General features: G+C 74.6%; 53 protein-coding genes (1 of these 53 cut by a window edge). 27 read left to right on the forward strand and 26 right to left on the reverse strand.

Annotation, left to right across the window (positions count from 1 at the left end; genetic code table 11):
• Positions 1-41: 41 nt before the first annotated feature.
• The 4 genes from ACZ6ZR_RS01540 to ACZ6ZR_RS01555 form a co-directional block, all read right to left on the reverse strand.
• Positions 42-473, reverse strand: a complete 432-nt coding sequence (locus ACZ6ZR_RS01540; RefSeq protein ID WP_465638204.1) for a hypothetical protein — start codon at positions 471-473, stop codon at positions 42-44.
• 245 nt (positions 474-718) lie between these two features.
• Positions 719-1,054, reverse strand: a complete 336-nt coding sequence (locus ACZ6ZR_RS01545; RefSeq protein WP_465638206.1) for a DUF6204 family protein — start codon at positions 1,052-1,054, stop codon at positions 719-721.
• Positions 1,051-1,749: a TetR/AcrR family transcriptional regulator gene (locus ACZ6ZR_RS01550; RefSeq protein WP_465638208.1), complete on the reverse strand. Its 699-nt coding sequence runs from the start codon at positions 1,747-1,749 to the stop codon at positions 1,051-1,053. The genes ACZ6ZR_RS01545 and ACZ6ZR_RS01550 overlap by 4 nt, the downstream gene beginning before the upstream one ends.
• Before the next feature lie 69 nt (positions 1,750-1,818).
• Entirely contained in the window at positions 1,819-3,036 is a 1,218-nt protein-coding gene (locus ACZ6ZR_RS01555) for a serine hydrolase domain-containing protein (RefSeq protein ID WP_465638210.1), read from the reverse strand.
• Between the two features lie 163 nt (positions 3,037-3,199).
• Between ACZ6ZR_RS01555 and ACZ6ZR_RS01560 the strand changes: the two genes are divergently transcribed.
• The 4 genes from ACZ6ZR_RS01560 (at position 3,200) to fxsA (ending at position 7,674) form a co-directional block, all read left to right on the forward strand.
• The gene (locus tag ACZ6ZR_RS01560; RefSeq protein WP_345280974.1) at positions 3,200-3,640 is read left to right on the forward strand and encodes an Lrp/AsnC family transcriptional regulator; all 441 of its coding nucleotides are present in this window, start codon (positions 3,200-3,202) and stop codon (positions 3,638-3,640) included.
• A 30-nt stretch (positions 3,641-3,670) separates the two neighbouring features.
• Positions 3,671-5,278, forward strand: coding sequence for an amidohydrolase (locus tag ACZ6ZR_RS01565; protein WP_465638212.1), 1,608 nt, complete (start codon positions 3,671-3,673; stop codon positions 5,276-5,278).
• Positions 5,279-5,392: 114 nt separating this feature from the next.
• Positions 5,393-7,024 carry an apolipoprotein N-acyltransferase gene (lnt, locus tag ACZ6ZR_RS01570; RefSeq protein WP_465638214.1) on the forward strand — a complete coding sequence of 544 codons (1,632 nt, stop codon included), beginning with the start codon at positions 5,393-5,395 and terminating at the stop codon, positions 7,022-7,024.
• An 86-nt stretch (positions 7,025-7,110) separates the two neighbouring features.
• Positions 7,111-7,674, forward strand: a complete 564-nt coding sequence (gene fxsA, locus ACZ6ZR_RS01575) for an FxsA family membrane protein (protein ID WP_465638216.1) — start codon at positions 7,111-7,113, stop codon at positions 7,672-7,674.
• Positions 7,675-7,756: 82 nt separating this feature from the next.
• On the opposite strand, the gene ACZ6ZR_RS01580 is transcribed toward fxsA, so the two are convergent.
• The 3 genes from ACZ6ZR_RS01580 to ACZ6ZR_RS01590 form a co-directional block, all read right to left on the reverse strand.
• Positions 7,757-8,131 (reverse strand): RNA polymerase-binding protein RbpA, encoded by a 375-nt coding sequence (locus ACZ6ZR_RS01580; protein WP_345286024.1) that lies wholly within the window; start codon positions 8,129-8,131, stop codon positions 7,757-7,759.
• A gap of 241 nt (positions 8,132-8,372) precedes the next feature.
• Complete coding sequence (locus tag ACZ6ZR_RS01585; protein ID WP_465638218.1) at positions 8,373-9,971, reverse strand: hypothetical protein; 1,599 nt, start codon at positions 9,969-9,971, stop codon at positions 8,373-8,375.
• Positions 9,972-10,069: 98 nt separating this feature from the next.
• Complete coding sequence (locus tag ACZ6ZR_RS01590; protein WP_345286020.1) at positions 10,070-10,264, reverse strand: hypothetical protein; 195 nt, start codon at positions 10,262-10,264, stop codon at positions 10,070-10,072.
• A 247-nt stretch (positions 10,265-10,511) separates the two neighbouring features.
• Between ACZ6ZR_RS01590 and ACZ6ZR_RS01595 the strand changes: the two genes are divergently transcribed.
• Positions 10,512-10,922 carry an ankyrin repeat domain-containing protein gene (locus tag ACZ6ZR_RS01595; protein WP_465638221.1) on the forward strand — a complete coding sequence of 137 codons (411 nt, stop codon included), beginning with the start codon at positions 10,512-10,514 and terminating at the stop codon, positions 10,920-10,922.
• 36 nt (positions 10,923-10,958) lie between these two features.
• Entirely contained in the window at positions 10,959-11,444 is a 486-nt protein-coding gene (locus tag ACZ6ZR_RS01600) for a GNAT family N-acetyltransferase (protein WP_465638223.1), read from the forward strand.
• Positions 11,445-11,481: 37 nt separating this feature from the next.
• Here the strand turns inward: ACZ6ZR_RS01600 and ACZ6ZR_RS01605 are convergent, their stop codons facing one another.
• The 3 genes from ACZ6ZR_RS01605 to ACZ6ZR_RS01615 form a co-directional block, all read right to left on the reverse strand.
• Entirely contained in the window at positions 11,482-13,086 is a 1,605-nt protein-coding gene (locus ACZ6ZR_RS01605; RefSeq protein WP_465638225.1) for a serine/threonine-protein kinase, read from the reverse strand.
• Complete coding sequence (locus ACZ6ZR_RS01610; protein WP_465638227.1) at positions 13,083-13,571, reverse strand: hypothetical protein; 489 nt, start codon at positions 13,569-13,571, stop codon at positions 13,083-13,085. The genes ACZ6ZR_RS01605 and ACZ6ZR_RS01610 overlap by 4 nt, the downstream gene beginning before the upstream one ends.
• Positions 13,572-13,650: 79 nt before the next feature.
• A complete protein-coding gene (locus tag ACZ6ZR_RS01615; protein ID WP_465638229.1) occupies positions 13,651-15,753 on the reverse strand; it encodes an N-6 DNA methylase in 2,103 nt (700 codons plus the stop codon).
• Positions 15,754-15,903: 150 nt separating this feature from the next.
• Between ACZ6ZR_RS01615 and ACZ6ZR_RS01620 the strand changes: the two genes are divergently transcribed.
• Complete coding sequence (locus ACZ6ZR_RS01620; protein WP_465638231.1) at positions 15,904-16,644, forward strand: hypothetical protein; 741 nt, start codon at positions 15,904-15,906, stop codon at positions 16,642-16,644.
• A gap of 98 nt (positions 16,645-16,742) precedes the next feature.
• On the opposite strand, the gene ACZ6ZR_RS01625 is transcribed toward ACZ6ZR_RS01620, so the two are convergent.
• Together ACZ6ZR_RS01625 and ACZ6ZR_RS01630 are read right to left on the reverse strand one after the other, a co-directional pair.
• Positions 16,743-18,122, reverse strand: a complete 1,380-nt coding sequence (locus ACZ6ZR_RS01625) for a S41 family peptidase (protein WP_465638232.1) — start codon at positions 18,120-18,122, stop codon at positions 16,743-16,745.
• 124 nt (positions 18,123-18,246) lie between these two features.
• Positions 18,247-18,894, reverse strand: a complete 648-nt coding sequence (locus ACZ6ZR_RS01630) for a hypothetical protein (RefSeq protein ID WP_465638234.1) — start codon at positions 18,892-18,894, stop codon at positions 18,247-18,249.
• Positions 18,895-18,966: 72 nt separating this feature from the next.
• On the opposite strand from ACZ6ZR_RS01630, the gene ACZ6ZR_RS01635 reads away from it, so the two are divergent.
• The gene (locus ACZ6ZR_RS01635; RefSeq protein ID WP_465638236.1) at positions 18,967-19,965 is read left to right on the forward strand and encodes a Gfo/Idh/MocA family protein; all 999 of its coding nucleotides are present in this window, start codon (positions 18,967-18,969) and stop codon (positions 19,963-19,965) included.
• Positions 19,966-20,004: 39 nt separating this feature from the next.
• Here the strand turns inward: ACZ6ZR_RS01635 and ACZ6ZR_RS01640 are convergent, their stop codons facing one another.
• From ACZ6ZR_RS01640 to ACZ6ZR_RS01650, 3 genes are all read right to left on the reverse strand, one after another.
• Positions 20,005-20,577: a vitamin K epoxide reductase family protein gene (locus ACZ6ZR_RS01640; protein WP_465638238.1), complete on the reverse strand. Its 573-nt coding sequence runs from the start codon at positions 20,575-20,577 to the stop codon at positions 20,005-20,007.
• Complete coding sequence (locus ACZ6ZR_RS01645) at positions 20,574-21,404, reverse strand: DsbA family protein (protein ID WP_465638240.1); 831 nt, start codon at positions 21,402-21,404, stop codon at positions 20,574-20,576. The genes ACZ6ZR_RS01640 and ACZ6ZR_RS01645 overlap by 4 nt, the downstream gene beginning before the upstream one ends.
• Positions 21,405-21,525: 121 nt before the next feature.
• Positions 21,526-22,170: a hypothetical protein gene (locus tag ACZ6ZR_RS01650; RefSeq protein ID WP_465638242.1), complete on the reverse strand. Its 645-nt coding sequence runs from the start codon at positions 22,168-22,170 to the stop codon at positions 21,526-21,528.
• Between the two features lie 276 nt (positions 22,171-22,446).
• Here ACZ6ZR_RS01650 and ACZ6ZR_RS01655 point away from each other — a divergent pair, with 276 nt between their 5' ends.
• Complete coding sequence (locus tag ACZ6ZR_RS01655; RefSeq protein ID WP_465638244.1) at positions 22,447-23,223, forward strand: CHAD domain-containing protein; 777 nt, start codon at positions 22,447-22,449, stop codon at positions 23,221-23,223.
• Between the two features lie 37 nt (positions 23,224-23,260).
• On the opposite strand, the gene ACZ6ZR_RS01660 is transcribed toward ACZ6ZR_RS01655, so the two are convergent.
• Complete coding sequence (locus ACZ6ZR_RS01660; protein WP_465638246.1) at positions 23,261-23,740, reverse strand: hypothetical protein; 480 nt, start codon at positions 23,738-23,740, stop codon at positions 23,261-23,263.
• Between the two features lie 79 nt (positions 23,741-23,819).
• On the opposite strand from ACZ6ZR_RS01660, the gene ACZ6ZR_RS01665 reads away from it, so the two are divergent.
• From ACZ6ZR_RS01665 to ACZ6ZR_RS01685, 5 genes are all read left to right on the forward strand, one after another.
• The gene (locus tag ACZ6ZR_RS01665) at positions 23,820-24,566 is read left to right on the forward strand and encodes a uracil-DNA glycosylase (protein ID WP_465638248.1); all 747 of its coding nucleotides are present in this window, start codon (positions 23,820-23,822) and stop codon (positions 24,564-24,566) included.
• Between the two features lie 142 nt (positions 24,567-24,708).
• The gene (locus ACZ6ZR_RS01670) at positions 24,709-25,128 is read left to right on the forward strand and encodes a YciI family protein (RefSeq protein WP_465638250.1); all 420 of its coding nucleotides are present in this window, start codon (positions 24,709-24,711) and stop codon (positions 25,126-25,128) included.
• The gene (locus ACZ6ZR_RS01675; RefSeq protein ID WP_465638252.1) at positions 25,101-26,432 is read left to right on the forward strand and encodes an RNA polymerase sigma factor; all 1,332 of its coding nucleotides are present in this window, start codon (positions 25,101-25,103) and stop codon (positions 26,430-26,432) included. The genes ACZ6ZR_RS01670 and ACZ6ZR_RS01675 overlap by 28 nt, the downstream gene beginning before the upstream one ends.
• 69 nt (positions 26,433-26,501) lie before the next feature.
• Positions 26,502-27,359 (forward strand): slipin family protein, encoded by an 858-nt coding sequence (locus ACZ6ZR_RS01680; RefSeq protein ID WP_465638254.1) that lies wholly within the window; start codon positions 26,502-26,504, stop codon positions 27,357-27,359.
• Entirely contained in the window at positions 27,356-27,784 is a 429-nt protein-coding gene (locus ACZ6ZR_RS01685; RefSeq protein ID WP_465638256.1) for a CBS domain-containing protein, read from the forward strand. Before ACZ6ZR_RS01680 ends, ACZ6ZR_RS01685 begins: the two co-directional genes overlap by 4 nt.
• Before the next feature lie 72 nt (positions 27,785-27,856).
• Here ACZ6ZR_RS01685 and ACZ6ZR_RS01690 read toward each other — a convergent pair whose 3' ends face one another.
• The 4 genes from ACZ6ZR_RS01690 to ACZ6ZR_RS01705 form a co-directional block, all read right to left on the reverse strand.
• Positions 27,857-28,270: a PaaI family thioesterase gene (locus tag ACZ6ZR_RS01690; RefSeq protein ID WP_465638258.1), complete on the reverse strand. Its 414-nt coding sequence runs from the start codon at positions 28,268-28,270 to the stop codon at positions 27,857-27,859.
• Positions 28,271-28,343: 73 nt separating this feature from the next.
• Positions 28,344-29,615 (reverse strand): hypothetical protein, encoded by a 1,272-nt coding sequence (locus ACZ6ZR_RS01695; protein WP_465638260.1) that lies wholly within the window; start codon positions 29,613-29,615, stop codon positions 28,344-28,346.
• Between the two features lie 28 nt (positions 29,616-29,643).
• Positions 29,644-31,170 (reverse strand): S8 family peptidase, encoded by a 1,527-nt coding sequence (locus ACZ6ZR_RS01700; protein WP_465638262.1) that lies wholly within the window; start codon positions 31,168-31,170, stop codon positions 29,644-29,646.
• Positions 31,171-31,211: 41 nt separating this feature from the next.
• Complete coding sequence (locus ACZ6ZR_RS01705; protein ID WP_465638264.1) at positions 31,212-34,067, reverse strand: FAD-binding and (Fe-S)-binding domain-containing protein; 2,856 nt, start codon at positions 34,065-34,067, stop codon at positions 31,212-31,214.
• Positions 34,068-34,140: 73 nt separating this feature from the next.
• Between ACZ6ZR_RS01705 and ACZ6ZR_RS01710 the strand changes: the two genes are divergently transcribed.
• Positions 34,141-34,740 carry a hypothetical protein gene (locus tag ACZ6ZR_RS01710; protein ID WP_465638266.1) on the forward strand — a complete coding sequence of 200 codons (600 nt, stop codon included), beginning with the start codon at positions 34,141-34,143 and terminating at the stop codon, positions 34,738-34,740.
• A 55-nt stretch (positions 34,741-34,795) separates the two neighbouring features.
• Here the strand turns inward: ACZ6ZR_RS01710 and ACZ6ZR_RS01715 are convergent, their stop codons facing one another.
• The 3 genes from ACZ6ZR_RS01715 to ACZ6ZR_RS01725 form a co-directional block, all read right to left on the reverse strand.
• Entirely contained in the window at positions 34,796-35,809 is a 1,014-nt protein-coding gene (locus ACZ6ZR_RS01715) for a glycosyltransferase family 2 protein (RefSeq protein WP_465638268.1), read from the reverse strand.
• 175 nt (positions 35,810-35,984) lie between these two features.
• Positions 35,985-36,803, reverse strand: coding sequence for an aggregation-promoting factor C-terminal-like domain-containing protein (locus ACZ6ZR_RS01720; protein WP_465638270.1), 819 nt, complete (start codon positions 36,801-36,803; stop codon positions 35,985-35,987).
• 516 nt (positions 36,804-37,319) lie between these two features.
• Positions 37,320-37,838 carry a helix-turn-helix transcriptional regulator gene (locus ACZ6ZR_RS01725; RefSeq protein ID WP_465638272.1) on the reverse strand — a complete coding sequence of 173 codons (519 nt, stop codon included), beginning with the start codon at positions 37,836-37,838 and terminating at the stop codon, positions 37,320-37,322.
• Between ACZ6ZR_RS01725 and ACZ6ZR_RS01730 the strand changes: the two genes are divergently transcribed.
• The 12 genes from ACZ6ZR_RS01730 (at position 37,792) to ACZ6ZR_RS01785 (ending at position 51,081) form a co-directional block, all read left to right on the forward strand.
• Complete coding sequence (locus ACZ6ZR_RS01730) at positions 37,792-37,959, forward strand: DUF6223 family protein (protein WP_465638273.1); 168 nt, start codon at positions 37,792-37,794, stop codon at positions 37,957-37,959. The genes ACZ6ZR_RS01725 and ACZ6ZR_RS01730 overlap by 47 nt on opposite strands.
• 110 nt (positions 37,960-38,069) lie before the next feature.
• Positions 38,070-39,311 carry a metallophosphoesterase gene (locus ACZ6ZR_RS01735; RefSeq protein ID WP_465638275.1) on the forward strand — a complete coding sequence of 414 codons (1,242 nt, stop codon included), beginning with the start codon at positions 38,070-38,072 and terminating at the stop codon, positions 39,309-39,311.
• Between the two features lie 161 nt (positions 39,312-39,472).
• Positions 39,473-39,898 carry a YegP family protein gene (locus ACZ6ZR_RS01740; protein ID WP_465638277.1) on the forward strand — a complete coding sequence of 142 codons (426 nt, stop codon included), beginning with the start codon at positions 39,473-39,475 and terminating at the stop codon, positions 39,896-39,898.
• Complete coding sequence (locus ACZ6ZR_RS01745) at positions 39,888-40,265, forward strand: hypothetical protein (RefSeq protein WP_465638279.1); 378 nt, start codon at positions 39,888-39,890, stop codon at positions 40,263-40,265. Before ACZ6ZR_RS01740 ends, ACZ6ZR_RS01745 begins: the two co-directional genes overlap by 11 nt.
• 312 nt (positions 40,266-40,577) lie before the next feature.
• Positions 40,578-41,606 (forward strand): PstS family phosphate ABC transporter substrate-binding protein, encoded by a 1,029-nt coding sequence (locus ACZ6ZR_RS01750; RefSeq protein WP_465638281.1) that lies wholly within the window; start codon positions 40,578-40,580, stop codon positions 41,604-41,606.
• Positions 41,607-41,761: 155 nt separating this feature from the next.
• Entirely contained in the window at positions 41,762-42,352 is a 591-nt protein-coding gene (locus ACZ6ZR_RS01755; protein ID WP_465638282.1) for a hypothetical protein, read from the forward strand.
• A 234-nt stretch (positions 42,353-42,586) separates the two neighbouring features.
• Entirely contained in the window at positions 42,587-45,139 is a 2,553-nt protein-coding gene (locus tag ACZ6ZR_RS01760; RefSeq protein ID WP_465638284.1) for a hypothetical protein, read from the forward strand.
• A gap of 78 nt (positions 45,140-45,217) precedes the next feature.
• Positions 45,218-46,210 (forward strand): phosphate ABC transporter permease subunit PstC, encoded by a 993-nt coding sequence (gene pstC, locus ACZ6ZR_RS01765; RefSeq protein WP_465638286.1) that lies wholly within the window; start codon positions 45,218-45,220, stop codon positions 46,208-46,210.
• Positions 46,211-46,224: 14 nt separating this feature from the next.
• On the forward strand, positions 46,225-47,430 hold the full coding sequence (gene pstA / locus ACZ6ZR_RS01770) for a phosphate ABC transporter permease PstA (protein ID WP_465638288.1): 1,206 nt from the start codon (positions 46,225-46,227) through the stop codon (positions 47,428-47,430).
• Positions 47,431-47,459: 29 nt separating this feature from the next.
• Positions 47,460-49,286, forward strand: coding sequence for a substrate-binding domain-containing protein (locus ACZ6ZR_RS01775; protein WP_465638289.1), 1,827 nt, complete (start codon positions 47,460-47,462; stop codon positions 49,284-49,286).
• The gene (locus tag ACZ6ZR_RS01780; RefSeq protein WP_465638291.1) at positions 49,283-50,248 is read left to right on the forward strand and encodes a sortase domain-containing protein; all 966 of its coding nucleotides are present in this window, start codon (positions 49,283-49,285) and stop codon (positions 50,246-50,248) included. The genes ACZ6ZR_RS01775 and ACZ6ZR_RS01780 overlap by 4 nt, the downstream gene beginning before the upstream one ends.
• Positions 50,249-50,259: 11 nt before the next feature.
• On the forward strand, positions 50,260-51,081 hold the full coding sequence (locus ACZ6ZR_RS01785; RefSeq protein ID WP_465638293.1) for a phosphate ABC transporter ATP-binding protein: 822 nt from the start codon (positions 50,260-50,262) through the stop codon (positions 51,079-51,081).
• Positions 51,082-51,177: 96 nt separating this feature from the next.
• Here the strand turns inward: ACZ6ZR_RS01785 and ACZ6ZR_RS01790 are convergent, their stop codons facing one another.
• The 3 genes from ACZ6ZR_RS01790 to ACZ6ZR_RS01800 form a co-directional block, all read right to left on the reverse strand.
• Complete coding sequence (locus ACZ6ZR_RS01790) at positions 51,178-51,984, reverse strand: lysophospholipid acyltransferase family protein (protein ID WP_465638295.1); 807 nt, start codon at positions 51,982-51,984, stop codon at positions 51,178-51,180.
• Between the two features lie 70 nt (positions 51,985-52,054).
• Positions 52,055-52,903 (reverse strand): GNAT family N-acetyltransferase, encoded by an 849-nt coding sequence (locus tag ACZ6ZR_RS01795; protein WP_465638297.1) that lies wholly within the window; start codon positions 52,901-52,903, stop codon positions 52,055-52,057.
• Between the two features lie 149 nt (positions 52,904-53,052).
• Positions 53,053-55,617, reverse strand: partial view of a hypothetical protein gene (locus ACZ6ZR_RS01800; RefSeq protein WP_465638299.1) — the 3' portion only. Its footprint extends 1,662 nt past the window's final position; the window shows 2,565 of its 4,227 coding nt (coding positions 1,663-4,227); its start codon lies off the right edge, out of view; it ends in the stop codon at positions 53,053-53,055.

A 55,617-nucleotide genomic window follows, 5' to 3' on the forward strand; every position in this document is an offset into this window, starting at 1 on the left:
CGGGGGCCGGCGCCCGACGGCGTGTCAGGGGTGGCCGGTCGTCAGTGCCGGACCAGGCCGCGCGAGCGCTGCTGGGGCACCCGGCCACGCCGCTCCAGCGGGCCCGAGCCCGGGACGCCGGCGTGCGAGAACGGGTGGGTGCGCCAGTCGAAGTCGGCCGGCAGGCTGATCAGCTCCAGGCTGTTCGGCTCGGCGTGCTCGGCCGAGTCGCACTCCGGCAGCTCGGCGGTGGGAGCGCCGGTGCCGGGGCAGAGCTGGGCCGAGAAGGGGTGCCAGGCGGTGGGCAGGACGGCGTGCTGCGGCAGCCGGTCCTCGTCACCGAGCAGGGCGATCGGGCGGTCGCACTCGGGGCAGTGCACCCGGAAGATGTCCCAGGTCTCCATCTCGCCCGGGTCGACACCCGGGAAGTCCTCGAAGTCGAGGCGTTCGTGATCCTCCGCAGCGGTGCGGGAAGACTGTTCGACAACAGGCATGTGATCCCCCTCGGATCTGGCCCGGCCTTCGTCGGCCCCGGCCAAAGGCAGCACTTCCCGCTGACGGGGCCTCATAACCCTGCGGGTGCCCGCAGTGTGATGCACACCGTGTGCTCTCGGCCACATTCACGCGGCATGTGCCACCTGCGCGCCCCCGCCGCCTCCGCGTGAGCCCGGCAACTGCCCGGCAACCGCCCGGCAGCCACCGGGCGAACGCCCGTCAACCGCTCGTCAACCGCCCGGAGTCACCCCCGGCGGGGCCTGCGGATCTTCATGTCGTCCATGCTGGTGACCTGGCTGCGCAGCCCGCCGTGGCCGACCCCGCGGGCCGCCAGCGCCGCCGCGGCCCGCTCCTCGGCGGCCGGGCCCGCCGCCTCGTCCGCCAGGTCGCCCGGCTGGCGGACCACGCAGCGGAAGCTGAAGGCGCGCAGCTCCTCGTCGTAGACCAGGGTCCCCTCGTCGGTGAAGGCGGCGAACAGGTGGCTGTGCTCGGCGGCCCGGGCCAGCAGGGTGGTGCGGCGCTCCTCGTCGAGGCCGGCGAAGACGCCGCGGACGATCACGCGGTAGGTGCGCTCGGTCATGGGGTGGTGGTCCCTTCCGGGGTGGTGGATCCCTGCTCCAGCAGGGCGGCGAGTCCGTCGAGGAGGCGTTCGAGGCCGAACGCGAAGCGCTCGTCCATGGCCGGGCCGGTGAGGGCGCCGGCCAGCGCGGTCAGATGCGGGAAGGCCTCCGGCGGCAGCGCGGCCAGCTGCGCCCCGGCCGCGTCGGCGGCCTCCCGGCGGCTGGCGCCCATCGCCTCCGAGGCGGAGAGCGGCCCCTGCTCCTGAAGCACGAAGCCCTGCACGTAGGCGCCCAGCAGGTAGTTGACCATCGCCGCGTCCTGGTCGCGGAAGCCCGCCGCGCGCAGCCGCCCGAGCTGATCGTCCATCAGCCGCAGCAGCGCAGGCCCCGGCGCGAGCCGGCCCGCGACCACCTTGGCGGCGTCCCGGCGGTCGAGCAGGTGACGGCGGTACCCCAGGCAGTACTCCCGCAGCTGCTCGCGCCAACTCCCTTGCGGCAGCGGCGCTTCGGCGTCGGCCATCAGCGCGTCGGAGAGCAGGTCGAGCAGCTCCTCCTTGTTCCGCACGTGCCAGTAGAGCGACGGGGCCCGCACTCCGAGCTCGGCCGCCACCTTGCGCATCGACAGCCCGTTCACGCCCTCGCGCTCCAGCACCAGCAGGGCGGCCGCGGCGATCGCCGGGCGGCTGAGCGGTGGCGGGGCTTCGGGGGTGGTCATGGCGGGCCTCTCTAACGGTGTTAGGGAGAGCGTATCCCCGACGCCGTCGGAGAGGCCACCGGGTTTCCGTCAGCCCCGGCCGAAGTCCGGGATCGGGTGGCCGGGGGCGAGGGCGGCGGCGATGCGCTGGGTGATGGTCTGGGCGGTGTGGCCGTCCGGGGTGTGCGGGCCCTTGGTGGTGGTGACGGCGATGGAGAGCCGCTCGCAGGGGAGGTAGGCCTGGGAGGCGGTGAAGCCGTAGAACAGCGGGTGCTGGGAGATCCACTCACCGAGGACGACCACGCCCATGCCGTAGTGGGTGGCCTCGGTCTGCGGGAGGCAGATGTTCTCCGGGCAGCGCTTGGTGGCGTGGCCGAGGCCGACCGTGCCGGGGTTCAGCAGCTCGCGGCGGGAGGCCTCGGAGAGCAGCTCGCCGCCGCCGACGCCGCCGGCCGAGCGCTCCAGGTCGCAGATGTCGGTGGTCTGCACCGCACCGGGGGCGGTGGTCCAGGACGGGTTCCAGAAGGTGGACTCCTCGTAGGTGCCGCGCTCGGCCGTGAAGGCGTGCAGCACCGGGGCGGGGATGTCCGGGGTCGAGCTGTTCCTGGTCTCGGCCAGGCCCAGCCGGTCCAGCACCCGCTCCTGGAGCAGCTGCTCCAGCGGCAGGTGCGTGATCCGCTCCAGGGCCGCCCCGAGCAGCACGAAGTTGGCGTGCGAGTAGCTCCAGTTGGTGCCCGGGTGGTACCAGGGCGTCTGCTTCAGCGAGACGGCCACCAGCTCGTCCGCCGTCCACTGGCGGAACGGGTCCGCGTACAGGCCCTCGCCGAAGCCGGGGGAGGTCACGTAGTCGACCAGGCCGGAGGTGGAGGAGCCGAGCATCCGCAGGGTGATCCGTTCGCCGCCGGGCAGGTCCGGCAGCCAGGTGGAGACCGGGTCGTCCAGGCCCACCACGCCCTCGTCCACCAGCTGGAGCAGCGCGGTCCCCAGGTAGCTGATCGCGATGTTGCCGTTGCGGAAGTGCATGGCCGGCTCGGCCGGCACCCCGGTCATGGACTCGCCCAGGGCGGTGGTGATGATCTCCCGGCCGTCCCAACCGACCTTCAGGATGACCGAGTTGAGCCCCATCTCGGCCTTGGCCTGCTCGGCGATCCGCAGCACCTCCCGGGCCGGGCCGTCCTCGGGCACCTGCGAGCTGACGCAGGGTCGCCGGTGGACCTCGCCGGCCATCGCCGGGCTCGGGACGGCCAGGGCGAGCAGCGCGGAGACGGCCGCGAGACGCAGCAGGGTGGCGGGGCGGGAGGCTCTCATCCGGTCAGTCTTCGGTCCGGGTACCCCCGATCCGGGCGTGGCGCGGGAGACCCGCCGGAGGTGTCACCCGTCGGGCCCCGCTGACCCTTCGTCAGCCCGCCGTGGCGGCAACCCGGCGCCCGGTGTCGGCGGAACGTCACCGGGGGCGCTAGGTTTGCGCCTTGTGGAGGATCTCGACCAACGCATCGTCCGGCTGCTGCTCGAAGACGGCCGGATGAGCTACACGGACCTGGGCAAGGCCACCGGCCTGTCCACCTCGGCGGTGCACCAGCGGGTGCGGCGCCTGGAGCAGCGCGGCGTCATCCGCGGCTACACCGCCATCATCGACCCGGACGCGGTCGACCTGGCGCTGACCGCGTTCATCTCGGTCAAGCCCTTCGACCCGAGCAGCCCCGACGACACCCCCGAGCGCCTCGCCGGGCTGCCGGAGATCGAGGCCTGCCACAGCGTCGCGGGCGACGAGAACTACATCCTCAAGGTCCGGGTCTCCGCGCCCGGCGACCTGGAGGACCTGCTCGCCCGCATCCGCAGCGCGGCCGGGGTCTCCACCCGCACCACCGTGGTGCTCTCCACCCCCTACGAGGCCCGACCCCCGAAGCTCTGACGGGAACCGTCCGGGTGCAGACTGGTGCCCATGAGCGCACCCACCACCCACCGCACCGTGCTGCTGCGCGGCGGTTCCGTCTACAGCCCCGCCGACCCGTTCGCCACCGCGATGCTGGTCGAGGGGGAACACATCGCCTGGGTCGGCAGTGACGGCGCCGCCGAGGCGTACGCGGCGACCGCCGACGAGGTGGTGGAGCTCGACGGCGCGCTGGTCACCCCCGCGTTCGTGGACGCCCACGTGCACGCCACCTCGGCCGGCCTGGCGCTGACCGGTCTCGACCTGACCGGCTGCCCCTCGCTGGCCGAGGCGCTGGAGCGGATCGCCGCCTTCGCCGCCGCCCACCAGGGCGTGCTGATCGGCCACGGCTGGGACGAGACCAAGTGGCCCGAGGGCCGCGCCCCGAGCCTGGCCGAACTGGACGCGGCCGCCGGCGGAACCGCCCTCTACCTCTCCCGCACCGACGTGCACTCCGCCCTGGCCTCCACCGCCCTGCGGGAGCTGACGGAGGGTCTGACGGGCCTGCCCGGGTACCACCCCGAGGGCCCGGTCGGCCGTGACGCCCACCACGCCGTCCGGCGGACCGCGCTCGCCGCGCTGACGGAGGCTCAGCGGCGCGCAGCCCAGCTCGCCACCCTGCGCCGCGCCGCCGAGCTCGGCATCGGCGCGCTGCACGAGTGCGCCGGGCCGGAGATCTCCTCCGAGCGGGACCTCACCGCGCTGCTCGCCCTCGCCGCCGAGGGCCACGGCCCCGAGGTCTTCGGCTACTGGGGCGAGCTCGCCCCGGCCGGGGTCGAGACCGCGGTGCGGGTCGGCGCGCTCGGGGCCGGCGGTGACCTCTTCGCGGACGGCGCGATCGGCTCGCGCACCGCCTGCCTGCACGCGCCGTACGAGGACGCCGAGCACACCGGCACCGCCTACCTGACGGCCGCTCAGATCGCCGGCCACGTCGCGGCCTGCACCGAGGCGGGCCTCCAGGCCGGGTTCCACGCCATCGGGGACGCCGCGATCGCCGCCGTGCTGGAGGGGGTCAGGACCGCGGCCGCACGGGTCGGCCTGGAGGCCGTCCGGGCCCGGCGGCACCGGGTCGAGCACGCGGAGGCCCTGGACGAGAAGTCCGTCGCGGCCTTCGCCGAGCTGGGCCTGACCGCCTCGGTGCAGCCCGCCTTCGACGCCTTCTGGGGCGGGGAGGACGGCATGTACGTCCAGCGCCTCGGGGCGGAGCGGGCCGCCGCCCTCAACCCCTTCGCGGCGCTGCTGCGGGCCGGAGTGCCGCTGGCCTTCTCCTCCGACGCCCCCGTCACCCCGCTCGACCCCTGGGGCACCGTCCGGGCCGCCGCGTTCCACCGGACGCCGGAGCACCGGATCTCCGTCCGCGCCGCCTTCACCGCCCACACCCGGGGCGGCTGGCGCGCCATCGGCCGCGACCAGGACGGCGTCCTCGTCCCCGGCGCCGTCGCCAGCTACGCGATCTGGGCCGCCGGCGACCTGGTCGTCCAGGCCCCGGACTCCCGCGTCGCCGGCTGGTCCACCGACCCTCGCTCCGGCACCCCGGGCCTCCCCGACCTCACCCCGGGCACCCCGCTCCCGACCTGCCTGCGCACGGTCGTCCGGGGCCGCACGGTCCATACGGCCTGAGGCTTGGGGCCCTGCGGGGCGGCGGTGGTCGAAGGGGCCACTCGGTTTCGGCGGGGTGGTGGTGGCCCTGGCTCCCGGGACGGTCGGTCTCCGGGGTACCGTCATCCGACCGGAATGGAAGCGCGTGCACAGCAGAGAGGTGGTGCGCAGGTGGCACTGCCCGTCGAACAGGAACGCCCCGTGGCGGAACCCCAGCCCGAGCCCCCCGTGCAGCGGCGGCTGATCAGGCTGCCGGACCTGCGCAGGACCGGCCTGGCCGTGGTCGCCGGGCTGCTGCTCGCGCTGGCCTTCCCGCCGTACGGCTGGTGGCCGCTGTCGCTGGTCGGGGTGGCCGCGCTCTCGCTGCTCACCCGCGGGCGGACGGCACGTCAGGGAGCGTGGACGGGCTTCGCGTTCGGCCTGCCGTTCTTCCTGCTGCTGCTCGGCTGGCTGCGGGTGATCGGCTGGGACGCCACCGTCGGACTCTCCGTCACCGAGGCGCTCTTCGTGGCCGCCCTCGGCTCCGGCCTGGCCGCCACCTCCCGCCTGCGCGGCTGGCCGCTCTGGGCGGCCTGCCTCTGGGTGGCGCAGGAGTGGGCCCGGGACCGGATTCCGCTGGGCGGCTTCCCCTGGGGCCGACTGGCCTTCGCCAACACCGCCACGCCGTTCACGCCGCTCGCGGCGCTCGGCGGGGCCCCGCTGGTGACCTTCGCCGTCGCGCTCAGCGGAGCCCTGCTGGCCTGGGCCGCGCTGCGGCTGCGCCGCCGGGCCCGCGTGGCGGCCGCCACCGGCGTCGCCGGTGCCGTGGCCGCGCTGCTCGCCGGGTACCTGGTGCCCGTCCCGACCGGTGCCGCCGACACGCTCAAGGTCGCGGTGATCCAGGGCGACGTGCCGAGCCCCGGCATGCACTTCCTGGGCCGCCCGATGACGGTGCTGAACAACCACGCCCGGGCCACCGAGAAGCTCGCCGCCGAGATCGCCGCCGGCCGGGCGGAGAAGCCCGACGTGGTGATCTGGCCGGAGAACTCCTCCGACCTCGACCCGTTCTCCGAGCCCCTCGCCTACGCCCGGATCGACGCCGCCGTGAAGGCGATCGGCGTGCCGGTGCTGGTCGGCACCCTGGTGGACGGCCCGGACGCCCAGCACGTGCAGAACCAGGGCATCGTCTGGGACCCGAAGACCGGCCCCGGCGCCTCGTACACCAAGCAGCACCCGGTGCCGTTCGGTGAGTACGTGCCGTTCCGGGCCCAGCTGTCCAAGGTGATCACCCGGCTGCAGATGGTCGCCCGCGACTTCTACCCGGGGACGAAGAACGGCGTGATGGACCTCGGCCCGGCCCGGATCGGCGACGTGATCTGCTTCGAGGTCGCCTACGACGGCATCGTCCGCGACACCGTCAACGAGGGCGGGCGGGTGCTGGTCGTGCAGACCAACAACGCCACCTACTCGGAGACCGGCCAGCCCCAGCAGCAGCTGGCGATGTCCCGCCTGCGGGCCGTCGAGCACGGCCGCGCGGTGCTGATCGCCGCCACCAACGGGATCAGCGCGGTCATCGCCCCCGACGGCAAGGTGGTCCGGGAGAGCAAGCTGATGACCGCCGCCGAGCTGAGCGCCGTGGTGCCGCTGCGCGACGGGAAGACGGTGGCGGACCGGGTCGGCGCGGTGCCCGAGTGGGTGCTGGCGCTGACCGGCCTCGGCGCCTGCGCCGTGGTCGCGCTGGGGGCGCTGCGCCGTCGCAGGGGTTCCGGAACACCGGCCGGTTCCTGACCGTTGTCCCAGGTGGTGCCCGGGGTGCGGGCCGGAGAAGCCGGCCCGGTCCTGAGCCGGGCACCACGACGGAGTGGATCGAACCCGTGAGCCAGCACGTACCCCCGGCCCCCTCGGCCCCGCCGCGCAGCCGCCTGCGCCGGGTGCTTCCGCTGCTGATCGCCGCCTGGCTGGTGCTGGAGATCTGGCTGCTGACCGTGGTCGCCTCGGCGACCAGCTGGTTCGCCGTGATCCTGCTGCTGGCCGGCGGTGCCTTCCTCGGCGGCTGGCTGATCAAGCGGGCCGGGACGAAGGCGATCTCGGCCGCGATCGAGCAGAGCAAGTCCCCGCAGTCCGCCCAGCCGCAGACCGGCACCACCATGACCGTGCTGGCCGGCACCCTGCTGATCCTGCCGGGTTTCCTCTCCGACGTGCTCGGTCTCTCGCTGCTCTTCCCGCCCACCAGGGCCCTGTGGCGGGCCCTGGGCCGCCGACTGGCCGGCAAGGCACTCCGCTCCACCTCCCCGCTCGGCGCGGACCGCCTGGCGGACGCCGTGCGCCTCCAGGAGCAGCTGCGCATCCACCGCCCCGACGGCAAGGTGATCCAGGGCGAGGTGGTCGACCCGCCGACCGGCCCGGACACCGACTACCGCCCCCCGATCGCGGGCTGAGGAACGACCCCGAGAACCACCGAGGGGCCCGGGCTTCCGGATCGGAAGCTCGGGCCCCTTCGGTGGTGCGGGGTACTACTGGTCAGGCGCTCTTGCGGGTGTCCCGCGGGTGGACCGCGAGGTTCATCCCTCCGGAGCGAAGGACGGCCAGGCGCTCTGCCAGGACCTCCTCCAACTCCTCGCGCGTCCGACGCTCCATCAGCATGTCCCAATGGGTACGCGTCGGCTTGGTCTTCTTCTCCTCCGGCTCATCACCGTCCAGCAGCATGGCCTCCTGGCCACAGAACCGGCATTCCCAAGCCGAGGGGATCTCCGCCTCGACGGAGAAGGGAACCTCGAATCGGTGTCCGTTCTGACATGCGTACTCGACGGTCTGGCGGGGAGCCAGGTCGATTCCACGGTCGGTCTCGTAGCTGGTCGCCCCGAGTCGCGTGCCGCGGAGAGCTCGCTCGCTCATGAAATCGTGCCTCCCGGGCCTCTGGCCCACAGGACTAGTGGTCTGTCATCGTCGTTCGGTCAACGCTCGGCCACCGACGAAGATTCCCGTTCCGGGGCGTGCGTCGCCTGTCGTGCCGCCCCTGTTTGTACCCATCGTCGCCCGATTTGTCACATCTGAACGTATTTATCACCCAGTGTGCCGTCATCGTCGCGCAGAGTTGTCCAGATGGTCGCGGCCCGACAGCTTACCGGTTACGGGTTCACCACACGGGACGGGGGCGGACGGTCGGCGGTTCCTTCGGCATGTCGGGCACCTGAGCGGCCGGCTCGGGGGCGGCCGGGGCCTTGCGCAGCGGGTCGGCGGCGGCCTCGGTGCGGGTGTCGCGGTGGGGGAGCAGGGCGATCACCGCCTCGCGCTGCGCGGCGGGGGCCTCCTCGTCCAGCGGGTCCACCGTGACCGGCACCTGGAGCCGGACGGGGGTGGCGGTGCCGAGGCGGGCGTAGCCGCGGCCGGGGTCGGTGCGGCCGGCCGCCGGGGTGATGTCCAGGGCGGCTGCGAGGGCGGCGGAGGCGGTGTCGGCGGTGGTCTGGCCGAGCACCACCCGGGCCCGGGTGGTGGCCCGGGCGGTCGGGGAGATCCGCTCGTACGCCGTCAGGTCCTCGGCGATCACGACGGTGACCCGGGCCGCCCGGCCGTGGCGCAGCGGCAGCTCCAGCAGCTCCTGCGGGTCGGGGCGGCCCTCGGCGTGGGCCAGCTCGGTGAGCTCGGTGGGGTGGTCGAGCAGTAGCCAGAGCGGGCGGGTGACGTCCTCGGGGACGGTCACGCCGTGGTGGCGGGCGGCGTTCAGGGCGGTGAGGCGGCGCTCGGTCTCGTTGGCGGCCCACTCCAGGGCGGCCAGGGTGCCGCGCAGGCTGGTCTCCACGGTGTGCACGCCGGGGCGGTTGACCAGGCAGGCGTGTTCGCCGGTGCCCGCGCCGTCGATGACCATCAGGTCGCCGTGGCGCAGCGCCTGGAGGGCGATCGAGCGCAGCAGGGTGGAGGTGCCGGAGCCGGCCGTGCCGAGGGCCAGCAGGTGGGGCTCGCCGGCGCGCGGGCCGGTGCGCCAGATCACCGGGGGCTGCTGGGCGGTGGCGCCGCCCTGGGTGACCGGGATGGTGCGCTGGCTGTCGTGGCCGTCGGTGAAGCCGAGCACGATCTCGCCGGGGGCGGTCACGAAGGGCTGGGCCCAGATGTCGGTGGCCAGCGGGGCCAGGGCGCTGACCCGCAGCCGGTTGGACTCCTCGTCCCAGTCGAAGCGGTACTCGCGGCCGCGGCCGGCCTTGCCCTGGATCACCTGCTCGATCCGGGCCCGGGCCGAGGGCTCGGTGTCGGTGAACCAGGCCGGGTAGGCGAGGTCCAGGCTGCGCAGCCGGCCCTCGGCGTCGAACTCCCAGCCGGCGAACGCCTCCTTGTGGCTGCCCTCGGGGAAGTAGAGCGGGCTGGGCTCGTCCGGCCCGGCCAGGTACGGGGTGAGCGCGGCGTACAGGGCGGCCAGCTTGAGGTCGCCGGTGTCCGGCGCGGGGGCGGCGGGGGCGGCCTTGGGGGAGCGCCCGTACCAGGCGGCGCTGGCCATCAGGGCGATCAGTGCGAACAGCGGGCCGCGCGGGATCAGGAAGACGCCGAGCACGGCGGCGGCGGTCAGCAGGAGGGTCGGGCCGCGCTTCTCCTTGGGGGTGGCGGCCCAGCGGCCCTTGGCCCAGTCGGAGTGGTGGCGCAGGCCCCGGCCGAGGACGGTGAGCGGGGCGAACATGTCGGCGGCGTGGTCGCCGGCGGTGCGGGCCAGGTCGCGGCCGCGGCTGAGGTGGCGGGTGACGGACATTCGACGGGACTCCGGGGACGGCGGGAAGGGGACGGGGACATTGCGTCCGGCCCGGGGCGGTTGGGGTCCGCACCCGGGCCGTTCGGAGAACCGGACCGTCAGAACTTGATGCCGCCCAGGAGGCTGGCCAGGCTGGCCCCGCCCGCCTGGATGCTCGGGGCGATGGAGGAGCCGGCGATGTAGAAACCGAGGAGTGCGCAGACGATCGCGTGCGAGACCTTGAGTCCGTCTCGGCGGAAGAACAGGAAGGCGATGGTGCCGAACAGGACGATGCCGGAGATGGAGAGAATCACGCGACTGCTCCTCGATCTGGGGACAACGGGACACAGAGAAAAATTGCGTAACCGAAAGTGCCCTTATCGTGACAAAAAGTAATAGATGATGGAACGTGGCAAACGGGTGGTTCTCCCCGGAGGCCCCGCGTCGGGCGTACACGAGCGGCGAAATTCGCCCGAACGGCTGTCCCTACCGTCCGTGCGCGTGTCGTCCGCTACGGTGCGTACGGCACCACCGACCCACGATCCGAGAGAGGCCCCGTCAATGTCAGACTCCGCCGACGCTCCCAAGACCCCGGACGCCGAGGTCATCGCACTCGCCGGCAAGCTCTTCGACGCCGCCCGCCAGGGCGACACCGCCCTGCTGGGTGCCTACCTGGACGCCGGGGCCCCGGCCGACCTGTCGAACGACCGCGGTGACTCCCTGGTGATGCTGGCCGCCTACCACGGCCACGCCGACACCGTCCGGGTCCTGATCGGCCACGGCGCCGACCCGGACCGGGTCAACGACCGGGGCCAGACCCCGCTGGCGGGCGCCGTGTTCAAGGGCGAGGCCGCGGTGATCGACGCCCTGCTGGAGGGGAACGCCGACCCCAGGGCGGGCACCCCGACCGCGGTCGAGACGGCCCGGATGTTCGGCAAGGACGACCTGGTGGCCCGCTTCGAAGCCCGCTGACCGGGCCCCGCGGGTGAGGCCGTAGGCTTGGCGGCCATGGAGATCCGCACCACCGGTTACGCGCACCCCGACGCCGCCAAGCTCTCGGCCGAGGTCCAGCAGGAGTACGTCCAGCGGTACGGCGAGGGCGACCTGACGGTCATCCACCCCGAGCACTTCGACCCGCCCGCCGGGCTCTTCGTGGTCGGCTACCTGGACGGCGCACCGGTCGCCTGCGGCGGGTTCCGGGTCAAGCGGGCCGGGGCGGACGACGTCCGGGACGGCGACGGCGAGCTGAAGCGGATGTACGTCTCGGCCACCGCCCGGGGCCGGGGGCTGTCCCGGCTGGTGCTGCGCCACCTGGAGACCGAGGCCCTGGCGGCCGGTCTGACCAGGCTGATCCTGGAGACCGGCACCGAGCAGCCGGAGGCGATCGGCCTGTACGAGTCCGAGGGCTACCGGCCGATCACCAAGTTCGGCTACTACCGCGACCACCCGGACAGCCTCTGCTACGGCAAGGAGCTCGTCCCGGCCGTCGCCTGACGGACCGTCGGCCCGGAGGCCGGCGGGTGACCGGCCGTCAGGCCGGGGGCCGGGCCCGGCCGGGGTCGAGCCACTCCAGGGTGCGCCGGGCCTCGGCGGCGATCGGGTGGTACGGGCCGTAGTAGTGCTCGGCGCCGTGCAGGAGCTGGGCCAGGATCGTCCGGGCCTCGGCCGGGGCGCCGCTCCGCAGCAGCAGTTGCGCGGCCCGGTGGCGGGTCTCCAGGGCCGGCACCGGATCGCTGGCGGCCAGCCGGTCCAGCTGGGGCAGCAGGGCGAAGTACTCGGAGAGCGCGGTCGCCAGGTCGCCGAGCTGTTCCAGGCAGTGGGCCGCGTCCAGCCGCAGGCGCAGGGTCTGCGGGTCGTCCGGACCGGCGGCGGTGAACCGCTCGATCAGCAGCCGCAGTTGGGGGAGGGCGCCGGCGAAGTCGCCGGCCTCCAGCAGGGTCGCGGCGTACTGCTTGCGCAGCATCAGGACGACGGGGGAGTGCGGGCCGTGGGCCTTCACGGCGCCGGGCAGCGCGTCGCCGAGCACCCGGACGGCGTCGGTGACCCGGCCGAGGTCGAGCAGCCGGCGGGCCTCGTCGACGGCGGCGCCGAGACCGCCCTTCGCGGGCTCCGGAGGTCGGGGAGCGGGGGAGGCCGCCGGGCTCGGCGCGGGGACGGGTGCGGCCGCAGGGGCCCGGAGCGCGGCCGCCGGACGTTCCGGCCGGGCGGGCCCGCCGGACCAGGGGGCGTACGGCTGCCGGAACGGCCGGGTCGGGTCCATCGGGGCTCCGCCCCCCGCGCCGTCCGGCGGTCCGTCACCCGGCCGCGGCAGCAGGGGTTCCAGCGCGCGGTGGACCGCGGCCGCGTCGGCCGGGCGGTCGCGCGGGTCCTTGGCGAGCAGTTGCAGCACCAGCGCCTCCAACGGCTCCGGCACCTCGGGGCGGATCCCGCGCAGCGGGGGCGGCGGCTCGTGCAGGTGCTGGTGCAGCAGGCCGAGTGCGGACGGGCTGCCGAACGGCAGGCTCCCGCCCAGCAGTTCGTGGAGGATCACGCCGAGCGAGTAGAGGTCGGTGCGCGGGCCGACCGGATCGCCCATGGCCTGTTCGGGCGCGGTGTACGCCGGGCTGCCGAGGTGGGTGCCGGTCAGGGTGAGCCGGGAGGCCTTGTCGTCCAGGACGGCGGCGAGGCCGAGGTCGAGCACGACCACGGTGCCGTCCGGACGGATCATCACGTTGCGCGGCTTGAGGTCGCGGTGCACGGCCGGCAGCGCGTGCACGGCGGTCAGCACCGGGCAGAGCTGGGCCGCCACGGCGACCGCCCACCGCCAGGGGTAGGGGTCCTGCTCGGCCAGGTGGTCGGCGAGGTCCGCACCTCGGACGTACTGCATCACCAGGCAGAGGTCGTCCCCGTCGTTGGCGACGTCGTGCACGGTGACCAGGCCGGGGTGGTCGACCCGGGCGGTGACGCGGCACTCGCGGGCGAAGCGGCGGCGCAGGTCCGCGCCGTGCTCGGAGCCGCTGAGACGGTCCGGCCGGAGCAGTTTGACGGCCACCTGCCGGTCGAGGGTGTGGTCGTGCGCGGTCCACACCTGGCCCATGCCGCCCTGGCCGATCAGGGTGGTCAGTTCGTAGCGGCCGGCGATCACGCGGGCCCTCACGACAGGTCCTGCTGCTTGAGGTAGGCGCTCAACTCGTCGAGCCCGGAGCGGACCTGGTCGACCCGCGGCGGGAGCGGTGCGGCCGGCGGGTAGTGCGGTACGGGCACCGGGTGCCCGTACCAGCCGGGCGGCGTGGAGGGAGGGGCGGTCTGACGAGGGACCAGGCGGACCGCGGCGACGTAGGCCGACACCAGGGCCGCCTGGCCCAGCAGGATCAGCACCGCGACCCCGGTCCGGGTCTCGTGCTCCTCGCCGATCGTCACCACGGCGATGGCGATCACGGCCAGCGAGGCACCGAACAGCAGCCAGTCGCGCAGGCGGCGGTGCACCAGGGCGGGCAGCAGCATCGGTACCCAGGCGAGGAAGCCCAGGCTGCCGACCGCGACCACTGCCGAGACGATCCGCAGGAACACGAACCACGCCTGCAGCGTACTGCTGCTCGGCACCGGGGCCGGCGTCGGCGGGATCGGGGCCTGGCCGTACATGGCTGGACTCCTCGGCGCTGTGGGGGCTGGCGATCTGCCGGGGGCAGCTTACCGATCGGGGCGCGGCCCGTCTGCCGGTCTAACGCGGGGTCAGGCTCCCGTCGGTGAGGCCGTCGTAGAAGCCCTGGACCAGTTGCTCGCCCAGCCCGGCCGCGGCCCGGGACGCCGCCTCGAACGCGGCCACCGCGCGGAACCGCTCGCCGTAGTGCCGCTGGTCGGCCGGCGGCAGCCGGGGCACCTGGAGGCGGCGCACGTCGAGCCGGGCGGCGGACGAGGTGAAGCTGCTGGCCTGGCGGTTGTTGGCGGTGCCGCGCAGGAACCCGGCCAGGAACCACGGGTCCAGGAGGGCGGGATCGGGCCGCAGCAGGTGCACGTTGCGGCCGAGAGCGGCTCCGGCGGTGGCCGCGTCGACGACCCGGGTGACCGCGCCCCGGCCCAGCACGGGCACCAGCACGTCCCCGGTCCGGAGCAGCACGGGCTCCTCGGCCGTGCCTTCGGGCAGGATCCCGGAGGGCGCGCCTCCGGTCAGGACGTCGTGCTCGGTCAGCACGGCCGGTCCGCCGCCGGGCCCGGCCCCGGGGCCGCCGGAGTGCACCACGAGGGCGCCGGCGCGGGCCAGTTCGCCGACGCTGGTCATCGCCCAGTGGGTCGGCGGGCCGGTCGGCCCGGCCGTCGGAGCCAGCTCGCCGGCGTGCCGCAGGGCCTCGGTGAGCCGCTGGTGGATGCCGTCCAGGGCCGCGCGGCCGGGCTCGACCGCCCGGGCCGGGAGGTGGCGGGCCGGGGTCACGTCCACGTCGTCGTCCAGCAGGTCGACCAGCGGGACGGAGCGGACGGCGCCCGGCCGCTCCGTCACCGCGCCGTCCCGGCGGGCCTCCTGCCAGGCCGTCAGCACCGTGTCGCGCAGCTCCGGCCAGGACAGCCGGTCCTGGCCGTCGGGCCGGTCCGGACGGTCGGGGCGGCCGGCGACGTCGACCACCAGCAACTGCTGGGGCAGCGGTGCGCCGGCGGCCGGGCGGCGCAGCACCCACAGGTGCAGCGGGATGCCGAACGGCGGTGCCGCCCCGGCGGGCAGCGCGACCACCGCCCGGAGCGCACCGCGGCGCAGCAGGTCGGCCCGGATGCGGCGGCCCGAGCGGCGGGAGGCCGCCGCCGGGGGCATCAGCAGGACGGCGGTGCCGTGGTCGTGGAGGTGGCCGAGGGCGTGCTGCGCCCAGGCCAGTTCGGACTCGGTCCTGGGGGGCAGCCCGTACTCCCAGCGGGGGTCGTAGGCGAGCTCCTCGTGGCCCCAGGCGCGTTCGTTGAACGGCGGGTGGCAGAGCACGGCGTCCGCACGCAGGCCCGGAAGGGCGTCGGCGCGCAGGCTGTCGCCGATCCGGATCCGCACCGCCGCCTCGGTGTGCAGGGCGAGCCGCAGCGCGGTGAGCGCGGCCAGGTCGGGATCGCTCTCCTGGCCGTTCACGGTGCTCCCGGGGCCCGCTGCCAGCAGCAGGCCGCCGAACCCGCAGGCGGGGTCCAGCACTTCACCCCCGGCGGTGCCGGCCGCCGCGCCGTTCGCCGTGCCGCTCACGGTGTCGCCCACGGTGGAGTCCTCGGGGCGGGCGAGGGCGGCCATCAGCTCGGCCAGCGGCGCCGGGGTCAGGGTGTACTGGCGCGGGCCGGCCTCCAGGTGGCGGCCCATCAGGAACTCGAACGCCTGCCGGGCCCCGAGCTCCTCGGCGAGCTCCGCGCACCCGCGCACCAGGGGCAGACGGTCCGTCAGGCCAGGGCCGCTCGGGACGGGGACGGGGTGGTCCTCGCCGAGGCGGGTGCGGAGGGCGTCGGCGAGCACGGCGGGGAGCTCACGCGCCAGGCGGGCGTCGTCGGCGCCGAGCAGCTGCCAGCGGGCGGGGTGGCCGCGCAGCAGCAGGACGGCACCGGCCAACCGCAGGGCGGTCGCCGCCCCGGCCGGGTCCCGTTCGACCTGCTGCCAGAGGCGCTCCCGCAGCGGGACCTGGTCCACCTTGCCCTGCTCGCGCAGCCAGCGCTCGACCTCGGCCAGGTCGAAGACCGGGCTGGTGTCGGTGCCGCCGACGGGCCTGGGGAAGTCGCCGTGCCGGCGCCGCCAGTTGCTGACGGCGGCGCGGCCGACGCCGGCGAACCGGGCGATCCCGGCGGCGGTCACTTCGGTCCTGTTCTCCGGCACTGAACGGGCCCTTCCGGTGGCGGTGCGCTGACGGGGACAGATCCTACAACCCTCCTCACGGCGTGAAGCGGTGTTGACGCGGTTCACACGCCATGCTCTGATTGGCGCGCCACTCACCGGATTCCGCCACTCGAAAGGTGCACACCCCCGATGTCGCACTCCTTCCGCCGTGCCGCCCTGCTCGCCTGCGGCGCCGGCGCGCTCCTCGGCCTCGCCGCCTGTTCCCCGGCGGCCACCGCCCCGGCCGACCCCGCGGCGGAGGCGGCCAGTGCGACCGCGTCGCCGATCCCCGGCAAGGAGGCGGGGACCCTGGGCCTGCCCAACGGCAGTCAGCTCAACGCGTTGCTGCTGACGGCCGACACGATCCCGAAGTCGCTGCGGCTGAACCCGTCCGGTGTGCGGACCACCGGGGACGGCTTCAATCCGCCGGCCTCCGCCACGGCCGTCCCGGCCGAGGAGACGTGCAAGATCTTCGGCGGCACCGCGTGGAGCCGCGCGGCCGGCTACAGCGCCGCCTCCTTCGCCCAGAACGACTACATGGACGACGCGCAGGACATGTTCGCCCAGGAGTTGGAGACCTACCGGGGCACCGAGGCGCAGGGCGTGATGGCCAAGCTCCGCACGGCGCTGGCCGGTTGCCGCACCCACGTCGCGGAGCAGGACGGCGTGAAGTTCGACGTGACCCTCACCGTGACGGAACTGCCCGGGGTCGGGGACGAGGCGGTCCAGGTCGTCCGCACCTCGCCGGAGTGGACCGGCGGCTCCACCCTGGTGGCCGCCCGGGTCGGCAGCGTGGTGGTGACGACCCATTACAACGACCAGAAGAACACCGGGGCCGCCGGGGTCGAGCTGACCAAGGCCCTGGTGAAGAACGTCGTCGCCGCGCGCTGACCGCGCGACCGGCCGGCGGCCACCGGACGGCGGCGGGCCCGGCACCACGAGGGGTGTGCCGGGCCCGCCGCCTCGGGGTGGCTCAGGTGCGAGGCCCTTCAGGGCCGGCGCAGCAGTGTCACGGCGCGGTCGAAGGCGGAGTCCCGCCGCTGCGCGAACTCCTCGTCGGTGAAGACCGGTTCGGTCAGGTGCGGCGGGATGCCGGCGCCGTCGAAGGTCCGGCCCGTGCGGGTCAGGAACTCCTCGTTCGGGAGCCGGACCACCATGTTGTTGGGGAGGGCCCGCTCCAGGACGTCCGAGAAGACGCCCTGGGTGGGCTGCCCGATCCGGACGGTGCGGCCGGGCCGGTCCAGCAGGGCCTGGGTGAAGGTCTCCCCGGCGCTGATCGTCGAGCCTCCGGTCAGCACCGCGACCGGCCCGGTCCAGCGCGGGCCGTCCACCGGGGTGACCCGGACGGGCTCGGGGCGGGTGTGCCGGGCCGGGTCGGCCGGGTCGTTGCGGGCCCGCTTGGCGTAGGCGAGGTAGGGGGTGTCGGTGAGCCGGCCGGCGAGGTGCACGCCCAGTGCGTCGTAGCCGCCGCCGTTGATCCGCAGGTCGATCACCAGGCCCCGGAGGCCCTGGGCCCGGTCGCGGCTCCGGTCGAGGACGGTGTCCAAGGCCCGGTCCAGCTCGGCGAGTTCGGCGGCGTAGGTGCCCTCCTCGGTGTAGCCGCCGAAGGTGACGATCCGCAGGTACCGCAGCCCACCGGGAAGGTCCGCGGTGGTGATCCGCCCGTTCCCGAACTCCCGGACGGCCGAGGCGTCGGCGAGGTCGCGCGACAGCACGAAGGGCTTCACCTTGTCCTCGAGGGTCGGGGAGGGCATCTCCGTCCCGGGGCGGGTCCGGTAGAAGCGCTCGCTGCCGTACTGGACCGAGACGTGCGCGTCCCGGAGCGGCTCGACGATCTCGGAGAGGAGGGCGAAGAGCTCCGCGTCCGAGCCGGCCGCCTGCGCCCTGGGCCGGTAGCGGTCCCGTACCTGGTGCCAGTCGACGCCCTTGGCGGCGAAGAAGGGGTAGTTCTCCTCGAAGGTCTGCCAGAAGACGTCGAAGGCGGCGAGCCGGTCGGCGGTGGGCTTCTCGGTGCAGGCGGCGGGCAGGGCGGCGATGCGGAGCAGCCCGTGGCTGCCGACGTCCCCGGCCGCGCTGAGCGAGGCGTGGTCCCGGTCCCGGTCCCGGCCCGGACGGACCGTCAGGAGCGTGCCGTCCTCGGTGACGTAGTCGCCGGAGCCGGGGCCGGTGCGCCGCGCGGACTCGCCGGGCAGGCAGCTGACGGCGGTGGTCTGGTACTCCTGGTACACGCCGTCCCGGAGGGTCAGGACGGTGCCGTAGCCGTCCGTGCGCCAGACCCCGTCGGTGACCTGGCTCTGGTGGGCGGTGGCGGCGGGTGCGGCCTGGACCGCGAGGGCGAGTGCGATGGCGGCGACCGTGACGGTGCGCATGGGTGGAGCCTCCCCGAGTGGATCTTCTTGACTCCTCCACCCTGGCCGCCGGAGCCCTTCCCGGGCCATCCGGCCTCCCGGTCGGGCGGGGGTGGGGTTATCCCCCCGGGGCGCTGACCCCTCGTCAGGGCATCGGCGTGTCCGGGGCGAACAGCCGGGCCAGGGCGGCGGTGACCGGCCCGGCGTACCGCGCGGGGAGGTGCTCGGCGGCCCAGGTGGCGGCCAGGGCGAGGAAGTCGGCGAGGTCCCGCTCGACGCCGGCCAGCAGGCGCTCCAGTTCGGCGTGCGAGAGCTCGATCACCGCGCTCGCCGGGTCCTCGGCGTTGACGGTGAGGCGGACCGCGCGCCCGTTGCCGTCCGCATGCGGGCTCAACGGCTCGTGCCCGTACCAGAGTTCGCCGCCCCGGACGACCCCGTACCAGTCGCGCCACTCCTCCACGCTGTCGCAGCAGGCCGGGTCGAAGACCACCCCGGTGGAGGTGTCGGTGACTTGGAGGCCGCCGAACGCCACCAGGTCCTCAACTGTCAGCAGCCCGTGCAGGAAGCCGGCCAGCGGCTCGGCGGGCCGGGGTGGCCGGTCGTCGTCGGCCGGGTCGACGTTGGCCGGGTCGACGTCATTGGTCGCGACGATTCCCAGCATCGCCGTACCGACCTCGGCCGGCGTCAGGCCGCCGTGCAGGGGCTGGAAGGAGAAGTCGGGCACCACGGCCACCGGCCACTGGGCGAATTCCCCCGTGCCGTTGACTTCCACCACGGGCTTCATCACGATCATCCCGGCAGTGTTCCGTACCCGTACCCGGGCCGCACCCGATTTGCCGCCGGGGCCCGTGCAGGAGGAGAGTCCGTGCAGCCGATCACCGACCGCCCGATCCGCTGGGGCGTCCTGGCCACCGGCGGGATCGCCGCCGCCTTCACCGAGGACCTGGCGGCGGTGGAGGGCGCCGTGGTGCACGCGGTCGCCTCCCGCACCGAGGCCGCCGCGCGGGACTTCGCCGGGCGGTACGGCATCCCGCGGGCGTACGGGAGTTGGCGGGAGCTGGCCGCCGACCCCGAGGTGGACGTGGTGTACGTGGCCACCCCGCACTCGGCGCACCAGGAGGCCACCGCGCTGCTGCTGGAGGCGGGCAAGGCGGTGCTGTGCGAGAAGCCGTTCACGCTGAACTCCGGGCAGAGCGCCGAGCTGATCGCCACCGCCCGCAAGCGCGAGCTCTTCCTGATGGAGGCGATGTGGACCTACCTCAACCCCACCGTGCGCCGCCTCACCGAGCTGGTCGCCGACGGCGCGATCGGTGAAGTCCGGTCCGTCCAGGCCGAGTTCGCCTTCGCCGGCCCGACCGAACCGGAGCACCGGCTCTGGGACCCGGCGCTCGGCGGCGGCGCCCTGCTCGACCTTGGCGTCTACCCCGTCTCCTTCGCCCAACTCCTGCTCGGCGAGCCGGAGTCGGTGCAGGCCTGGGCCTCGCTCACCGACCGCGGGGTGGACTCCAACACCGCCGTGCTGCTCGGGCACGCGGGCGGTGCGAGCGCGCTGCTGCACTGCTCCCTGGTCGCCCAGAGCGGCCAGCGCGCCGCCGTCCACGGCACCGAGGGCTGGATCGAGCTGGGGCGGGACTTCTTCCACCCCACCGGCTTCACCCTGCACCGCGAGGGCCGGGACCCGGAGCCGTACCGCTCGGCGCCGGTCCCGGGGAACGGCTACGGGCCGGAGGCCGCCGAGGTGGTCCGCTGCCTGCGGGCCGGCCTCACCGAGTCGCCGTACGTGCCGCTGGACTCGACGCTCGCGGTGATGCGCACCCTGGACGCCGTCCGCGAACGGATCGGCGTGCGCTACCCGGGCGAGTGAGCTTCCGCCCGCCCGGGCAGCGGCTGCCCTGACGACGGATCAGGGCAGCAGGGTGCGCCAGTAGGACCAGAACCGCTCGAGGACGAGCAGGACCAGGACGGTGTACCAGAGCAGCGGCACCGTCCAGTGGTACCGCCCCACCACCCGGCGCAGCCAGGCCGAGTTGTGCAGCGAGAGGTACCAGGCGAGCGGTGTCACCACCGCCCAGACCACCAGGCAGTACGGGCAGAGCGCGCCGATCTCGTACAGCGCCTGGTCGGCCAGCCAGAGCACGAACCCCACCCCGGCCAGGCTGCCGAGCTGCAGGCCGGTCCAGTACCAGCGCCGGTAGCTCGCGCCGGCGAAGAGTCCCGCGCCAGTGGCCAGCACCACCGCGAAGGCGGCCAGGCCGAACAGCGAGTTGGGGACGCCGAAGGCGCTGGCCTGGTCGGTGCGCATGACCGAGCCGCAGCTGATGACCGGGTTGATGTTGCAGCTGGGGACGTAGGCCGGGTCCTTGAGCAGCCGCAGCTTGTCGACCGTCAGGACGCCCGAGGCGGCCAGGCCGAGGGCGCCGCAGGCGGTGAGCAGCCAGGCGAGGCGGCGGTCCGCTGTCGGCGCGGGGGCGGTCACGGTGTGCCCACGCTCTGGCGGACCAGCGCGGCGAAGGCGTCGCCGGTGATCATCTGGTTGTTCGGGAAGACGTTCAGCGGCTTGTCGTCCAGCAGGACGGTGGGGGTGCCGCGCACACCGCTGGCGTTGAAGGCCTTGGCCACCTTGGCGGCCCAGGGCAGGTAGGTGCCCTCCTGGACGGCCTTGACGAAGGCGTCGGTCTTCAGGCCGGGGACATTTCCGGCCAGGTCGAGGATGGTGTTGACGTTGCCGAAGCCGTCCTTGCTCTCGTTCGGCTGGTTGGCGTAGAGCATGTCGTGGAAGGCCTTGAACTTGTCCGGGCCCTCGTTGAGCGCGGCCCCGGCGGCGGCCAGCGCGGTCTTGGAGCCCCGGCCGCCGAGGTTGTCGTCGAGGAAGGCGGCGAGGTGGAACTCGATCTTGTAGGTGCCGTCGTCGGCCAGCTGCTGGATGGTCTTCCCGGCACTGGTCTCGAGCTTCTCGCAGATCGGGCAGCGGAAGTCCTCGTAAACCTTGAGGGTGTGCGGGGCGTCGGCCCTGCCGTAGGTGACCACGGTGGAGTCCGGGCCGGTGGCGTTGGCCGGGACGACCAGCGCGGTCGGGGCCGGGGCGGCGGCCGGCCCGGCGGTGGGCTCGGCGGCGGGCTCGGCGGTGGTGCGGGCCGAGGAGACCACCGTGACCGTGACGCCGGCCAGGGCGAGGACGGCGACCACGGCGCCGGCCGTGGCGAGGCGGCGGCGGGTGGCGGCCCGGCGGGCCTCCGCCTCGCGGGCCTCGACGAGGCGCTCGCGGGCGGCGCCGGTCTGCTTGTCGTTCCTCTTGTCGTTCATCGGGGTGCTCATGGCGGTCCGTCAACTCCTGGGGCGCGGGCAGGCCGGGAAACGGCCGTGCCGTCGGTGGGGTGAGCCGCCGGAGGGGTCGGACCAGCAAGGGTGCGGGTGACGCGCTCCGTCAGCGGGCGAGGGCGAACTCGCGCGCCGGGGGCCCGCGCCGGGGCGCCGGGGTGAGGACCACGCCTTCACGCCGGGGGAGCAGAACGTCCGCGTACGGCGGGGGCGTGAGCGCCCGCGCGGGGAGCGGCAGGGGAGCGAGCAGCAGCGCCCGCAGCGGCGGGGGCAGCAGCCCCGCCAGCATCCGCAGCGCCTCGGCCAGGCCGGTCAGCGCCGCCTCGCCCAGCCGCAGCCAGCAGGCGGCGGCCAGCGCCAGCGCCAGGTGCACCAGCAGCACCAGCGCCTGCGCGCCGACGGTCGCGGTCCCCGGGTTCTCGGTGAACAGCGGCCCGCTCAGCGAACCGCCGCCGCAGACCAGCAGGTCCACACTGCGGGCCGGCGCGGCACAGGCATCCTGCCCGAGGTTGAAGGCCGCGTTCAGCAGCAGCTCGACCGGCACCATCACGGCCACCAGGTGCAGCAGCTTGTGCTGCCGCGTCCCGCAGGCCGCCAACGCGACCAGGAACACCGCAAGGGTGGCCAGCAGCACCAGCGAGAGCGGCAGCGGCCGGCCGGTCACCAGGACCTGGCCGAGCGCGGACAGCGGAACGGCGAGCGCGGTGAACACCGCTGCCCGCACCGCCTTCACCGCCCGGTCGCCACTCATCGTGGGGAGTATGGCACGCCCCACCACGCCCGCACGAGCCCCCGTCCCGCCCGACGGCCGTGCGGCGGCGGCCACCTGACGGACTGTCGGCCCGCCTTCCTCCGGTGGCGGGCGGTGGGTGCCGCTCCGGAGGCGGTCCTGCCTTGACGGTCCGTCGGCTCGGGGGATGGCCTGCCCCGTCCGCCGCCGCGGGCGCCCCCGTCGGCCGTCCCCGGGTGCGCCGCGCCCGGGGGCGGCGAAACCTGGAGGGGTCCGGTCGGGAGAGAGGTGAGGGCGGTGGCGGTGGAGCGCACGGTGGAGCTGTTGGCGGTGCGGGTGGCCCAGCAGGTGGTGGTGCTGTCCGGGCTGGAGCCGCTGGTACGGGCCGACGTCCCGGACGCCGTGCACCGGATGAGGGTCGCCGCCCGGCGGCTGCGCAGCGCGCTGCGCGAGTACGGCGACCCGGGCCGCGCCCTGGCCGCCGAGCTGCGCTGGCTGGGCGGCGCGCTGGGCGGCGCCCGGGACGCGGAGGTGCTCGGCGCGGCGCTGGCCGCCGAGGCGCTGGCCCTGCCGCCCGAACTCGGCCCCGAGGAGATCGCCGCCGAACTCGCCGCCTGGACCCGCCACCGCAGCGCCCTCGGCCGGGCCGCCGCCCTGGCGGCGCTGGACAGCCCGCGCTACCGGGCCCTGCTCGGCGACCTCGGCGAGCTGACGGTCCGTCCGCTGGAGGGAGAGGGCCTCCCGGAGCCGGCCGAGCTGGTGGCCGCGGCCAAGCGGCGGGTCCGCCGCCGCCTCAAGCGCGCCCGCAAGACCGCCGGAGCCGAGCGCGACCGGGCCCTGCACGAGGCCCGCAAGGCGGCCAAACGGGCCCGGTACCTCGGCGAGAGCCTCGGGGTGCCCCGGCTGGCGGGCCGGATGAAGGCCCTTCAGGACGTGCTCGGCCTCCACCAGGACTCGGTGGTGGCGCGCGCCGCCCTGCGCGAACTGGCCCGGGAGGGCCACGCCTTCGAGTACGGCGTGCTCTACGCCGGGCAGGCGGCGGTCGCCCGGGCGGTGGAGCGCCAGGTCTGCTGACGGTCACCACCTCACGGACCGTCAGCGGGGCGGCGGGTCAGTCGATCCCGAGCGGGCCGATGCCCAGGTCCTCCCGCATCAGGTGCCGCATCCGCGCCATCGCCTCGCGCCGCTCGGCCACCAGCGGCGCGTCGTCGGCCGAGCCGACGGCCACACCGCGGGCGTAGGCGTCACGGATCGCCCGCAGGCAGTGGAACGCCTCGTTCCCCGCCCGCACCACCTGCGGCGGGCCCACCAGCCAGAGGCGCTCGCTCGCCGTGTAGATGCCCGAGCGGCGCACGGCCTCCCGCACCGCCGCGTCGCGCGCCGACTCGGACATGTGGTCGCCCAGGGCGACGGCCCGCACCTCCTCGCCCGCGGCCTTGAGCGCGGACACGTACTCGGTGTACGCCTCGCGCCGCACCTCCAGGGCGTGCCGGGTCGACTCCCGCCGCCACCGGTTGCGGTCGGCGACCAGGGTGGCGGCGATGCCGATGCCGGCACCGGTCAGCGTGGAGAGCAGGGGCATCCAGTCCATGGGGGACAGCTTGTCGAAAGCGGTCCGCCGCCGCTGCCGAATTCTGACGGCCGGTCAGCAGCACTCTAGGATTCGGGCCATGCACCCCGCCGAGGCCCGCTCGCTCCCCGATCTGGCCACCCTGGACCGCGAGGTCACCCACTGCCGGGCCTGCCCCCGGCTGGTCGAGTGGCGCGAGGAGGCCGCCCGGGTCAAGCGCCGCGCGTACCAGGACTGGGACTACTGGGCCCGTCCGGTCTCCGGCTTCGGCCCGCCGGACGCCGCGCTGCTGCTGGTCGGCCTCGCGCCCGCCGCCCACGGCGCCAACCGGACCGGCCGGATCTTCACCGGTGACCCCTCCGGCGATGTCCTCTACCGCACCCTGTTCGGCCTTGGCCTGGCCAACCGCCCGGAGTCCGTGGTGCACGGCGACGGACTGGAGCTGTACGGCGTCCGGATCACCGACCCGGTCCGCTGCGCGCCGCCGGAGAACAAGCCCAGCACCGAGGAGCGTGACACCTGCCGCCCTTGGATCGCACGGGAGTTGGAGTTCCTGCGCCCCACCGTCCGCACCGTGGTCGCGCTCGGCGGCTTCGCCTGGCAGGCCGTCCTCCCGGTGCTCGCCGAGGCCGGCTGGCAGATCCCGCGCCCCCGCCCCAAGTTCGGCCACGGCGCCGTCGCCGACCTCCCGGCGGCCGACGGCGGCCCGCCGCTGAAGCTGGTCGGCTGCTACCACGTCAGCCCCCGCAACACCTACACCGGCCGCCTGACCACCTCCATGCTCCGCGAGCTGCTCGCCGAGGCGGCCCGCTCGGCGGGGCTGGAGCCCGTGGAGCAGCGGACCTGACCCGCCCGGCGGTGACGGCCTCCGGGCGGGCGCGGAGGAATTCCGGAAAACTCTTCGCGTCCCGTGTCGATCCGGCGCCGTGCCGTTCGACCTGTGGTGGAGAGGGGCGGGAAGCGGGCCCCGTGAACGAGGAGAGACGACGATGGCGAAGTACATGCTGATCATGCGCGGCACGGACGAGTCGACCGCGAAGATGATGGAGACCCCGTTCGAGGAGATGCTCGAGACCGTGGGCCGGTTCAACGAGGAGCTGATCCGGGCGGGCGTCCTGGTCGCGGCCGAGGGCCTCGACGACCCGGGCCAGGGCGTGGTGGTGGACTTCAGCGGGGAGACCCCGGTCGTCACCGACGGCCCGTACGGCGAGACGAAGGAGCTGTTCGGCGGCTTCTACCTGATCGACGTCGCCTCGAAGGAGGAGGCGGTGGAGTGGGCCAAGCGGCTGCCGGCCTTCCCCGGCTCGAAGTGCGAGGTCCGCCGGGTGCCGGGCATCGAGGAGTTCCCGCAGGACAACGAGTGGATCGTCAAGGAGCGGGCGTGGCGCGAGCAGACCGGCCAGATCTGACCGGCGCGGCCGAGGGCGGCCCGCCCGTCGCCGAGTCGGCGCGGCGGGCCGTCGAGGCGGTCTGGCGGATCGAGTCGCCGAGGATCGTCGGGGCGCTGACCCGCTACACCGGGGACTTCGCGCTGGCCGAGGACATCGCCCAGGAGGCCTTGGCGGAGGCCCTGGTCAGCTGGTCGCGGGACGGCGCCCCGGCCAACCCGGTCGGCTGGCTGCTGGCGACCGCGCGCCGGCGGGCGATCGACGGCTTCCGTCGGAAGTCGGCGCTGAACGAGCGGTACGCCCTGCTGGCCGGTGAGCTCGGCGACGGCGAGTTCAACGCGGGCGCCGCGGGCGCGGGCGGCCAGGAGGACCAACTGCCGTGGGATCCCGACCGGGTGGAGGACGACGTCCTGGCGCTGGTGTTCACCGCCTGCCACCCGGTGCTCGCCCCCGAGGCCAGGGTGGCGCTCACCCTGCGGGTGGTGGGCGGCCTGTCCAGCGAGGAGATCGCCCGGGCGTTCCTGGTGCCGGTACCCACCGTCCAGGCCCGGATCACCAGGGCGAAGAAGACCCTGGCCGCGGCCCGGGTCCCCTTCGAGCTGCCGTCCGCCGCCGAACGGCCGGCCCGGCTCGGCGCCGTCCTCAGCGTGCTCTACGTGATCTTCACCGAGGGATCGACGGCGACGGCCGGCGAGGACCTGCTGCGCCCCGGCCTCGCCTACGAGGCGGTCCGTCTGGCCCGTACGCTCGCCGCCCTGCTGCCCGCCGAGCCGGAGGTGTCCGGGCTGCTCGCGCTGCTGGAGCTGACCGCCGCGCGCTTCCCGGCCCGGACCGGGCCCGACGGGGAGGCGGTGCTGCTGGAGGACCAGGACCGGCGCCGGTGGGACCGGTCGGCGATCCGCCGCGGCCTGGCGGCGCTCGGCCGGGCCGCGGCGGCGGGGCGCGGCCTGGGGCCGTACGGCCTGCAGGCAGCCATCGCGGGGTGCCACGCGCGGGCCGACTCGGTGGCCGGGACGGACTGGGAGCGCATCGTGCTGCTGTACGAGGCGCTCGGCAGGGTGGCCCCCTCGCCGGTCGTCGAGCTCAACCGGGCGGTGGCCGTCGCGATGGCGGGCGAGCCGCAGCGGGCCCTGGGCCTGGTCGACGACCTGGCCGTCTCCGGCCGCCTGTCGGGCTCGCACCTGCTGCCGACCGTGCGCGGCGAGTTGCTCGTCCGCCTGGGCCGGACCGCCGAAGCCCGGGAGGAGCTCGCGCTCGCCGCGCGGCTGTGCCGCAACGACCGTGAACGGGCCGTGCTGCTGCGCAAGGCGGCCGCGCTCGGGTAGGCCGGCGGGCGGGCCGGAGTAGCGTGGGAGGCGGGTCCGCAGGATCGGCCTGCCGAGGTGACGGCCATCATGATCGTGCTGGGTGTGGTGCTGGCGGTGCTGGTGCTGGCCGCGTTGCTGAGCGGGTCGGGGGCCCGGGTGGTGCAGCAGTACCAGCGGGGAGTGGTGTTCAGGTTCGGGCGGGTGCGGGAGGAGATCCGGCAGCCGGGCCTGGCGCTGATCGTGCCGGTGATGGACCGGATGAAGCGGGTCAACGTCCAGATCATCACCATGCCGATCCCGGCGCAGGAGGGCATCACCCGGGACAACGTGACGGTGAGGGTGGACGCCGTCGTCTACTTCAACGTGGTGGACCCGGTCCGGGCCACGGTCAACGTGCAGGACTACGAGTTCGCCATCTCCCAGGTGGCGCAGACCTCGCTGCGCTCGATCATCGGCAAGAGCGAGCTGGACGACCTGCTGGCCAACCGGGAGCCGCTGAACCAGGGGCTGGCCCTGATGCTGGACAGCCCGGCGCTGGGCTGGGGCATCCAGATCGACCGGGTGGAGATCAAGGACGTGGCGCTGCCGGAGTCGATGAAGCGGTCCATGTCCCGGCAGGCCGAGGCGGAGCGGGAACGGCGGGCCCGGATCATCACCGCGGACGGCGAGTACCAGGCCTCGGCCCGGCTGGCCGAGGCTGCGACGATCATGAGCCGGGCCCCGGCGGCGCTCCAACTCCGGCTGCTGCAGACCGTGGTGGAGGTCGCGGCGGAGAAGAACTCGACCCTGGTGCTGCCCTTCCCGGTGGAGCTGCTGCGGTTCCTCGACGTGGCGACGAAGGAGAAGGAGGCCGGTGCGGGCGGCGGCCCCGGTGCGGGCGGTGGCGAGGCTCCGGAGGGCGGCTCAGGATGGGAGGGGACCCGAGGTCAGGAGGCCGGATCGTGAGTATGGCGAGAGACATCATGCACCCCGGCGCCGAGTGCGTCCGGGAGCACCAGACCCTGGCCGAGGCGGCCCGGATCATGAAGGAGCGGGACGTCGGAGCGCTGCCGATCTGCGGGGAGGACGAGAAGCTGCTGGGCATCCTCACCGACCGGGACATCGTGCTCCGGTGCGTGGCCGACGGGCGCGACCCGGGCTCCGTGACGGCCGGTGAACTCGCCCAGGGCAGGCCGATGGTGGTGGAGGCCGACGAGGACACCGAGCAGGTGCTGCGGGTGATGGAGCAGTACCGGGTGCGGCGGCTGCCGGTGATCAACCACCCCGAGCACAAGCTGGTGGGCATGATCAGCGAGGCCGACATCGCGCGCGGGATGCCGCAGGAGCGGGTGGCGGAGTTCGTCTCCGCGATCTGCGCCGAGCCGGACTGAGGAGCAGGTGAGCAGGCGTCAGGGCGCCGGTCCGTCCCCGTGGACGGACCGGCGCCCTTCTGGCGTGCCGGGTCAGCCCGGGAAGGCGTAGACGGTGGTGGCGTGGGCGGCCACCGCCTCGGTGCCCTCGGCGGTCAGGGTGACGTCGAGGAAGGCCAGCCGCCGGCCGAGCTTGGTGATCCGGGCCTCCACCAGGACGTCGGCGCCGAGCACCGCGCGCTGGAAGGTGATCGACTGCTGGGCGGTGGTCATCGGCCCGAAGCCGCCGAGGGCGGCGGAGACGGCGATGACGCTCGCGGTGTCGGCGGCGGCCATCAGGGCCTGCCCGGAGAGCCCGCCGCCCTCCCGGGCGAGCTGGTCGGACCACGGCAGCCGGAGCACCGCGTGCCGCTCGCCCGTCTCGGTCACCGACAGGCCCAGGGCCTGCACCCAGGGCGCGAAGTGGTCGGCCAGGATCTTGTCCGCCTCGGCGGTGGTGATGGTCACCGGGCCATTGTGGCGTCCGGGCGGGCCCGCACGCCAGGGACCGGCGGCAGCCGTGGAGGACGCTGACGGGCGGTCAGGCGGCGAGCGCCACGCCCGTGGTGGCTCCGGCGAGGGCGGCCCAGACCACCTCGGGGTGCTTGATGTCGCTGTGGGCGCCGGAGAACGGCGACTGGTCCTCCTTGATCACCTCGTCGCCCCGGAGCCGGTAGAAGTGCCCGGCCCGGAGCGGGTACGGCTGCCCGGCCGGCCGGAGGTCGAACTGCTCGGCCCCGCCCTGCTGGAAGCCGTCGTGGCCCATGCCGCCCCAGCGGTAGGTGAGGTCCGAGGCGGCCTGGTCGTCCTCGTTGTTGAGCAGCGAGGCCGCCGGGTACCACCAGCCGACCGCCCGGTCGCCGAGCGAGAAGGTGGAGAGCAGCGGGCCGGCCACCCGGTCGAAGTACGGGGCCAGGAAGCCGCTGTGGCCGGTGTCCACCGGGATCGGGGCGGCGAAGGAGAAGTGCGAGAACGCGCCCTGGACCAGCAGCAGCGAGGCGACCGGGCTGCCGATGCCCTCGGGGAGGCCGGGCAGCGCGAAGGAGACCAGCCGGGCGCCGAAGCTGTGGCCGATCAGGTGGACCCGCAGCCCGCCGTTCGTCGAGCGCGCGCACTGGCCCAGCAGCGGGCCGAGCCCGTCGCGGCCGACCACCCCGGCCCGGTTCTTCATCTCGTAGTAGCTGGCGGTGCGCAGCGCCTCCCGGGCGCCGTGCCAGAGCACCTTGAAGGGGTTGGGGATCCCCTGGGCGTCCCCCTGCTCGCTGGAGAGCCCGGCCAGTGCGCTGAACACCTCGCCGGTCGGCTTCTCCAGCACGGCCTGCTGACCGCTGTCCTCGTCGGCCAGCGAGGGCGAGGTGACCAGGCCGGCCACCAGCTGGTGGCAGCGGCTCAACTGCTCGGCGCTCTCCGGCTGTTGCTCCAGCAGCGCGGTGACGGCGGCCAGCTTCTGCTGCTCGGCCGGGGCGAAGGCCGGGCCGAGCGCGGTGGCCAGTTCGGCCGGGGTGGAGGGGTCGGAGGGGGTGTCGGGGGCGTCCTCGGGGAAGAGCAGCGAGGGCCAGTACACCCCGGCCACGCCCACCTTGCCCTGCCAGGACGGGGCGAACGCGGCCAGCTGGCGGGCGAGTTCGCCGAAGGTGTAGGAGTAGAGCGCCCTGGCTCCGTCCTCCGAGTTGTTCCAGCCGTGGGAGAAGACGAACAGCTCCCGCACCCCGCTGCCGGGCAGGCCGGCCACCAGGCCGTCGTCCGACAGCAGGGTCCCGTCGCGGTCGAACCGGACCTCCCAGTACGGGAGTCCGGCAATCGGTGCAGCCATGGTGCGGTCAACTCCTCTTCGCGGGTCGCTAGACGGCGGACATCACACGCATCAGGTCGAGCAGGCCGTGCCCCTCCAGGTAGCGGTCGCGGCCGAGCGAGGTGGCGTTGGCGCAGAACAGCTCCTTGACCTCGCGCGGGCGGCCGGTGAACTCCGGCCGGACGGAGAGGAAGGCGGCGACCGCGCCGGAGACGTGCGGGGCGGCCATCGAGGTGCCGCTCAGTTCGGTGTAGACCGCCGTGCCCGGACTCCCGGGCGGCAGCAGGGTGGTGAGGTCGCCGAGCAGGGATCCGGTCGCGCAGGAGGTGATCCGCTCGCCCGGGGCCAGCAGGTCGGGCTTGAGGCGGCCGTCCAGGGTCGGCCCCTTGGAGGAGTTGTAGGTGACCCCGTACTCGTGCGGGCGGTCGCGGTGGGTGGAGCCGACGGTGATCGCGCCGTCCGCGTTGCCCGGGTCGGTGATGGAGGCGAGCACGCCCCGGGTGTCGGTGCCGCCCTCGCCGGGCAGCCGGGTGCCGAAGCCGCCGTTGCCCGCGCTCACCACGACCACCACGCCGCTGGCGGCCAGCAGGTTGACCTCCCGGCAGACCGGGCTCTGGCCGCAGGCGTACTCGCTGGCGTCCCAGGGGCAGCCCAGGCTGAGGTTGACCCCGTGCACCACCAGCAGCCGGCCGCCGGTGTTCACCTTCTCGCGCAGGTAGTAGAGCGCCTCGATCACCGCGCTGGACGAGGTGACCAGCGAACTCCCGCGCTGCGCCAGCACCTTGAGGCTCACCAGCTTGGCGCGTGGGGCGATGCCGCGCAGCGTCCGGCCCTCGGCGAGCTCCCGGGTCTTGCGGATCGGCAGGCCGCCGACCTGTTCCAGCCGGGTGATCAGCGGGATGGTGCCCCCGGGTAGGGCGCCGGCGATGATCCCGGCCACGTGGGTGCCGTGGCCCGCCGGGTCGGTGAGCGGCTGGTCGAGCGCCCCGACCGATTCGTCGCCGGGTACCAGGGCGGTGAAGTCCCGGTGCAGGGAGGCGACTTGACCGCTCAGTGTGCCGCTGGCGAAGTGCGGGTGGTGCTCGTCGATGCCGCTGTCCATGACCGCCCAGACCACGCTCTCGCCGCTGGCCCCGTAACAGCGGGCCACCGCGTCGGCCTTGATGGTGGAGACCGAGCGGTCGATGTGCGCCTCCAGCGTGTAGTCCGGCCAGACCCGGAAGACGGTGGGGCGCGGGGACTCGCGGTCGCGGCGCAGCAGGGCCTGGATCTCCTCGGGGTTGAGCAGGCAGCGCAGGAAGCTGGCGGCGATCCGGACGGGCACCCGCTCGGTGGAGAACAGCTCGGCGTACAGGTTCAGGAAGGCCGTCCGGGTCAGCTCGGTGTCCGGGTCCCGGGTGAGGTCCACCTCCACCAGCACCGGGCTGCGGTCGCCCGCCATCACCGGCACCACGTGCTCGCGGGTCGAGGACGGGGTGGAGGGCTGCAGGATCGGTCCGACCTGGCTCCGGGACGGGTCCACCTGGCTCCGGGACGGGTCCATCCGCATCCTGACCACCTCCCGCGGCGGCGTCACGGTACTCCCTCGCTCCACCATGCGCCCGCCCGCGGGGGCTGTCATCCGGGGTCGGAACGGAGCGCCTCCAGCAGCAGTTCGGCCAGGTGGACGGCGCGGCGGCCGCCGCCGAGCTGGGCGATCTGGGTCCGGCAGCTGAAGCCGTCGGCCAGCAGCACCGTCTCCGGGGCGGCGGCCCGGACGGCCGGGAGCAGGACGCGTTCGGCGGCCGCGGTGGAGACCTCGTAGTGGCCGCGCTCGAAGCCGAAGTTCCCGGCCAGGCCGCAGCAGCCGGAGTCGAGGACCTCGTTGTGCAGGCCGAGCCGGGCGTCCAGGCGGCGGTCGGCGGCGGTGCCCAGCACGGCGTGCTGGTGGCAGTGGGTCTGGGTGATCGCGTGCACGCCGTCCAGCCGGGGGAGCTCGACCTCGTCCAGGTCGAGGAACTCGGCCAGGGTGCGCACCCGCCCCGGGACGTCCCCGGCGGCCGGGCCGAGCAGCCGGGGCAGCTCCTCGCGGAGCGCGGCGGTGCAGCTCGGATCGAGCCCGACGATCGGCAGGCCGGGCGGCAGGGCGCGCAGGCTGCGCCGCAACACGGCCCGGGCGACGCCGAGTTGGCCGGTGGAGTACCAGGTGAGGCCGCAGCAGACCGGGCCCTCGGGCAGCCGGACGGAGTACCCGAGGTGCTCCAGCAGCTCGACGGCGGCCCGGGCCGGGGCCGGGTCCAGGTGGTTGGTGAAGGTGTCCGGCCAGAGCAGCACGGGGGTGCCGGCGGCCTTGGGCCGGGCCCGGTACCAGCGCTCGAAGCTCTGCTCGGCCAGTGGCGGCAGCGGGCGGCGCGGGTCGATGCCGCCGAGGCGCTTGAGCAGGGCGGCGGCGGGAGAGCGGAAGAGGCGGTTCACCAACTTCGGTGCCACGGCGGCCCGCAGGGTCAGCGGGAGCCAGCCCATCGCGTAGTGCGAGCGCGGGCGCAGCCGCCGGCGGTGGTGCTGGTGCAGGAACTCGGCCTTGTAGGTGGCCATGTCCACGTGCACCGGGCAGTCGCTCGCACAGCCCTTGCAGCCCAGGCAGAGGTCCAGCGCCTCGCGGACCTCCTCCGAGCGCCAGCCGTCGGTGACGAGTGCCTCCGGGGCGGGCACCAGCTCGCCGCGGAGCATCTCGGCCAGCAGCCGGGCGCGGCCCCGGGTGGAGTGCCGCTCCTCCTCGGTGGCCATGTAACTCGGGCACATCACGCCGGTGGTGGTGTCCACGCACTTGCCCACCCCGACGCAGCGGTGCACCGCCTTGAGCAGGCTGCCGTCGTCCCGCTCGTACGGCAGCGCCAGCGGCAGCAGGTCCCGGCCGGGGAAGCGCAGGTCGGCGTCGAGCGGGCGCGGGTCGACCAGGGCGCCCGGGTTGAGCAGGTTGGCCGGGTCCCAGATCCGCTTGAAGTCGCCGAACAGGGCGATCACCTCCGGCGGGTACATCCGGGGCAGCAGCTCGGCCCTGGCCTGGCCGTCGCCGTGCTCGCCGGAGAGCGAACCGCCGTGCGCCACCACCAGGTCGGCCGCCTCCGTCATGAACTCCCGGAACAGCGGCAGCCGTTGATGGTCCGTCAGCGGGAAGTCGAGGCGCAGGTGGATGCAGCCCTCGCCGAAGTGCCCGTACGGGACGCCGTGCAGGCCGTGCCGGGCCAGCAGGGCGCGCAGCCCGCGCAGGTAGTCGCCGAGCCGCTCCACCGGCACGGCGGAGTCCTCCCAGCCCGGCCAGGCCTCGCCCCCCGAGGGGGTGCGGGTGACGATCCCGGCCCCGGCCTCCCGGACGGCCCAGAGCTGGCGCTGCTCGGCCGGGTCGGTGACCACGGTGACGCTCGCCCGGCGCTCCCGGCGGACGGCCTCGGCCAGCTCCCGGGCGGCGGCCAGTGCCTCGGCGGGGGTGGCGCCGCCGGTCTCCAGGAAGAGCCAGCAGCGGCCCTCCGGCAGCCGGTCCATTGCCGCCGGGCGGGGCCCGGCGGCGAGCAGCGCCTCGACCAGGTCGGCCGCCATCCCCTCGGCGGTCAGCGGGCGCAGCGGCAGCAGGGCGGGCACCGCGTCGGCGGCGGCGGTCTCGTCCGGGTACCCGGCCACCACCAGGGCGGTGGCCGCCGGGGCCTCGACCAGCTTCACGGTGGCGCCGAGCAGCAGCGCGCAGGTGCCCTCGGTGCCGGTCAGCGCCCGGGCCAGGTCGTGGCCGCGCTCGGGCAGCAGGGCGTCCAGCGGGTACCCGGAGGTGCGGCGGGGGAGCGTCGGCATCCCCTGGCGCAGCACCGCGAGCCGGGAGTCCGTCAGGTCCTGGAGCGCGCGGTGCAGTTCGCCCTCCCGGCCGGGGCGCTCGCGCAGCCGGGTGCGCTCGGCGGGGGTGAGCGGGCCGGTGACGGTCAGTTCGGTCGAGTCGGCGAGCAGCAGGTCCAGCGCGTGCAGGTTGTCCGAGGTGCGGCCCCAGGCCAGCGAGTGCGAGCCGCAGGAGTCGTTGCCGATCATCCCGCCCAGGGTGCAGCGGCTGTGGGTGGACGGGTCGGGCCCGAAGCGCAGCCCGTACGGGCGGGCGGCGGCCTGGAGGGTGTCCAGCACGGTGCCCGGCTCGACGGTGGCGGTGCGGGCCTGCGGGTCGACCTCCAGCACCCGGCCGAGGTGGCGGCGGAAGTCCAGCACCACCGCGCCCGGGCCGATCGCCTGGCCGCCGATGCTGGTGCCCGCCCCGCGCGGCACGATCGGCACCCCGTGGGCCCGGCAGAGCGCGACGGCGGCCCGGACGTCGTCCAGGCCGGCCGGCTTGACCACGCCCAGCGGCGGATGGCGGTAGTTGGAGGCGTCGTGTCCGTAGACGGCGCGCTCGGCGGTGGAGAAACGGACCTCGCCGCGGAGCTCTCGGCGCAGGGCACGGGCCAGGTCGGCAGTCGGCATGGCACCGATCATTCCAGCAACTGCCCCACCCCGGTGGGAGGTGATGCCATGTCATGTGGCACCCTGTGGGGCCATGAGCGATCTTGAGGAGAACCCTTACATCGCAGGGCTGCCCTTCGGCCAGGACCTGCCCGTGCCCGAGGCCGCTTCGTGGGAGATCTTCCCGCTGGCCGGCGAGCTGACCGTCAAGCACCTGGAGCCCTTGGTGCTCCCCGAGCCGCCCCGGCACGGCGAGGACGGCCCGGAGAGCTGCGACGAGTGCAAGCGCCCGGACGAGTCCTTCCTCTGGACCGACGAGCACTGGCGCCTGACCGCCCTGCGCGAGCCGGGCTCGCTGCCCGCCACCCTGCTGCTCTTCCCCCGCGCCCACCACGACCTGGCCGACCTGCCGTCGGAGCGCTCGGCCGAGATCGGCCCGATGCTCCAGCGGATCGAGCGGGCGGTCAAGCGGATCGGCGGGATCGGCCGGGTGCACGTGAACCGCTGGGGCGACGGCGCCGCCCACCTCCACCTGTGGCTGCTGGCCCGCCCCGAGGGCATGCTGCAGCTGCGCGGCAGCTTCCTGCCGCTCTGGGACGAGGTGCTCCCGCCGGTCGGCACCGAGCTCTGGGCGGCGCACAACACGGTGATCGCCGCCGCGATGGCGGAGGACGGCGGCACCGCGCACGTCTGACCGTCCGTCCGGCCGGGCGGGTGGCCGCCCGTCTCGCGGCGTCGGTGTCGGGCCGTCAGCGGCGGCCCGACACCGCCGTGCGGGCGATCTGGCCGAGCTTGGCCACCTCGAAGGCCGGGTAGGCGCCGTTCGCCAGCAGGGAGAACTTGACGCCCTCCCGGCCCGCGGGCCGGCGGTAGCCCTCCGGCAGGTGGGCACGGTACGCCTCGGCCGCGCGCTGGAAGAACTGCGGGCGCTCGGCCCGGTCCACGCAGCCGGCCAGGTCGAAGACGAACAGCAGGTGCCGCACCATCCGAGTGAAGAGCGGCGCCCGGAACGGCTCCAACTCCGGCTTGCCGTCCAGGAGTTCGAAGCTGCTCTGGTACTGCTCGAACAGGTCGAAGTGGCTGCTGCCGGGCGAGCCGGTCGGGTGCACGGTGTGCCGGCGGCGGATCCGCACGCACTCGCGCTCCAGCACCGCGACCCGGCGGGCCGTCAGCATCGCCTGGTGGACCACCGGGATCTCCTCGTAACTGCCGTCCGGGAAGGGCGGTATCAGCCCCCGCCGGATCAGCCGGTCCCAGACCAGCGGCGGCGCGCCCAGCAGCTCGGGGTGGTCCAGCGGTCCGAACACCCCGTGCCCGGCCCCGGCCCGGGCCGTGGCCAGCTCCGCCAGCAGCTCGGCCGAGCCGCCGGGCCAGACCCGGCCGCGGTGCTCGCGGTCGTGGCCGAACATCAGCACGTCCACCGGCCCGGTCTCGGTCAGCCGCTCCGCCAGCACGCCGAGCGCGTCCGGGTCGAGCAGGTGGTCGCTGTCCAGGAAGAGCAGGTACTCGCCGACCGCGCGGGCCGTCCCCGCGTTCCGGGCCCGGCCGATGCCGACCGCCGCGTTCAGCCGGAGCATCCGCACCCGCGGGTCGCGCAGCTCGTACGCGGCCGCCACGCGCTCGGGGGAGTCCGGGGAGCGGTCCACGACGAGGAGCACCTCGAAGTCGCGCAGGGTCTGCGCGAGGAGGGAGTCCAGACAGTCCGTCAGCTGGTGCTGCCGGTCGTAGACGGGGAGCACCACGGAGATCAGCGGGTTGTGCATGGCCGGAGGCTAGGTGTGCGTACACGGCCAGGCAAAGGTTGGAAAAGCCGCATAGCGGGAGATCACCGGGCAGAGCCGGAGCAACGTGCCCAGGATCTTCACTGCCTCCGCACGGAAGGACGCCGGGCGGTCACCCTCGGTTCAGGGTGACCGCCCGGCGGTGGTTGATCGGGGATCAGTACCAGTTGTGGGACTGCCAGAAGCTCCACGCGGCGCACGGGCTGCCGTAGCGCTCGTTCATGTAGTCGAGGCCCCACTTGATCTGGGTGGCGGCGTTGGTGCGCCAGTCCGAGCCGGCCGAGGCCATCTTGGAGCCGGGCAGGGCCTGGACCAGGCCGTACGCGCCAGAGGAGGCGTTGGTCGCGCTGACGTTCCAGCCGCTCTCGCGCTCGACGATGTTGCTGAAGCACTGGAGCTGGCCGGCCGGGACGATCTGCGCGGCGATCTGCTTCGGCGAGCCGCTCGGGGCGGCCAGCGCGCTGCGCTGCTGGCTGCGGGAGGCGGCCTCGGAGTCGGCCTTGGCCTTCGCGTCGGCGGCGGCCTTGGCGTCGGCGGCGGCCTTCGCGTCCGCCTTGGCCTTGGCGTCGGCCTTCGCCTTGGCATCGGCGTCGGCCTTGGCCTTCGCGTCGGCCTGGGCCTTGGCCTTGGCGTCGGCGTCCGCCTTGGCCTTCGCGTCGGCGGCGGCCTGGGCCTGCTGGGCGTCCTGGGCGGCCTTGGCGTCGGCGGCCGCCTTGGTGTCGTCGTCGGCCTTGGCCTGCGCCTGGGCGGAGGCCTCGGCGAGCGCCTTGGCGTCGGCCTCGGCGGTCCGCTGGGCGTCGGCGGCGGAGCTCGCGGCGGCGGCCGAGACGGAGGCGGCGGCGGCCTGCGGGGCGGCCTGGGCGTTGCCGGTGTCCTGCGGCAGCGCCAGCGCGAGGGTGGCGGAGCCCGCCACGGCGAGGGTGGCGACACCGGTGATGAGGGCGTTGCGGCGGTTCTTGGGGAGCGGGAACTGCATGGAGGTGACGACCTCTTCCGTCGGGCGGCCGCACCGGGCACGGGGGTACCGCAGGACGTGTTCGGGGGAACAGTCAGCGTGCCGTGCGTCGGCGGCCAGGGCGCTCCGGGGTGAGCCGGGGCTGGCGGGGGAGGGCGGGACCGGGCCTGCTGGACCGACCGCGCTGCCTTGTGGACCTGGCCATTCTTGGCAGACCGCTCCGGCGGTGGCAAAGACCCCTGAAACGACTCCCGGTAGTAGATGCGGCACCGCGCCGGACCCCCGCCGGGCGCCCCGGAAAGCGTTGCCCGGGCCGCTCCCGGCCTCGGATCCCGACCCTCGGCACCCCCTGGGCCAGCACGGTTCCCGGCCCCGGGCGGGCTGCGGGCACGGGTCGGAACGGCATAAGGGCGCTTACCCCGGGTTTATCTCCTACGCAGGGCAGTAGACCCGCCGGAGCGTGTGGGCGGCCTCACAGGGGCGGGCCGCCGAGGTCGGCGCAGCGTGGCCGGCCGGTCACCGCCGCGGCCGTGGAGATCACGGGCCGCCAGGAGTGACCAGTCCGGATTCGTAGGCCAGCACCACGAGCTGGGCCCGGTCCCGCGCGTTCAGCTTGGTCATCGCGCGGTTGACGTGGGTCTTCGCCGTCAGAGGGGTGATCTCCATCCGTTCGGCGACCTGATCGTTGGACAGACCGTGGGCGACCAGCGCGACGGCCTCGCGTTCGCGGGCGGTCAGCTCCGCCAGCGCCGCGGCGGCCCCGGGCGCGACCGGCGGCGGCTGCGCCACGTAGCGCTCGATCAGCCGCCGGGTGATCGAGGGAGCGAGCAGGGCGTCCCCGCGCGCGGCGACCCGGACCGCGTGCAGGAAGTGGCGTTCGACCCGGACGGTGGCGGTGGCGGCCCCCGCGTGGCGGGCGACGTTGGTGAGGGACTCCTGCACGATCCGGTAGAAGGTGATCGGGCGGAGCAGGCGCGGCCCGGGGCGGCCCGGGGCCGTGGCGGTGGTGGTGGCCGGGCTGCTCGCGGCGGTCGCCGGCGGAACGGTGGCGGTCACGGCCGAGGGCGGCCTGGGCACCGGCAACGGGCTCGGCGGCGGCGTGGTGGCCGTCCTGCTCGGGCCGGCCGGAGCGGTGCTCGGCCGACTCGCCCTGACGCGCGGCCGTCCGGCCCGATGAGCGGTCCGGGCAACTGACGCGGCGCGCCGGGCCCGTCGCCCCGTCGTGGACGGTCGTCGAGGGCAGCCCCGGGTGACGGGTCGTGAGTGGTGATCTCCCATACTGGGCCGGTGATTTTCCTGCTGATCGTGCCGCTGGTCCTCGGTCTCTACGCGCTGGTGCACTGGTACCTCTGGCGCAGGCTGGTCCGCGACGTCTCCGCGCCCGGCGGGCGCTGGCGCCGGACCGGCACGGTGCTGGCGGTGGCGCTTCCGCTGACCGGCCTCGGCGCGCTGGTGGGCGGCCGGCTGCTGCCGCTGAGCGCGGAGCGGTGGGTGGCCTGGCCCGGGTACATGTGGCTGGCGACGCTGATCTACCTGATGCTCGCGCTGTTCGCCGGCGAGGTGGTCCGGGCGGTCTGGCTCCGGCTGCCGTCCCGCCGGGCGGTGCCCGCGGATGCCGCCCGGTGGACGCCGGAGGAGCCCGGCGAGGAGGCCCCGGAGCCCGTCGCGGTGGTGGAGAAGGAGAAGAAGGAGCAGCCGGGGGACCCGTCGCGGCGGCTGTTCGTCGCCCGCACGGTGGCGATCGGCGCGTCCGGGGTGGCCGCGGCGGTGGTCGGCACCGGCACGTACGGGGTGCTGCGCGGGCCGAGCCTCAAGCAGGTGACCGTGCCGCTGGCCAAGCTGCCCCGGCGGGCGCACGGCTACCGGATCGCGGTGGTCAGCGACATCCACCTCGGGCCGGTCCTCGGCCGCTCGCACACCCGGCGGATCGTGGACACCATCAACGGGGTGCAGCCGGACCTGATCGCGATCGTCGGCGACCTGGTCGACGGCACCGTGCCCGAACTCGGCCCGGCGGCCCTGCCGTTGGCCGATCTGCGGGCCAGGGACGGCGCGTACTTCGTCACCGGGAACCACGAGTACTTCTCCGGTGCCCGCCCCTGGGTCGAGTTCGTCCGCTCGCTCGGCGTGCGGCCGCTCGAGAACGCCCGCACCGAGCTGCCCTGGTTCGACCTGGCCGGGGTGAACGACCTGGCGGGCGAGAGCGAGGGCGAGGGCCCGGACTTCGCCCGCGCGCTCGGCGACCGGGACCGCTCGCGGGCCGCCGTGCTGATGGCCCATCAGCCGGTGAACATCCACGACGCGGTCCGCCACGGCGTGGACCTCCAGCTCTCCGGCCACACCCACGGCGGCCAGCTCTGGCCGGGCAACTACCTTGCGGAGCTGGCCAATCCGACCGTGGCCGGGCTGGAGCGCTACGGCGACACCCAGCTCTACGTCACCCGGGGCGCCGGGGCCTGGGGCCCGCCGGTGCGGGTCGGCGCGCCGTCGGACATCACCGTCCTCACCCTCGCCTCGCCCGCCGCCTGACGACACCTCAGGCCGGCCCGGCCCGCGCAGAGTGAACGAGGGAGAACATCGCGACCAACAGGTCCGTTTAGAGATGATTGTCTCTTCAAGGACTCCGGTGTGCACACGTAGCGTTGGGCTGCGTCTCCGGGGCGTCTCCGGGGCGCCAGGGAGGCACTCGGATGGCAGGTCAGCGGATGGGCGGCGAGGAGGTCGACGACTCGCCGCGCCGGAGTCCGGCGCAGGTCGAACGTCGGGGGACGGTGCATGCCGAACGCGACGCGAACGGGCGTTACCGCTGGTCCTTAAAGGCCCCGAACGGAAGGATCGTCGCGGTCTCGGGGGCGGTGCACGACGTCCCGGCCCAGGCCTGGCAGGCGTTCACGGACCTGCGCGCCGAGGTCCAGGGGTTCGTGGTGCGGATCACCCACGTCCAGGACGGGATCGGCTGGGTCTGGATGGTGCCGGGGCCACGCGGCGTGTTCTCGGCGTCCTCGCACCGCGCGTACGAGCGGTACGCGACCTGCCAGAACGCCTACCGGCGGTTCGTGACGTTGCTGGAGACACCGGGGGCGGTCCAAGTGCCTTCGCGCGACGATGAGTTCTGAGGGCAGAGGCGGGCGGCGGGGGCCGAGACTGGTCACCGTCCGGCTTGCCGCCGGACGGGTCGGCTGGCTGCTCGCGGCAGCCAACGGGCGGCAGCTCGCGCGCTCCGCGGCGGGGTACCGCAGCGAGGAGGAACTCGAGGCCGCCGTGCGGCAGTTGCTGCTGGAGCGGGCCGCGCTCCGCTACCTCGTCCAGCAGGACGGCGAGCGCTCATGGGGGTGGTCGGCCAGCCTTCCGGTACGCGGTGGCGGCCGGCCGGGGGGTGGCGCGGTGGCTCGCAGCGCCCGGGGCTACCTGCGGCAGGACCAGTGCCGGAAGGGCCTGGCCAGCTTCCAGGCGATGCTCGAGGACCTGCGGTCCTGCGGGTGACCGGCAGGTTGCCGATCAGGCCCCGAACCGGCACCGGGAGAAGAACGCTGCTTCCTGGGCGAGGAGTTGACAGAGTCTCAGCGGAATCCCGGACACCCGGCCGGACCTCGTCCTAAACCTCCGGATGCGGAGTGATCGGGTTCGGCCGCCGACGGCCGGACGGGGCGGACGGATCTTCCGTCCGCCCCGTCCGGGCGGCAAGTATCGGTGCCGCCGGAGCGAGGGGCCGCGAGAAGCGGGCCCGCCGGCGCCCCAGCCCGGGCCACGGGCCGGGGCAGGCACATGGCTGCTCACTCCCACCGGAGGACCGAAATGCGTCACACCGCCGTCAAGTTGGCCGCCAGCATCGCTGCCGCTGCCGCCCTCACCCTCGCGGCAGCCCCGGCCCAGGCCGACCCGGCTGTGCTTCCGAACGCCGTCGACATCGTCGGCACCGGGTCGGACACCACTGCGCCCTACCTGGCCCAGGTCTCCGCCGACTACAACGCCTCGATCGCCGGTCAGCCGGCCGGCACCCCGCGTCTGTACAGCTGGGACCCGCTGGGCTCGGCCACCATCACCCCGAAGTCCGGCGGCGCCACCATCAGCCGCCCGAACGGCTCCAGCGCCGGCGTCACCGCGCTGAACAACAACACCGTCGCCACGGTCGACTTCGCCCGCTCCTCGCGCGGCCCGCAGACCGGTGACACCACCGACGACCTGTTCGCGGCCTTCGCCAAGGACGCGGTCACCTGGTCGGCCAAGGCCAACGGCGGCCACGCCCCGGCCAACCTGACCACCGCCCAGCTCAAGGGCATCTACGAGTGCACCATCACCAACTGGAGCGCGGTCGGTGGTACCGCCGGCACCATCAAGCCCTTCCTGCCGCAGAACGGCTCCGGCACCCGCTCCTTCTTCCTGAAGGCCATCGGCGGCGCCACCCCGGTCACCCCCGGCGCGTGCGTCACCAGCGGCCCGCAGGAGAACACCGGCACCACCGCGGTGCTGGACGACGTGGACGCGGTCTTCCCGTACTCCGTCGCCGCCAACATCAGCCAGGTCTACGGTGGCCACTCCACGCCGACCGACAACCCCGGCCCGTTGACCCTGCGCAACGTCAACGGCATCGCCCCGGTCAACGCCTCCCACACCATCAACGCCCCGTTCGCGGCCAGCGCCTACGGCCGCGTGGTCTACAACGTGGTCCGCGCCTCGGCCTGGAACACCGCGGGCAGCTACTCCACCACCCTGAAGGGCGTCTTCGGCCCGGCCGGCTGGATCTGCTCGCACCCGAGCACCATCACCAGCTACGGCTTCCTGGCCCTGCCAGGCGCCGCCTGCGGCAGCACCACCACCATCTGATCCGTCCGCCCCACCGACGGCCGGGCCCGACGGGCCCGGCCGTCGCCGGTCCCCAGCCGACCGGACGCTGCCCAGCCGTACCGACCAGAGGGAGCCCGCCCATATCTCGTCTCCGCATCCGCCTCGCCGTCGCCGGTGCCGCCGCACTGGCCGCCGTGACCGTCCTGACCGGCCCGGCGGGCACCGCCGTGGCCACCGAGGCGCCCACCGCCCCGGCCGCGGTCACCGCCGGCACGCCCGCCGGCACGCCCGCCACCTCGATCGGGACGGCGGTGATCAGGGAGGACGGCGACCACCTCCGCCGCAGCGCCGAGGCCGGCGTCTTCGTGGTCCCGCTCCCCCCGGGCACCCCGGCCTACGACGGCAGCACGGGCTTCTCGGCGAGCTTCCCGGTCACCGGCGCCACCGGTGCGCTGCGCGAGTACTACGGCAACGTCCGGCTCGACGGCAGCCTGCTGGCGGTCAACGTCCGCACCGGCCGGACCGTGCTCTACCGCCAGCTGGCCTTCGACATCGACTCCTGGCAGCTCACCGGCGTGCCGCTCGGCTCCACCGCTCCGGTCGGCCTGCTGACTCCGGCCGGCGACTCCACCGTCGCGGTCTCCGGTGGCGTCAGCTCGCTGACCTCGGCCGGTCTGACGGTGACCGCGGGCGGTGCCGACGAGTTGAACCGTCAGCTCGCCACCGATTTCTTCAAGCCCGATGCCAAGGTCGGGTCCTTCGCGCTCAGCTACACCCAGGGCTGAGTGCGCGCAAGCTGAGTCCGCACAAGCTGAGTTCGCGCAAGCTGAGTTCGCGCAATACGTGCCCGCAGTGCCGGAAAAGGCACTGCGGGCATTCTCATCTCCCTTTTCCCGCAAGGGAGTTGTGGCCTCGTACATCTGAACGGCCGTCAATTGTCATATCACCATGGGGGAATACGGAAGTTCGAGCCCGACGGGTCCGGGCCGACGAAGACGTCCGCGTGGTGAGAGGTGCCCATGAGAGTCCGTAGAACCGGCCGTCCGGTGCAGGTGTACGTCGCCCTGGTGCTGGGGTGGGCGGTCGCCCTGACCCTGACGGTCTGGCCCGGTGCGGTGCCGCAGGCGCACGCCGCCACCGGTGTCACGGTGCCGGGGCCGCCGGTCTGGCACCCCGAGGACTGGACCACGGGGGACCGCGGTTCGGTCACCCTGGAGAAGGCCGCCGACCTCACCAACGAGCGGGTCCGGGTCCGCTGGGCAGGGTTCACCCCGACCGTCTACACCTGGGGCGGTCCGGTGGACGTCGCGCAGGCCGGCTCGACCGACGTGCTCTACGCGGTCCGGATCTACCAGTGCCGCGGCGAGCACCCGGGGCCGACCGACTGCTACGGCTCCACGGTCTACCGGGGCGACCCGGCCAAGGGCTTCGAGCAGGACATCGCGCAGGGGGCCAACACCCCCGAGTTCCCCTCCAATCTCGTGATCGCGGCCACCCGGCCGGACGGTACCGGCGAGGCCGAGATCGAGCTGTGGACCTCCCAGCAGAGCCAGACCCTGGGCTGCGACGCCACCCACCCGTGCTCCCTGGTGGTCGAGGCGAACTACGGCGGCGACTCGATCGGCGCCTACCAGACCCCGGCCGGCACGGTGAACTGCGAGGACCACTCCCCGGACAACGACGGATTCTTCAACACCGCCTCGGACGGCGCCTTCCGCAAGAACGCGGGCGGCCGGTACCAGACCGGCGAGAGCTGCGCCTGGCAGCAGAAGGCCGTCGTCCCGCTGAAGTTCGCCCCCACCCCCGGCGACTGCAAGGCCGGCGCCGCGCAGTTCTCGATGGCCGGCCTGGAGATGGCGAACCGGGCCGTCCAGCAGTGGCGGGCCGGGCTGTGCGCGGGGGAGGCACCGCTCAACCTGCAGTACGTCTTCGGCGGCGGTGAGCCGCAGGCCAGGGCCGCCTTCCTCGACCGCCGGGGTGCCGACGTCGCGCTGACCGCCCGGGCCGAGCGCGCGCCCGCGAGCCGCCCCTACGTCTACGCGCCGCTGACCACCAGCGGCATCTCGGTGGTCTTCGTGGTGGACGACGGCACCAACCGCCGCCAGATCCGCCAACTCAAGCTGAACGCACGGCTGATGGCGAAGCTGTTGACCCAGTCCTACGACCTGCAGTACGGCGCCGTGATCCCCTCGGTGGACGGCAACCCGAAGTGCGTCTTCCTGGACCCCGAGTTCCTGGCGCTCAATCCCGTGGACGCGGTGAACGGCCCGGTCTGGCCCGAGTGCGGCTCCGGGGGGAACAAGGCCGAGACCACTCCGGTGGTGATCGGCGGCACCTCCGACCTGGTGCAGCAGGTCACCTCGTGGATCGCCGCCGACCCGGCGGCCGCCCAGTTCCTCCAGGGCGCCAAGGACCCGTGGGGCATGCGGATCAACACCTACTACCTGCGCAACAGCTTCGCCGGGTACCCGGTGGACGCCTTCCAGCCGCAGGACTTCAGCGGCCCGGGCAACTGGAAGCAGTACGAGTGGAACCCGCTGATCGGCGGCCTCGGTTCGGTGGCCCGCAACGTCCTGGAGGGACGGGCCACGTGCAGCGACCCGAACGTGGACAACACCGGCGGCCACCCGCGCTGTGCGGCCCAACCGGTGGGCCAGCGCGCGCTGTTCGCCATCATGGACAGCGGCCAGGCGAAGGCCTACTCGCTGCCCGAGGCGGCACTGGCCAACCCGGCCGGGGAGTTCGTCACCCCCTCGCCGGCCGGTATGCAGGCCGCCGTCTCGGTGATGACCACCGATCAGCTCACCGGCACCCAGGCGCTCCCGTACGGGGACGGCGCCGCCGCCTTCGCCCAGGCCAAGGGCGCCTACCCGCTGACCACGGTGCAGTACGCGATGCTGCCCACCGCCGGTCTGCCCTCCGCCCGGTCGGAGGCGCTGGCCCGGTTCGTCCGCTCGGTGACCGACCTCGGCGGCGGGCAGATCTACGGCAGCGCTCCGGGCCTGCTGGCCCCCGGCTTCCTCGCCCTGACGGAGGCTCAGAGCGGCCAGGCCAAGGCGGCGGCCGCGCACGTCGCGGCCCAGGACTCGGCGCTGCCCGGCAACCAGGTGGCCCCGACGCCCGAGCCCACCACCGGTCCGGCCACCGGCTCGGGCGAGTCCGCCGGCCCGGGCCTCACCGGCGGCTCGGGCACCTCGGGCGACACCGGTGGATCGGCCAACTCCGGTGGGACGTCCGGTGGTTCGAGCACCGGTGGCGGCGCCGGCGGCTCCGGAGGCGGGACGGGCGGCGCGCTCGGCGGTTCGGCCGGCAGCGGTGGCACGGGCGCCCAGCCGGCGGGGACCACCTCCTCCGCGCCCGCCGCCCGTCCGAGCGGTGCGCCGTCCCCGGTGGCGGCCGCCCCGGTGGCGGCCGGCCGGGCCGCTGCGGACCGGGCCGGCGGGGCCAGGCTGCTGCTGCCGGCGCTGCTGGTGGTCGGCGGGGTGCTGCTGGTCGGCGGCCCGCTGACGCTCCTGCTGAGCGGCACCGCGACCGGCGCCCGGCTGACCGCCCGCATCACCGGTCGGCGCTGAACCGGCCGGCGCTGACTGGCCGGTGCCGAAGCTCCGCCGCCCGCTCCCAGCCCGGCCCAGCCGAGAGAGACCCTCGCCATGACCACCACCCTCCCCGCCCTGGCGGACCACGACCGTCCAGGGAAGATCACCGCACCACCCAGCCCCGGAGACCGCATCCTGCGGATCGGGCTGAACGCCGCCGGCCTCTCGGTCTTCCTGATCATGGGGATGACCGCGCTCTTCCTGCTGATCCGCGGCGCCCAGGCGTTCCGGCTGGCCGGCTGGTCCTTCTTCACCGAACAGCGCTGGCTGATGTCCGCGCAGCGGTTCGGCATCGCCGCAGTGCTGCCGAACGGCGTCCTGATCGCCGTGATCGCCCTGGTGCTCGCGGTGCCGGTGGCCCTGATGACCGCCGTCTTCATCTCCGAGTACGCGCCCGTCCGGATGCGGGCGGCGCTGATCTCGCTGATCGACCTGATGGCCGCGATCCCGAGCATCGTCTACGGCCTCTGGGGGCTGTTCTTCCTCCAGCCCAGGATCATCGGCCTGTCCCGGTGGATCTCCAACCACCTGGGCGAGTGGGTGCCCTTCCTGAAGGTCCGCACCGGTGACATCGGTACCTCCTACACCTCCTCGACCTTCATCGGCGGGGTGGTGGTGTCGCTGATGATCATCCCGATCATCACCTCGCTCAGCCGGGAGGTGTTCGCCCAGGCACCGCAGGGCGAGCGCGAGGGCGCGTACGCGCTCGGCTCCACGCGCTGGGGGATGATCCGCACCGTGGTGCTGCCGTTCGGCCGCGGCGGGGTGATCGGCGCGGTGATGCTCGGCTTCGGCCGGGCGATGGGCGAGACCATCGCGATCGCCCTCATCATCTCGCCGGCCTTCGTGTTCAAGGGCCACGTGCTGGAGAACGGCGGGAACTCGATCTCGGCGCTGATCGCCCTGCGGTACAGCGAAGCCGACGAGCTGTCACTCTCCGCGCTGATGGCGGCCGGGCTGGTGCTGTTCGCGCTGACCCTGGTGGTCAACCTGGTGGCCGGGGTCATCATCAACCGCTCGCGCTCCGGCGCGGCGACCAACGACTGAGCGGGACCACGACGATGACCCACACCCTGCCGCCCCTCGACACCGCGCAGCCCGTCGGCACCGTGCCACCCCTCGACGCGGCGCCACTCCTCGAACCGCGCGTCCGCACCGGCGGAGTGACCCGCGCCGACCTGGCCACCCTGGGCGGAGCCGCGGCCGGCTCGCTCGCCCTGGACTGGCTGCTGCACCAGCGCCTGCTGCCGTTCAGCGGCGCACTCGGCTTCCTGACGCTCTGGTACCTGCTGTTCCTGGTGTTCTACGCCGGGGCCGGCCGGCTCCAGTGGGACGGCCAGCTGGTCCGCGAGCGGATGGTGATCGTGCTGGCCTGGAGCTCCGGCCTCCTGGTGGTCGGCGTGATCGCCCTCCAGATCGGCTACCTGACGGTCCGTGGCCTGGACGCGGCGGTCCACCTGAACTTCTTCACCGAGTCGATGGAGCGGACCGCGGGCCTGTCCCCGATCACCTCCGGCGGCGCCCTGCACGCGGTGGTCGGCTCGCTCGAACAGCTCGGCCTGGCCACCCTGTTCGCCGTCCCGCTGGGCATCGCCGCGGCCGTCTACCTGTCCGAGATCGGCGGGCGGTTCGCCCAGCCGGTGCGCTCCCTGGTGGAGGCGATGACCGCGCTGCCGTCGATCGTCGCCGGGCTCTTCGTGCTGGGCGTGGCGATCCTCTCGCTCGGGCTGGAACGCAGCGGCTTCGCCGCCTCGTTGGCGCTCACGGTGATGATGATGCCGATCGTCACACGGGCGGCCGAGGTGGTGATCCGGCTGGTGCCCGGCACCCTGCGGGAGGCCTCTTACGCGCTCGGCGCCAGCCAGTGGCGGACCATCTGGACCGTGGTGCTGCCGACCGCCCGGCCCGGCCTGGCCACCGCGGTGGTGCTCGGCATGGCCCGCGGCGTGGGGGAGACCTCCCCGGTGCTGCTGACCGCCGGCTTCACCACCTACTTCAACTTCAACCCCTTCGCGAACCAGCAGGTCAGCCTGCCGCTCTACATCTGGAACTACGTCAAGCTCCCGTTCGAGGAGATGGTGGCCCGCGCCTTCGCCGGGGCCTTCACCCTGATGCTGATCGTCCTGGTGCTGTTCGTCACCGCGCGGCTGCTCGGCGGCCGCCGCCCCGGCGACCTGAGCCCCCGTCAGCGCCGCCGGATCGCGCGGGACGCCGCGCCGCGCCGTCCTGCCGCGGTGGTGGCGCAGAGAACGGCGGACCCCCGATGACACCGACCGACCACCCCCGAGGAGACCTCATGCCGTGGGCGCCCGCTCACCGGCCGCACCGCCTGCCCGCCGTGCTGCTCGTCCTGCTGCTCACCGCCGCCTCCGCGCTGTTCGGCGCGGCCGGCCCGGCCCACGCGGCCACCTCGCTGAACGCCGACGGCTCCAGTTGGGCCGGCCCGGCCCTCGACCAGTGGCGGCAGGACGTGGTGCCGCAGGGCATCCAGATCAACTTCAACCCGACCGGCTCGGCCGCCGGGCGGAAGAGCTGGGCGGCCGGTCTGGACGACTTCACCGCCTCCGACGTCCCCTTCCGCTCCCGGCGGGACACCGGGGCCAACTCCAACGTCGGCGGCTCCGGCGCGGCCGGCGCTGAGCGCTCGGTCTACGGGTACTCGTACGTCCCGATCACGGCGGGCGGCACCGCCTTCATGTACAACCTCGTGGTGGCCGGGAAGCAGGTCACCGACCTGCGGCTGTCCTCCGACACGCTGGTCAGGATCTTCACCGGCAAGATCACCTCCTGGGACGACCCGGCCATCACCAAGGACTACGGCCGGGCCCTGCCGCGCAAGGAGATCACCCCGGTGGTCCGCTCCGACGGCTCCGGCGCCACCGCCCAGTTCACCCGCTGGATGCAGCACACCCACCAGTCCGAGTGGGAAGCCTACTGCGGCGAGGTGAACGGCGTCAGCTGCGGGGACTACACCGAGTTCTACCCGACCAAGGGCCGCATGGTCGCCCAGAACGGCTCCGACGTGGTGGCCGGGTACATCAAGGCCCCGTCCGGCCTCGGCACCATCGGCTACGACGAGTACGCCTACGCCAAGCGCAGCAACTGGCCGGTCGTGAAGGTCCTGAACGCCGCCGGGTACTACACGCTGCCGACCGCCTCCAACGTCGCCGTCGCGCTGACCGCCGCCAGGATCAAGGGAGTTGACGACGCGACACCGCCGACCGACCCGGACTTCCTGCAGCAGAACCTCGACGGCGTCTACAGCATGGGCGACCCCCGGGCCTACCCCGTCTCCAGCTACAGCTACCTGATCGTGCCGCGCCGCGGGGCGGCCGACCCGGTGCCGCCGCGCTTCACCGACGCCAAGGGCGATGCGCTGGGCCGGTTCATCTCCTACGTGCTCTGCGAGGGCCAGGGGCAGGCCGACAGCCTCGGGTACTCACCGATCCCGCGGAACCTGGTGCGCGGCGGAATGCTCCAGGTCACCCACATCCCCGGCAGCTCCGCCACCGTCAACCCCGACACCCTGGCCAACTGCGGCAACCCGACCTTCAATGCGGCCGGCCAGCTCACCGTGCTGGTGAACGCGCCGCAGCCGAGCCCGTGCGACAAGGTGGGCTCCCCGCCGAACTGCGTGGTGCAGGACGGCAAGGCGACCAACCCGACCGGCGGCGGCTCCGGAGGCTCGGCGGCCGGCGGCGGTACGGGCGGCTCGACGGGCTCCAACGGCGGTTCCGCGAACGGCGGTTCGGCCGGCGGTGCGGCCGGTGGCACCGGCGCGGGGGGCACCGCGGGCTCCAACGGCGGCTCCAACGGCGGTTCCGCGGGCGGTGGTTCGGCCGGCGGTGCGGCCGGGGGTGCCGGCACCGGCGGCACCCCGGGCGGAGCAGGCGACCCGGCGGCCCAGGACCAGGTGATCGATCCGCAGACCGGGCAGTCCGTGCCGCGCTCCGGCGGTTCGGGCGGCAACCTCCAGGCCACCGTGGTCGACGTGGCGAACCGCAAGGACGAGTGGCTGCTCAGCACCCTGACCGCGCTCGAACTGCTGGCGGTGGTGGCGGTTCCCCCGCTGCTCGGTGGCTGGCTGGCCGCCCGGCGGCGCAGCCGGGGCGGTGCCCGGTGACCGCCCCGGCGAACGCCCCCGCCACGGGCCCGCAGGGCGCCGCCCCGGCCCCGGCGGCCGCCCCGACGGTCCCGGCCGCGGTCGTGACGGCGAAGCACCCGGACACCCTGCGGCCCGCGCCCGTCCTGCCGCCGCCGCCCGAACCGTCGCGCCTCCGGCGGCGGTTCGCGCAGACCGGCTGGGCCGCCAGCGGGCTGGCCGCGCTGGTGGTCGGCTTCGTCGGCTACCTGCCCGCGCTCTCGGCGCTCCAGCAGCAGCACTCCCAGGCGGCGGCCCACCGGACCTTCCGGGACCAGCTGGCGAACGCGGTCGCGCCGACCGGCCCGACCACCGACGGCGCGCCCGTCGCGCTGCTCGACGTTCCCGCCCTCGGTCTGCGGGACGTGGTGGTGGTCGAGGGCACCACCGGCCGGGACCTGATGCGCGGACCGGGCCACCGGCGGGACACCGCACTGCCCGGCCGGCCCGGGGTGAGCGTGCTGTTCGGGCGCCGGGTCAGTTTCGGCGCCCCGTTCGGCCGGCTGGCCGAACTCCGGCCGGGCGACCGGATCGAGGTCACCACCGGGCTGGGCCGGGCCCGGTACACCGTCAGCGAGCTCGGGGACGCGGACCACCCGCTCACCGTCCAGGAGCCGAACCGCCTGGTGCTGGTCACCGGGGACTCGGACTGGATGCCGGAGTCCACCCTGCTGGTCGGTGCCCGGCTGGACGGCGATCCCCAGCCGGACACCGGGGCGCGGTCGGCGCCGCGCCCGGCCGACCGCGCGCTGGCGGCCGACCGCTCCGCCCTGTCGGCCCTCCAACTCTGGACGCTGGGGCTGCTGTTGGCCGTCACGGCGACCACCCTGGCGGTCCGCCTCTGGCACCGCTGGGCCGGCTACCTGTGCGCCGTCCCGGTGCTGGCCGCGGTGCTCTGGAGCTGCTACGAGAACGCCGCCGCCCTGCTGCCCAACCTCTACTGAAGGACGACCCGATGACCGACGACACCATCACCGCGGTGCTGCCCGTGCAGGGCGGCTCGCTGTCCGGGATCGAGACCCGGGCGGTCTCGGCCTGGTTCGGCGAGCGGAAGGTCCTGGACCGGGTCTCGCTGGGCATGGCGGAGGGTCAGGTGACGGCCCTGATCGGCCCGTCCGGCTGCGGGAAGTCGACCTACCTGCGGATCCTCAACCGGATGCACGAGATGGTCCGGGGGGCGACGCTCTCCGGCGAGGTGCTGCTGGACGGGATCGACGTCTACGCCACCGGGCGGCGGCCGTCCGAGGTCCGGCGCCGGATCGGGATGGTCTTCCAACGGCCCAACCCGTTCCCGGCGATGAGCATCTACGACAACGTGGCCAGCGGTCTCAAGCTGGCCGGGGTCAGGACCGACCGGGCGGAGCGGGACGCCCTGGTGGAGAGCAGCCTGCAACGGGCCGGTCTGTGGGGCGAGGTCAGCAACCGGCTGAAGGCGCCCGGTGGTTCGCTCTCCGGCGGCCAGCAGCAGCGGCTCTGCATCGCCCGCTCGCTGGCGGTCTCCCCGGACGTGCTGCTGATGGACGAGCCGTGCTCGGCGCTGGACCCGACCTCCACCCGCCGGGTCGAGGAGACCATCGCCGAGCTGCGGGGCAGGCTGACCATCGTGATCGTCACCCACAACATGCAGCAGGCGCAGCGCGTTTCGCAGTCCTGCGCGTTCTTCCTGGCCGGGCACGACAGCCCGGGACGGATCGTCGAGGCGGGGCCGACCGAGCAGGTCTTCGGCGCTCCGGTCGACCAGCGCACGGCCGACTACGTGAACGGCCGGTTCGGCTGACGGACGCGGGCCGGGCGTGCGAACGGCGGAGCGTGTGCGTGAACGGCGGTGCGTGTGCGTGAACGGCGGTGCGTGCACGTGAACGGTGGGGCGGCGTCACCGCCAGGCGGTGCTGGCGGCCCGGCGGCGGACCTGGGCCGGGACAGCTGGGGCCGGCCGGGTGACGACGTGTCCGGCGGCCGGGGGGCTGCCCACGGCGGCCTCGGCGGCGCGGGCCAGCTCCCGGCGGTCGGTGCCGGAGACCGGTGGGTGGAAGGTGAGTTCGGCCACCAGGCCACGGGCGGCCAGCACCCGGCGGATCGAGGGCAGCAGCTCGTCGTCGCCGACGAAGGCCGAGGCGGTGCTCTGCGTGCCGTCGGCCAGGTGGTAGCGGATCGTCACCGGCTGGACCGGGACCCCGGCCTCCAGGGCGGCCTGGAAGGCCGCCCGGCGGAAGGTCCCGCCGGCCCGGCCGCACCAGGTGCTGCCCTCGGGGAAGACCCCGACCGCCCGCCCGGCCCGCAGGGCGTCCGCGATCTGCCGGACGGTGTCCGGGAGTTGGCGGAGCCGGTCGCGGTCGACGAAGATCGTGCTGCCCCGCAGGGTGAGGGGCCCGATCAGCGGCCAGTGCTGCACCTCGGTCTTGGCCAGCATCGGCCCGGGCCGGACGGTGCCGAAGAGCACGATGTCCAGCCAGGAGATGTGGTTGGCCACCAGCAGGACGCCGCCCTGCAGCGGGGCCGCGCCGGTGACGCGCAGCCGCACCCCGAGGGCGGCGACCACGCTGCGGGTCCACCGGCGCAGCAGCGCGTCCCGGAGCCTGGGCACCCGCCCCCAGCCGGGCACGAACCGCGCCGCCAGCACGCCGGTCAGCAGTGCGACGGCGGCGGCCGCCCCGCGCGCGGTGCGGCGCGGGGCGGTCACGGTCGGGCCCTGCTCGGTGAGACAACTCTCCGGCGTGCAGGGCGCGGTGGGAAGCCAGGCCGACACGGCGTCAGGCCGGTTCGGTGGTGGTGGCGGTGGCAGTGGTGGTGGCGGCCGTCGCGGTGGCCTGCGGGGCGGCACCGGCGGAGAGGAAGTGCCGCAGGTAGCGCGGGTCGGTCCGCTCCAGCGAGAGCAGCACGTACAGGTCGGCGGTGTTGAAGTCCGGGTCGTGGGCGGGCTCGCCGCAGACCCAGGCGCCGAGGCGCAGGTAGCCGCGCAGCAGCGGCGGGATGGTGGTCCGCTCGGGGCGGAGCACACCGGTCGGGTCCCAGCGGCGGTGCGGGGCCACCCGGTACTCGGCCGGGGAGAGGTGACGGGCCGTCATGGCGTCCCAGACCCCGGCGGCGGTGGCGCCGCCGTCGGCCAGCGGGACGGAGCAGCAGCCGGCCACCCAGGTGTTGCCGGTGTCGACCAGGTAGCGGGCGATGCCGCCCCACATGAGGTTGATCACGGCGCCGTTGTCGCGGTGGCGGATGTCGATGCAGGAACGGCCGACCTCGACCATGTCCTTGCGGATCCCGGCCAGGTTGGCGAGGTCGAACTCGGTCTCCGAGTACAGGCGTCCGGCCTTCAGGGCCTGCTCCGGGCGGAGCAGCCGGTAGGTGCCGACGACCTCGCCGGTCTCGTTCTCGCGCACCAGCAGGTGGTCGCAGAACTCGTCGAACGGGTCGATGTCCAGACCGGGCTCGGGGGTGTCGAGGACGGCTCCCATGCCGTTGGCGAACACGTCGTGCCGCAGCCGCTGGGCGGCCCGGACGTCCGCCTCGTCGGTGGCGAGGGAGACCGAGTAGGCCGGGGCGGCGCCGTTGTGCGGGGTGGGCAGCTTGGCGGCCGGTGAAGTGGCGGTGGCAATGGCCATGGCAGGCTCTCCAGGGGCGTGGGTTGGAGCGCGAGATCGTGTTGCCCCTATGTCTCTCCAGACCGGTTGGCGTTCGTGTGACGAACCGGGGGAGTTGAGATGTGCACCTGTTGAATGCCGAACCCTTATCGGACCTTTATCCCCGACGGTCAGCGCGGCCGGGCGCCGCGCGGGGGCGAACCGAGCACCGCGAGGGCGTGCGCGAGGCCCAACAGTTCGTCCACGCCCGCCCGTTCGGACCGGCGGTGTCCGGCGGGCGGCGTGGCGCGGGCGGCCAGGGTGGCGAGCACGGCGGTCTCGGCGGCCGACAGGTCGGCGGGCGGACGCTCCAGGAGCGCGCCCGGGTGGTGCAGGTCGTGGACGAGCGTGACCCACTCGGGGGCCGGGCGGCGCCGGGAGGGTTCGGCGGTGGGGCGGCCGGCGGCGGCCACGTACCGGCCGTCCGGGGAGACCGCGACCACCTTGAGCTGGAGGTCGGTGGCCAGCTGGACCGGGACGGGCACCGGCTCCAGCGCGTACGGGTCGAAGAAGTGCACCCGCCCCTCGCCCGGCGCGTAGCCGCCGACCACCCCCCAGGCCGGAACGGCGAACAGGTTGTGCAGCAGCGGCCCGGGCTGCCACCGCGTCGGCCGGAGCACCGTGCCGTCCGGCTCCCAGCGCCCGAGGCCACCGCGGGCACCCGAGGTGATCAGCGCGTCCGGCCCGGCGAAGGCCAGGTCGAGCACCTCGCCGTGCCCGTCCGGCACCACCGCGGTGGCCAGCGCGGCCCGCAGCCGCGAGTCCACCGCGACCAGCCGGGCCCCGTCCGAGACCACCAGCCGCCGCCCGCTCGGCTCCACCGCCAGCAGGTCGCCCCGGGTCAGCCCCCAGGGCCGCAGGTCCACCGGCCGCGCCGCGTCCCGGCCCTCCTGGACCAGCGCCCCCGGCGCCAGCCGCAGCCCCGAGACCTGCCCGTCGCGGGTCGGCACGGTACGGGCCCCGGCCATCGCCGGGCCGGTGCCCAGCACCGTGGTCGCACCGTCCGGGCCGCGCCGCACCAGTTCGAAGACCCCCGCCGCCTCCGGGCCCGGCAGCGACGGCCGCCAGGCGGCCACCACCTCCTCCGGGCCCAGGCAGGCGATGGCCGAGTGGCCGATGGCGCCCTGATGGAGCGTCAGGCTGCCGCCCCGCTCCAGGTCGAGCACCCGCACCGACTCCTGCTGCGCCGCCGAGTCGATCGCGGCCACCGCCAGGGCGGGCCGGCCGTGCGCGAAGGCCAGGTAGTCGGCGCTGAACAGGTCGAACTCGGTGGGCAGCCGGACCGGTACCGACGCCGCCTCGGCGGCCACCAGGTCGGCCGTCCGACGGATGCTCAACCCGGCCAGCCTGCGGGCGAGTTCGAGCTCGCCCGGGTGCTCCGGCTGCCAGCGGCGCAGCGGCAGCCGGCGCGCCAGCCGGGCGGCCTCGGCGACCGGCACCGACCGCGCCAGCGCCCAGAGGCCGGGCCAGTCACGCTGCCGGGCCAGACGGTCGCCGAGGGCGGCCAGGGCGGCCGGGTCCTCGGGCGGCCGGGTGCGGCGCGCGGCGGGGCCGCCGCGCCAGCCGTGCACCGCGAGCGACGGGGGCGGGGAGGGGTGGTGGGCCGGTACGCCGGTGTCGACGGTAGGGGTGCCGTGGGGTGGGGTGGCGACGGCGGGCGGGGTGTCGGTGTGCTCGGGGCCGGTCTCGGCCGCATCGGCGAACAGCCGTTGCCGGGAGGGGCGTTCGGGGATTTGGCCGGACTCTGGGGACGGGGCGGCGTCCTCCTCCACCCACTCCTGGCGCAGCGGGGCTCCGGGCGCGGCGGTCGGTCCGGCGGTGGGGGCGGCGTACGTGGGGCCTGGGCTTGGGCCTGGGCCGGGCGGGGTGGGCCGGGGGCTGCGCGGGGCGGTGTTCCTCGGCTCCGGCTCGGGCGGCAGACCGGCGGCCCGCAGGACGTCGTTCTGACCGTGCAGCGCGCCGAGCAGCGCACGCCGGTGCACGGCCGGGGCCCGCTCCGCCAACTGCCGCCAGACGCCCACCGCTTCGGCGCCGACGGCCACCGCCTCGGTGTGGCGCCCCTCTTCGGTGAGGCTGTTGCGCAGCTTGCCGAGTGCGGCGGCGAAGGCCGCGGTGTGGCGCTCCGGTTCGGTGGCCGCCAGCCAGCGGTGCACCGCCACGCCCTCCTCGGCCGCCGCCACCGCCTCGGCCCGCCGCCCGGCCCGCGCCAGGTCGTGCCGGAGCCGCAGCAGCGCGGCGGCCAGCGCCGGGCGGTGTGCGGCCGGGTCCTCGGCCGCCAGCTCCCGCCAGAGCCCGACCGCCTCACGGGCCGGGTCCAGCTCGTCCGTCTCGTCCACCCCGCGTAGCGAGAGCGCACCGGCGGCCGACAGCGCGGTGGCCAGCCCGGCCCGGTGGCCCGGGTGACGTCGCGCCAGTTCGCGGTAGCGGTGCACCGCCGCCCAGCCGGTCCGGTGCGCCTCGCCCCAGCGGCCGGCCCGCTCCAACAGGGAGCTGTGCGCGACCAGCGCGGCGGCCAACCCCGGTTCGTGCCGGGCCGGTTCGGCCTCCGCCAGCGCGCCGCACACCTCGACGGCCCTCTCCTGGGCCGCCAGCGCCTCGGCTCCCTGCCCGGCCCGGTCCAGCAGCTCGGAGAGCGTCCCGAGCGCCTCGCCCAGGGAGGCCCGGTGCCGGGAGGGCTCCCCGGCGGCCAGCGCGGT

This window comes from Kitasatospora sp. NPDC088742 (assembly GCF_055584905.1).

Coding starts and splice junctions, on each gene's coding strand:
- ACZ6ZR_RS01540 (WP_465638204.1), bottom strand. CDS start 473: ATGCCTGTTGTCGAACAGTCTTCCCGCACCGCTGCGGAGGATCACGAA.
- ACZ6ZR_RS01545 (WP_465638206.1), bottom strand. CDS start 1,054: ATGACCGAGCGCACCTACCGCGTGATCGTCCGCGGCGTCTTCGCCGGC.
- ACZ6ZR_RS01550 (WP_465638208.1), bottom strand. CDS start 1,749: ATGACCACCCCCGAAGCCCCGCCACCGCTCAGCCGCCCGGCGATCGCC.
- ACZ6ZR_RS01555 (WP_465638210.1), bottom strand. CDS start 3,036: ATGAGAGCCTCCCGCCCCGCCACCCTGCTGCGTCTCGCGGCCGTCTCC.
- ACZ6ZR_RS01565 (WP_465638212.1), top strand. CDS start 3,671: ATGAGCGCACCCACCACCCACCGCACCGTGCTGCTGCGCGGCGGTTCC.
- lnt (WP_465638214.1), top strand. CDS start 5,393: ATGGAAGCGCGTGCACAGCAGAGAGGTGGTGCGCAGGTGGCACTGCCC.
- ACZ6ZR_RS01580 (WP_345286024.1), bottom strand. CDS start 8,131: ATGAGCGAGCGAGCTCTCCGCGGCACGCGACTCGGGGCGACCAGCTAC.
- ACZ6ZR_RS01585 (WP_465638218.1), bottom strand. CDS start 9,971: ATGTCCGTCACCCGCCACCTCAGCCGCGGCCGCGACCTGGCCCGCACC.
- ACZ6ZR_RS01595 (WP_465638221.1), top strand. CDS start 10,512: ATGTCAGACTCCGCCGACGCTCCCAAGACCCCGGACGCCGAGGTCATC.
- ACZ6ZR_RS01600 (WP_465638223.1), top strand. CDS start 10,959: ATGGAGATCCGCACCACCGGTTACGCGCACCCCGACGCCGCCAAGCTC.
- ACZ6ZR_RS01610 (WP_465638227.1), bottom strand. CDS start 13,571: ATGTACGGCCAGGCCCCGATCCCGCCGACGCCGGCCCCGGTGCCGAGC.
- ACZ6ZR_RS01620 (WP_465638231.1), top strand. CDS start 15,904: ATGTCGCACTCCTTCCGCCGTGCCGCCCTGCTCGCCTGCGGCGCCGGC.
- ACZ6ZR_RS01625 (WP_465638232.1), bottom strand. CDS start 18,122: ATGCGCACCGTCACGGTCGCCGCCATCGCACTCGCCCTCGCGGTCCAG.
- ACZ6ZR_RS01630 (WP_465638234.1), bottom strand. CDS start 18,894: ATGATCGTGATGAAGCCCGTGGTGGAAGTCAACGGCACGGGGGAATTC.
- ACZ6ZR_RS01645 (WP_465638240.1), bottom strand. CDS start 21,404: ATGAACGACAAGAGGAACGACAAGCAGACCGGCGCCGCCCGCGAGCGC.
- ACZ6ZR_RS01650 (WP_465638242.1), bottom strand. CDS start 22,170: ATGAGTGGCGACCGGGCGGTGAAGGCGGTGCGGGCAGCGGTGTTCACC.
- ACZ6ZR_RS01660 (WP_465638246.1), bottom strand. CDS start 23,740: ATGGACTGGATGCCCCTGCTCTCCACGCTGACCGGTGCCGGCATCGGC.
- ACZ6ZR_RS01665 (WP_465638248.1), top strand. CDS start 23,820: ATGCACCCCGCCGAGGCCCGCTCGCTCCCCGATCTGGCCACCCTGGAC.
- ACZ6ZR_RS01670 (WP_465638250.1), top strand. CDS start 24,709: ATGGCGAAGTACATGCTGATCATGCGCGGCACGGACGAGTCGACCGCG.
- ACZ6ZR_RS01680 (WP_465638254.1), top strand. CDS start 26,502: ATGATCGTGCTGGGTGTGGTGCTGGCGGTGCTGGTGCTGGCCGCGTTG.
- ACZ6ZR_RS01695 (WP_465638260.1), bottom strand. CDS start 29,615: ATGGCTGCACCGATTGCCGGACTCCCGTACTGGGAGGTCCGGTTCGAC.
- ACZ6ZR_RS01705 (WP_465638264.1), bottom strand. CDS start 34,067: ATGCCGACTGCCGACCTGGCCCGTGCCCTGCGCCGAGAGCTCCGCGGC.
- ACZ6ZR_RS01710 (WP_465638266.1), top strand. CDS start 34,141: ATGAGCGATCTTGAGGAGAACCCTTACATCGCAGGGCTGCCCTTCGGC.
- ACZ6ZR_RS01715 (WP_465638268.1), bottom strand. CDS start 35,809: ATGCACAACCCGCTGATCTCCGTGGTGCTCCCCGTCTACGACCGGCAG.
- ACZ6ZR_RS01720 (WP_465638270.1), bottom strand. CDS start 36,803: ATGCAGTTCCCGCTCCCCAAGAACCGCCGCAACGCCCTCATCACCGGT.
- ACZ6ZR_RS01740 (WP_465638277.1), top strand. CDS start 39,473: ATGGCAGGTCAGCGGATGGGCGGCGAGGAGGTCGACGACTCGCCGCGC.
- ACZ6ZR_RS01745 (WP_465638279.1), top strand. CDS start 39,888: ATGAGTTCTGAGGGCAGAGGCGGGCGGCGGGGGCCGAGACTGGTCACC.
- ACZ6ZR_RS01750 (WP_465638281.1), top strand. CDS start 40,578: ATGCGTCACACCGCCGTCAAGTTGGCCGCCAGCATCGCTGCCGCTGCC.
- ACZ6ZR_RS01760 (WP_465638284.1), top strand. CDS start 42,587: ATGAGAGTCCGTAGAACCGGCCGTCCGGTGCAGGTGTACGTCGCCCTG.
- pstC (WP_465638286.1), top strand. CDS start 45,218: ATGACCACCACCCTCCCCGCCCTGGCGGACCACGACCGTCCAGGGAAG.
- pstA (WP_465638288.1), top strand. CDS start 46,225: ATGACCCACACCCTGCCGCCCCTCGACACCGCGCAGCCCGTCGGCACC.
- ACZ6ZR_RS01775 (WP_465638289.1), top strand. CDS start 47,460: ATGCCGTGGGCGCCCGCTCACCGGCCGCACCGCCTGCCCGCCGTGCTG.
- ACZ6ZR_RS01785 (WP_465638293.1), top strand. CDS start 50,260: ATGACCGACGACACCATCACCGCGGTGCTGCCCGTGCAGGGCGGCTCG.
- ACZ6ZR_RS01795 (WP_465638297.1), bottom strand. CDS start 52,903: ATGGCCATTGCCACCGCCACTTCACCGGCCGCCAAGCTGCCCACCCCG.